Below are 55,799 nucleotides of genomic sequence, written 5' to 3'. Positions count from 1 at the left end.
GACCTCGGCCGACCGGCTGCATGCCGGCTGGACAGCGGCACAGCGCGCGCGGGTGCGCGGCCAGACCGGCGCGCAGGCGCAGATCGAACGGCTGCTGGCCGATGTGCCGCGCGACTGCCTTCTGGTCACGGTGATCGACGGCCACCCGGCCACGCTGTCCTGGCTGGGCGGCGTTTCGGGCCACCGGACGCTGGCCCTGGGGGTTGAACATTTCGGCCAGACCGGCACCATCGGCGATCTGTACCGGCATTTCGGCATCGACAGCGGCAGCATCGCCGAACGCGCCCTGGGCCTGACCCCGGGCCGCCGCCCCGCCGCGGGGGGGCCGGGCTAGACCAGCCGCGACTGCCGGCCCTTCACACGCCGGATCGGGATCGAGCTTTCCAGCGACGCCACCCCGGGCACCTTGGTCAGGCGCCCGGTCAGGAAGCGTTCGAATTCCTCCAGCCCCGACACCGCGACGCGCAGCAGATAGTCGCGGTTGCCGGTCATCAGCCAGCATTCCACCACTTCGGGACAGGCCAGGATCGCGCGTTCGAAATTGACCAGCTGGTCATCGACCTGCCGGTCCAGCTTGACCGAAACAAAGACCGAAAAACCAAACCCCATCCGGGCTTCGTCCACCAGGGCCGCATAGCCGGTGATATAGCCCTCGTCCTGCAATTGCCGCAGACGGCGGGCGCAGGGCGTGGGCGACAGGCCGACACGCTCGCTCAGCTCCTGATGGGTCAGGCGGCCGTCGCGCTGCAATTCGGCCAATATCCGGCGGTCAAGGGAATCAAGCGGTCGCGACATGGGATCAGCCTTTGCAGCCAGAGGGGCCCGTCGCCGCAGTGTCGATGCCCGCCGCGCCGGACGCAAGGGCAGGGCGCCGCCCGACCCCGCCGCTCGGCCCACATACGGGCATTTATTCCATTTATGCGTGTGTGCCATTGAAATTCGGCCGCGGCCCTGCGGATTACCAGAAACGGCTTGATGCAATTCGCGCATTCCCGGCCCGATTTCTTTCGCATATTGGAATTTCTCGCTTTTCGGGATAGTCACATTCAGGCTGTTGCTGCGTATCTTGTAGGACCCCGATGGAAACGACTGTCGTCAAAGCGCTGAAAGTGCTAGAGAATCTTGTTTCAAGAGAAAGCTCTCAGTCCCTGACCGAGATCGCCGACCAATGCGGGATCAGCAAAAGCAACGCCCATCGGCTGCTTGGCACGCTGGAAGCCTGCGGCTATGTGCGACGATCCGCCTCGTCCCGGAATTACGAACTGACCCTGCGGTTGTGGGAACTGGGGCAGCGGGTCTATTCACAGGTCGACCTGCGCGCCGTCGCAGCACCCTATCTGCGCAAACTGGCGATCGAGACCGAAGAGACGGTGAATCTGTCGGTGCTGGATGACAATCGGGTTCTGTATCTGGACAAGGTCGACAGCATCCATGCCGTGCGCACTTCGGTCAGCGCGGGCGACCGGGCGCCGGCCTATTGCACGGCCACCGGCAAGGCGATGCTGGCCCATGCGCCCGATGATCTGGTCAGCGCCATCGGCGCCACGATCGAGGCCTTCACCCCGAACACCGTGCGGTCGCTGGAAGAGCTGCGCCGCCAGCTGGATGAGGTCCGCGAAAAGGGCTATTCGGTCGCGCATGGCGAATGGCGCCGGGGCGTGCTGGGCTATGGCACCGCGATCCGCAGCCTTTCGGGACGGGTTCTGGGCGCAATCGGCGTCGCCGGCCCCGAAGAGCGCCTGCGTCAAAGCGATGCGCGCCGGTTCACCGACGCGCTTTTCGCCACCGCGCAGGAAATCGAGCGCGAACTGGGCTTCAGCGAGACCACCGCCCAGGCCGAACCCATCCGCCCGGCCCGCCGCACCGCCCGGCATTAGGCCCGCCCCCGAACCGGCATTCGGGAACGGCCTGTCGTTTTGCGCCGGCGCCGTCAGACCGCCGGCTTGCGGTGCAGCGTGGCCTGTTCATAGGCATAGGCCATGTTGATGATCGCCGCATCGTCCCATTGCTGGGCCAGGAAGATCAGCTCGAACGGCGCGCCCGAGGCGTAATAGCCCGCCGGAACCGTGATTCCGGGAATGCCGGCGATGTTCAGCTCGCCCACCGTCGTTTCGCGGATCGCATCGCCGGAATGCAGGCCCGGCAGTTCCTCAAGCATCTGCGGATAGGCCAGCGCGTCCAGATCGTGCCGCGCAAACACCTCGCGCAGCAGCCGCAGATAGGTGTCTTTCAGCGCGGTGAATTCCGGCATCGCGGGCGGCGTGGCCGGCGATTTCAGCGCTTCGGCGAAATCCGGCAATTCGTGCAGATAGCCCAGGATCGCCCCCTTGGCGAAGGGATCTTCGGATTTGGTCGCCTCGACGAAATCTTCCCAGGTCTTCAGCGCGGCATTGGGGCCCAGACGCTTGAGATAGCAGGTGACATCATAGGGAATCGATTCCAGCCCGCGACCGTCGAAGAAGGGCGTGCCGGGCGTGATCTGGCGATGGGTGTTGAAATCGGTGCCCGAGAACGGGTCTTCGACCAGAACCGCGCCGGCCGCCGCCAGTTCGGTTTTCGCCCGCTCGTACAGCGCCGCCGTCTCGGGCGAGAGCGCATCCTTGCGCCAGCCCGGGCCATACAGGCCGATGCGCTTGCCCTTCAGACCGTCCTTCGACAGGTTCGCCGCGAAGCCGCCCGCCGGGATATGGCCGACCGAGGCCAGCGTCTTGGGGTCTTCGGTGGTGAAGCCCGCAATCGCATCCAGACAGATCGCGGCATCTTCCACCGTGCGCGCGATCGGGCCCACCATGTCGCGATTGCCCGACAGCGGCACGACACCGGCATTCGGCACCATGCCGATCGTCGCCTTGATCCCCACCAGCCCCTGCGCCGAGGCGGGGTTCTGGATCGAGCCGCCGGTCTCTTCGGCCAGGCCCGTCAGGCAGAAATGCGCGGCAACGGCGCTGGCGGTGCCAGCGCTGGACCCGCCGGGGGCGCGGTCTTCGCGCACCACGTTCAGCGTCGGGCCGGCCCAGCTGTCGTTGGCATGGGTGCCGGTCCAGCTGAGGATCGGCACATTGGTCTTGCCCAGGATCACCGCCCCCGCGGCCTTCATGCGCGCGGCCACAGGCGCATCGCGTTCGGGCATCAGATCGACACCACCGGTGCCGGAATACAGAAGCCGCCAGCCCGCGGTCGAGGGATAGCCGACCATGTCGACCGTATCCTTGATCACCACCGGAATCCCCGCCATCGGGCCCAGCTTCTCTCCGGCGGCGCGGCGGCGGTCGATCTCTCGCGCGACATCCAGCGCGTCGTCGCATTCGAAGATCACCGCATTATACTTGCCGTTCAGCGCCTTCATCTGCGCGATCGAGGCGCGGGTCAGCGCCTCGGAGGTCAGGCTGCCATCGGCGAAGGCGGCCTGGGCCTTGGCGATGGTCAATGTGCCAAGGTCGATCTGCGGGGTCTCAGCTTTGGTAGACATGTGGGGCCTTTCCGCGCGGACAAGCGCAGCTGGCGCTCCGGCGCGGGGGCGGAGCGGGATAGGGGGAAGGCGCAGGATCAGAACGATGCCGGCAGCAAGGCCGAAACGGCCCTGACGGGCACCGTCGTCCGGTCGATGCGGGTGAAATGCTGACATCCTTGTCAGGCGGGGCGGGCAAAAGCGCTGCCCATCGGCCTGGCGTCATTGCCCTGCCGGGACCGTGGCCGCAGGCGGCGGGCGGGCCTAAGGCCCACAGAAGCCGCTCGGTGACGATCAGCGTTGATGTGACCTGCCATTCTGCCTGTCGTCAAGGCAGAATTTGCCGCAATTGTCCGCCGTGTCGCGCCAGGGACGGAATCTGCCGCAACGGGGTTTGACAAGCGGCCTGGCTTCGGTCTTGATGATCTTATCCTTGAGCAGGGCAGCTCTCTCCCGATTGATTTCGGGCAGGAGCTTTTTTGTTTTTTACGGACCGGATGAACCGGGCCGGGTTTCGGACGGGTGAATGACAGACGACCCCTGGAGGATCGGCGTGATCATGTCGCAAAGCGGCGTGACGGGTGCGATCGAGCGCAATCAGCTGGCCGCGACGCGGCTTGCCATCGCCGAGATCAACGCGATGGGCGGCGTGCTGGGGCGCAAGCTGCACGCGGTCTATCGCGATCCGAAATCGACGCCGGCGCTATATCGCACCCATGCGCAAGAGCTGTGCCGCGACGAGCGGATCCAGGTGATTTTCGGCGGCCATATGTCCAGCTCGCGCAAGGCGATGCTGCCCGAGATCGAGGCTCATAACGCGCTGCTGTTCTATCCGACGCTTTACGAAGGCTTCGAATATTCGCGCCATTGCGTCTATACCGGCGCCGCGCCGAACCAGAATTCGGTGCCGCTGGTCGACTATCTGCATCGCAGCTTCGGGCGCCGGCTGTTCCTGGTCGGCTCGGATTACGTCTATCCCTACGAATCGAACCGCATCGTCTCGGATCTGCTGCGCTCGCGCGGGGGAGAGGTGGTGGACGAGATCTATGTGCCGCTGGATCTGAAGCGCAAGCATGTGACCCAGATCATCGACCGGATCCGCGACCACAAGCCGGACATGATCTATTCCACCGTGGTGGGCGACGGGATCATCCCCTTCTACACCGCCTATCGCGAGGCGGGTTTCGATCCGCAGACCTGTCCGATCGCCAGCCAGTCGACCAGCGAGGTCGATGTGGCGCGGATGCCGCCCGGCGTGGCAGACGGCCATGTGATCGCGGCGCCGTTCTTCGATTCGCTGCGCATCCCGGCGGCGCTGGCCTTTGCCCGTGCCTTCCGGCTGGCGGCGGGCGGGCCGATCCCATCCACCGCCCCCGCCGAGGCCGCCTATTTCTCGGTCCATCTTTATGCCGCGGCGTTGGCTTTGGCCGGCGAGGACGGGATCGAGCGGCTTCTGCCGGCGCTGTACGAGGTCGAGGTCGATGCGCCGCAGGGCGCGGTGCGGGTGGACCGGCTGACCAATCACACCCATCTGTGGCCCCGCGTCGCGCGGATCCGCGAACAGGGCCCCTATGAAATCGTCAGCCATCCCGCCGAACGGGTGGCCCCCGACCCCTATCTGGTGCGGATCTCGGGCCTGCCCGAAGACGCCGACCCCATCGCTTTCCCCTTCAGCGCCGCGCGCTACTGAGGTTCATGATGAGCTACGCCTTCCTCAAGGAATTGCGCAATCTCTCGGTCGTCGTCCTGCATCCGATGGACGAAGAGGGCATGGCCCTGACCGACCATCTGCGGCGGATCGGCTGCATGCCGCAACTGGTCTGGCCGGTGCCCGAACAGCTGCCCCGCGGCACGAATATCGTGCTGGTTGCCATTGTCGATGACCAGCGCGAGGCGCTGCGGCGGCTGTTTCGCACCATGGGCAACCCGGCGCCCACGATTCTGGCGATTGTCAGCTACGAAAACCCCGCGACGTTGCAGCTGGTGCTGGAAAGCGGCGCGATGGCGGTGATCGGGCGGCCGATCAAGCCCTTCGGCCTGCTGACCAATCTGGCGATTGCCCGCAACATCTGGACGCAGACCCAGAACCTGGCCCGCGACGCGCGTCGCTACAAGCGCAAGGTCAAGGGCGAACAGGCGGTCAGCCGCGCCAAGACCATCCTGATGGCCAGCCGCGCCATCGACGAGGATCAGGCCCATCGCGAGCTGCGCGCCGAGGCCATGAGCCGCCGGATCGCGATCGAGGCGCTGGCGCAGGAAATCATCGCCGGCGCCTCTGCACAAATTGCAGGCTTTGCTGCATTTGGGGCAGAAAATTTCTTGTCCGACGCGAAGGAATCGGATTAGTCTCCGCGTCAGGATGGTCCCCGGCATGTCCGGCCACCACCGCACGGTCCGCGTCAGGCTGACCGTTCCATAGGCAATGCAGCCCGCGATCGTTCCCAGGGACGAGGCGGGCTTTTTTGTTTCGACAGCGCTGTCGGCCGTAGCTCCAACAAAAGACCCCCCATCGCAAGCATGGCCTTCGCAGGCGCATGGGCCAACACAACAGGGAAAAACCATGACACTGAAACGTCGTCAGTTTCTGACCACTGCTGCTGTTTCGGCGGGCGCGCTGGCCCTTCCGGGCTATATCCGCAGCGCCCGCGCCGCCGAGACCGTTCAGGTCGGCGCGCTGTACTCGCAGACCGGCGGGCTTTCCGTGGTCGAGAAGATGCTGGCCAGCGCGGTGCAGCTTGCGGCCTCGGAAATCAACGCCGCTGGCGGCGTGCTGGGCCGGCAGATCGAGGTCATCGTGGAAGATGGCGCCTCGGACCCCAAGACCTTCGCCGAAAAGGCGCAGAAGCTGGTGATCCGCGACAAGGTGGAAACCGTGTTCGGCTGCCACACCTCGGCCAGCCGCAAGGCGGTGCTGCCGATCTTCGAACGCCGCAATGCGATGCTGTTCTATCAGACCCATTACGAAGGCTTCGAATGCTCGCGCAATGTGGTCTATCTGGGCGCGGTGCCGAACCAGCAGCTGTCGAACTACATCCCCTGGATCATCAACACGCTTGGCAAGAAGAAATTCTTCATCGTCGGGTCGAACTATGTCTATCCGCGCGAGATGGCCAAGGTTTCGAAAAGCCTGATCGAGGCCGGCGGCGCCGAATGGGTGGCGGATGAATATCTGGAACTTGGCCATTCCGAATGGGCGGTGATGGTCAACAAGATCAAGGAATCCGGCGCCGATGTGGTGCTGTCGCATGTGGTCGGCGATTCGATCATTTCCTTCTACCGCGAATTCCGCAACCAGGGCCTCAGCCATGCCGATCTGCCGATCTGCGCCACGGTGACCTCGGAAATCGAGATCGCGGCGATGGGCCCGGAATATGCGGCCGGCAGCTACACCTCGTTCCCCTATTTCATGTCGATCGACCGGCCCGAGAACAAAAGCTTCATCCAGCGCTACCGCGACTTCGTGAACGATCAGAAGGCCATCACCTACCACTCGCTGGAAGCGGCCTATTTCCAGCTGTTCTTGTGGAAACAGGCGGTCGAGAAGGCCGGCGACTTCACCGCCGACGGCATCCGCGAAGGCATCCGCGGCCAGGAATATGACGCGCCCGGCGGCCCGGTGAAGGTGGACGCCGACAATCTGCACACCTGGGTGACCCCGAATATCGGCCAGTGGCAGCCCGACGGGCAAAGCAAGATCGTCGACAGCTACGGCCAGCCGATCAAGCCGCTGCCCTATTCCGGCTATGGCGAGACGGCCGAGAACCTGTTCTGCACCGCCGCCGGTCTCGACAGCTCGAAACTCTGATCTGCCGCGCCCGGGCGGGCCGCCGCTTGCCCGGGCCGACATTCTCTCCGAAAGGCCGGTCGACCGTGTTCGATATCCTGTTCATCGGATTGAGCCTAAGCTCGATCCTTCTGCTCGTGGCGCTTGGCCTTGCGGTCACCTACGGCGCCATGGGCATCATCAATATGGCCCATGGCGAAATGGTCATGATCGGCGCCTATGTCGCGGTCCTGTCCAATATCTGGCTGGGCGCCAATCTTCTTCTGGCGATCCCGCTGGCCTTCCTGGTCACCGCGGCCCTGGGCTACGGGCTGGAGCGGCTGGTGGTGCGCCGGCTGTACGGGCGGCTTCTGGACACGCTGCTGGCCACCTGGGGCATCGCGATCCTGCTGCAACAGGCGATCCGGCTGGAATTCGGCCTGACCTTTTTCGGCATCCATATCGAGGGGCTGGGCTCAGGCCTGCAGAACGTGCCGGTGCCGCAATTCCTGCAAGGCACGCTGGGCCTGTTCGGGCTGCAGCTGAACAGCTACCGCGTGTTCATCGTGCTGGTGACGCTGGCGCTGGCGGGGCTGACCTGGTTCACGCTGTACCGCACGCCCCTGGGCATGAAAGTGCGCGCGATCATCCGCAATCCGCAAATGGCCTCGGCCTGCGGCATCGACGTCAAGGCCACCAACGCCATCACCTTCGCGCTCGGCTCGGGCCTTGCCGGGGTCGCGGGCGTGCTGATGGCGGGCTTCCGCTCGGTCTCGCCCGATATGGGCGCGACGATGGTGGTCGACGGCTTCATGGTCGTGGTGACCGGGGGCGTCGGCAGCCTGTTGGGCACGGTGGCCGCCGCCGGCATCCTGGGCGAGATCAACGCGCTGGTCGCCATCTTCTTCAACGAGATCGCCGGGCGGGCCTCGGTCCTGCTGGTGGTGATCCTTGTGATCCTTCTCAGGCCCGCCGGTCTGTTCAGCTTCAAGGGGCGCTGAGGCATGACTTCCCTTCTGACCAATTACCGCATCTGGGCCTATCTTGTCTTCTTCGCCATCCTGCTGGCCCTGCCGCTGACCGGCGATGACTTCTGGCTGAACCGGGTGGCGAAATATCTGTGCTTCGGCATGCTGGGCGCCGCGATCGCGCTGACCTGGGGCTATGCGGGGGTGCTGAACCTGGGGCAGGGCCTGTTCTTCGGGCTGGGCGCCTATGCGATGGCGATGTCGCTGAAACTGGCCAGCTATACCAGCCTGCAGCAGGGGTCCGACCAGCCGGTGCCGGATTTCATGCTGTGGAATGCCCAGCCCGGCGCCTCGACCGATCTGTGCTGCATCACGCCCGGATCCTGGCTGTGGATCCCGTTCCAGTCGCAATGGTTCGGCGTGGCGATGGCGATCATCGCGCCGGTGATCGTGGCCACGCTGCTGGGCAAGCTGATCTTCGGCCAGCGGATCTCGGGCGTCTTCGTGTCGATCATCACCCTGGCGCTGGTGCTGCTGGCGCGGCTGTTGCTGGTCGACGCCCAGCCCGTGACCAACGGCTTCAACGGCTTGACCGACCTGGGCTATTTCAACCTGTTCGGAACCGAGCTCGATCCCTATGCGGTGACCACCTATTACGTCATCACCATCGCGCTGATCGTGGTGCTGACGCTGGCACGGCTTCTGGTTGCGACCCGCGCCGGCACCGTGCTGCAGGCCACCCGCGACAGCCAGACCCGGGCGCTGTATCTGGGCTATGACGTGCCGGCCTATCAGACCTTCTTCTTCGCCGTTTCGGCGGCGATCTCGGGCCTGGCGGGGATGCTGTATGTGGTGGTGGCGGAATTCGCCTCGCCCTCGTTCCTGGATCTGACCTTCTCGGTCACCATGGTCGTCTGGGCGGCCGTGGGCGGGCGCGGCTCGATCCTGGGGGCCTGCATCGGTGCGATCCTGATCAACGTGCTTGAGGCGCGGGCCTCGGAAACCGAAGCCCTGGTCGAGGCCTGGAAGGCGATCGTCGGCCTGGTCTTCGTGCTGGTGGTGATCTGGCTGCCCCAGGGTCTTGGCGGCTTTGCCCATGACATGATGCGCCGGCTGACCGGGCGGCGCCGCCCCGAAGCCCTGAAGCAAGAGGTGCGCCAATGACCGTCTATGCATTGCAGACCGAAGGTCTGGGCGTCAGCTTCGGGCGGTTCCGCGCCGTGGATGGCGTGTCGCTGAACGTGGCGAAGGGCGAGTTGCGGGTGCTTCTGGGCGCGAATGGCGCCGGCAAGACCACGCTGATGGATCTGATCAGCGGCCGCACCCGGTCGACCGCGGGGCGGGTGCTGCTGAACGGGCGCGATGTCACGAACCTGCGCGAATTCCGCATCGCGCGGGCCGGGATCGGGCGCAAGTTCCAGATCCCGTCGATCTTCACCGGGCTGACGGTGCGCCAGAATATCGAGGTGGCGCAGTCGCGCCATCCCGGCGTCTTCTCGAACCTGCGCATCGGGCGCAGTGCGGCAGACCGGGCGCGGGTGGAAGAGGTGATCGACCTGGTCGGCCTGTCCGATCAGATGAAGACCGAAGCCGGCACGCTGAGCCATGGCCAGATCCAGTGGCTGGAACTGGGCATGCTGATGATCCAAAGCCCCGAGGTCATTCTGCTGGACGAACCCACCGCCGGCATGACCCAGGCCGAAACCGGCAAGACCGCCGCGATCATCAACCGGCTGAAGGGCGATCACACCTTGCTGGTCGTCGAACATGACATGGCGTTCGTGCGCGACATTGCCGAGAAGATCACGGTTCTGCATCTGGGCCGGGTCCTGGCCGAAGGCACCGTGGCCGAGATCGAGGGCGATGCCGCCGTGCGCGCCGCCTATCTGGGATCGCAGGAGATTTCCGCATGCTGAGCCTGACCAATCTGGAAAGCTGGTACGGAAGGTCGCGCGCGCTGAACGGCATCAGCCTGGACGTGCCCGAGGGCAAGATCACCGGCATCGCCGGGCGCAACGGCACCGGCAAGACGACGCTTCTGAAAACCATCATGGGCCTGACCGACAGCGCCAAGGGCGTGGTGCGGCTGGGCGGGCGCGACATCTCGACCGCGCCAACCCATGTGCGCGCCCGGGCCGGGATCGCCTATGTCCCGCAGGGGCGCGGCATCATCCCCGATTTCACCGTGCGCGAAAACATCGTGATGGGCGGGTTCGCCAACCGCGCCGGCAAGCGCGCTGTGCCCGAGATCGTGCCGGAACTTTTCCCCTATCTGGCCGAAAACATGGACCGGCGCGGTGGGCTTCTGTCGGGCGGGCAACAACAGCAGCTGGCCATCGCCCGCGCCCTGGCGGCCGAGCCGGATGTGGTGCTGCTGGACGAGCCGAACGAAGGCATCCAGCCCTCGATCGTCGAGGATATCGAGCGGGTGATCCTGCGGCTCAGCCGCGAATTCGGCCTGACGGTGATCCTGGTCGAGCAGAACATCGGCTTCCTGCGCCGCGCCGCATCAAGCTTCGCGATGCTGGAAAAGGGCAGGGTGGTTGAAGGCGGCGATATCTCGGGCCTGACCGATGCGGTGGTCGACCGCCACATGACGATCTGAACCGGGCGAGGACTGCGATGCTGGATTTCACCTTTGATGCGCCCGGCGCCCTGCACATCGAATGGGACGGCGCCCGGCGGCTGGGCAGCCTGCTTGCGGCGCGGTTTGCGGCGCGGCGGGCGCTGCTGGTCACCGATGCGCCGCTGGTGCGGCTGGGGGTGACCGCCCCTGCGATCGCCGCGCTGGAGGCGGCGGGGTTCGATGTCACCGTCTTCGACGGCACGGTCGCCGACCCGCCGGAATCGGTGGCTTTGGACTGTGTGGCGCAGGGCCGGGCCGGGGGGGTCGATCTGGTGATCGGCTTCGGCGGCGGCTCGTCGCTGGATATCGCCAAACTGGCCGCGGTGCTGTTGCACAGCGACCAGCCGCTGGCGGGCCTTTATGGCATCGGCAAGGTGCAGGGCGGGCGGCTGCCGCTTGTCCAGGTGCCCACCACCGCCGGCACCGGGTCGGAAGTGACCAATATCACCATCCTGACCACCGGCGAGACCACCAAGATGGGCGTCGTCGCGCCGCAGCTTTATGCCGATCTGGTGCTGCTGGATGCCGCGCTGACGCTGGGCCTGCCGCCCGGGCAGACCGCCGCCACCGGGATCGACGCCATGGTCCATGCGATCGAGGCCTATACCTCGCGGCACAGAAAGAACCCGCTTTCCGACCTTTATGCGCGCGAGGCGCTGCGGCTTCTGGCCCCGAACCTGGTGACCGCCTGCACCGACGGGCAGAACCGCCCCGCGCGTGAGGCGATGCTGTACGGCGCCTGCCTGGCCGGCAAGGCCTTTGCCAACAGCCCGGTCGGCGCGGTGCATGCACTGGCTTATCCGCTGGGCGGGCGATACCGCCTGCCGCATGGGCTGACCAATGCGCTGATGCTGGGGCCGGTCCTGCGCCACAACCTGCCCGCCGCCGCACCGCTTTACGCCGAGCTGGGCGCGCTTCTGGGCTTTGGCGCCGAAGCCACGGATTTCATCGCCGGGATGGAGGCGCTGATGGACCGTTCGGGCGCGCCGCGCCGGCTGCGCGACGTGGGCGTCAGCGCCGAAAGCCTGCCCATCCTTGCCGCGGATGCCATGCTGCAGACCCGGCTTCTGGGCAACAACCCGGTCCCCGTGACCGAGGCCGACGCGCTGGCCCTGTACCGCGCGGCCTTCTAGCCGCCTAAGGCCGCAGGGCCCATCAGCAAGGCGGCGTGGCGGCGGATCTCTTCCATCAGGAAGCCGATCACCGCCCGCTCGCGCCGCATCTGCCGCGCGTCGCGGTGACAGGTCAGCCAGTAATTGCGCTTCAGCGTGATCTCACCGGGCAGCACCGGCACCAGATCGGGGCAGGCTTCGGCCATGTAGCAGGGCAGGATGCACAGTCCGATCCCCTGGCGTGCGGCGATCATCTGGCTGTAGATGCTGGAGCTTTTGAACCCCGGCCGCAGCGCGGGATGCACCTCGCCCAGATAGTCCAGGCCCGTGGCGAACAGCATTTCCTCGATATAGCCCAGAAAGCGATGCGCCGGCAGATCGGCGCGCGACCGGATCGGATCCTGCGCCGCCAGATAGGATTTGGCCGCATAGATCCGCAGCCGGTAATCGGCCAGCGGCTCGGACCGATAGGCGCCGCGCGTCACCGGATCCAGCGTCACGGTCAGATCCGCCTCGCGCCGCGACAGCGAGATCACCTGGGTCAGGGTGATCAGTTCCAGCGACAGATCGGGAAAGCGCGCGGTGAAGGCCGCCAGCATGTGTTCGCTGAAGAAATTCGAAAAACCTTCGGGCACCGCCAGCCGCAGATTGCCGGTCAGGCCCGGGCCCGGGCCCGCGCCGGGAATGATGCTGCCCGACGCCTCTTCCATCCGCTCGGCGGTTTCAACCAGGCGGCGGCCGCTGGCGGTCAGCTCATAGCCCCGGGCCGAGCGTTCGAACAGGCGCTGGCGCAGCGCGGCTTCCAGCCGGTCGATCCGCCGCGCCACCGTGACATGCGACGATCCCAGTTGCCGCGCCGCGCCGCTGAGCTGGCCATCCCGGGCCAGCGCCAGGAAAAACTGAATGTCGTCCCAGTTGAACTGCGTCATGCTGTTCATTTTCGTTCACAACCTGTGAGAAATCAATCAGGCCGCATGCCTTGTCTGACCAGAAATCCTGACGCATCCTTGCCGAAGGGCCCGGAGGAGGGCCTGAACATTTATGAACACTTCGATGCCCCGGCCGCGGTCGCTTTCCCTTGCGGGAAAAGCTGCCCGATGCTGGCCGCGCCGGGGCAGGCAGCAGGATGGGCGGGTCAGTGGAAAGCTATGATTACATCGTGATCGGGGCCGGCAGCGCGGGCTGCGTGCTGGCGAACCGGCTTTCGGCCGATCCGAAGACCCGGGTTCTGCTGCTGGAGGCGGGCGGGCGCGACAATTACCACTGGATCCATATTCCGGTGGGCTATCTGTACTGCATCAACAACCCGCGCACCGATTGGCGCTTTCGCACCGAGGAAGAGCCGGGGCTGAACGGCCGGGCGCTGCTGTATCCGCGCGGGCGGGTGCTGGGCGGCTGCTCGTCGATCAATGGCATGATCTACATGCGCGGCCAGGCGCAGGATTATGACGGCTGGGCGCAGGCGGGCTGCACCGGCTGGGGCTGGGACGACGTGCTGCCGCTGTTCCGCGCGCAAGAGGATTACCATCTGGGCGCCAGCGCGCTGCATGGCGCGGGCGGCGAATGGCGGGTCGAAAAGGCGCGACTGCATTGGGACGTGCTGGATGCCTTCCGCGATGCGGCGCTGGAATTCGGCATTCCGCGCAATGACGATTTCAACCGCGGCGACAATGAGGGCGCGGGCTATTTCGAGGTCAACCAGCGCCGCGGGATTCGCTGGAACACCTCGAAGGCCTTCCTGCGTCCGGCGGCGGGGCGGCCCAATCTGCGGGTGCTGACCGGCGCCCAGGCCGAACGGCTGATCATCGAGGAAGGCGAGGTGCGGGGCGTCGTCTTCCACCATCAGGGCAGCCGGAAAGAGGCCCGCGCGCTGCGCGAGACGGTGCTGTCGGCCGGCGCCATCGGCTCGCCGCAGCTTCTGGAACTGTCGGGCGTCGGGCGGGGCGAGGTGCTGGCCGCGGCCGGGATCGCGCCCATCAAAGAGGTGGCCGGGATCGGCGAGAACCTGCAGGACCATCTGCAATTGCGCCTGGTCTACAAGGTGCATGGCGTGCCGACGCTGAACGAAAAGGCCTCAAGCCTGTTCGGCAAGGCTTCGATCGGGTTGGAATATCTGCTGAAACGCTCGGGCCCGATGGCGATGGCGCCCAGCCAGCTGGGGATCTTCACCCGCTCGGGCCCGGAAAAGGCCAGCGCCGATCTGGAATGGCATGTGCAGCCGGTCAGCCTGGATAAATTCGGCGACCCGGTGCATCCCTTCCCCGCGATCACCGCCAGCGTCTGCAATCTGCGGCCCGAAAGCCGGGGCTCGGTGCATGTGAAGACGGGCGATTTCCGCACGGCGCCGGCGATCCGCCCGAATTACCTGTCGACCGAGGGCGACCGCGAAGTGGCCGCGCGCTCGATCCGGCTGACGCGGCAGATCGCGACGCAGCCCGCCTTTGCCCGCTTCCGCCCGGAAGAATTCCGCCCCGGCCCGGCCTATGAAAGCCGCGACGATCTGGTCCGTGCGGCGGGCGATATCGGCACCACGATCTTCCACCCGACCGGCACCTGCCGGATGGGCGGCGATGCGGGCTCGGTCGTCGATCCGCGGCTGAAGATGCGCGCGCTTGGCCGGTTGCGGATCGCCGATGCCTCGGTCATGCCCACGATCACCAGCGGCAACACCAATTCGCCGACGGTGATGATCGCCGAAAAGGCCGCAAGGATGATGCTGGAAGATGCCCGAGGCTGATCCGGTCCAACCCGCCGTCCTGATCCGCCGGCAGGGCCGCGCGGGGCGCATCACGCTGAACCGGGCGGCGCGGCTGAATGCGCTGACGCGCGAGATGTGCCAGCAGATCCTGGCCGCGCTTGATGCCTGGCGGGCGGATCCGGCGGTGGCGCTGGTGATCTTCGATGCGGCGGGGGACCGCGCCTTTTCCGCAGGCGGCGATGTGGTCGCGGTGGTCAAGGCCGCGCGGGCGGGCGATTTCGCCCTGGGCCGCGATTTCTTCCGCGACGAATACCGGATGAATGCGCAGATCGCGCTTTATCCCAAGCCCGTCCTTGCCTTCATGCAGGGCTACACGATGGGCGGCGGCATCGGGATCGGCGGCCATGCCCGCCACCGGATCCTGGGCGAGACCACGCAGATGGCGATGCCCGAAACCCGGATCGGCCTGGTGCCCGATGTGGGCGCCAGCGCGCTTCTGGCGCGGGCACCGGGGCGGATGGGTTATTACCTTGGCCTGACCGGCGCGCGGATGACGCCGGGCGATGCGGTTTTCTGCGGCTTTGCCGACCGCTTCCTGGCGCAGGCCGACTGGCCCGCGCTGATCGCCCGGCTGGCGGAAAGCGGCGATCCGGCGCTGCTGCCGCAGGGCAGGGCGCCCGGCTCGGATCTGGCCGGCCATGGCGCGCAGATCGACCGGATCTTCGCCCGGCCCGACCTGGCCGCGATCCGCGCCGCGGTGGCGCAGGAAACCGGCCCGATCGCCGATGCAACCCGCGCGGCCCTTGCCCAGCATGACCCGCTTGCCATGGCCGCGACGCTGCAGCTGATCGCGGCGGCGCAGGCCGCGCCGGGCGTGCCCGAAGCGCTGGAACGCGAGTTCCGCTTCACCGCCCGCGCCGCGGAACATGGCGATTTCATCGAAGGCGTGCGGGCCCGGCTGATCGACCGTGACGACCGGCCGGCCTGGCGCCATGCGTCAGCCACCGAGACAGACCTTGCCGCCGCCGTCGCCACGATGCTGGCGCCGATCTAGGCGCGCGGCGTCAGGGTTCGGCCTGTTCCGCGCCCGCCGCCGGGCTGGCCAAGGCGCTGAAACAGCGTTCGTACCAGCGCGCCGTATCGCCGATATCCGAGATCAGCGCCCGGCTGGCCGTGTCGTGATCGCCCCGCGCCAGCGCCTCCAGGATCTCGTTATGCCGCTCGACCCCGCGGCTGAACACGTCCGGCTCGTAGGTTTCGGCGCGGAAGGGCAGCCGCAGCAGCGGCCCCGCCCGCACCCACAGCGTCTCGATCATCCGGTACAGCAATTCGCCGCCCGCCAGACGGTACAGCAGAAAGTGGAATTCCATATTGGCGACGGTCACCGCCTCGGCATCGCCGCGCCGCACCGCCAGTTCCACCTTGTGATTGACCAGCCGCAGCTCGTCCATCTGCTCGGGCGTCAGCGGCAGCTTCAGCCGCCGCACCGCCGCGCCTTCCAGCATCAGCCGGATCTCGACCAGCTCGCGGAAACTGTCGGGCCGCATTTCCGGCACCCGGGCCGAGCGGTTTTCGGTCAGTTCCAGCGCGCGTTCGGCCACCAGGCGCTGCAGCGCATCGCGCACCGGGATCATCGAGGTGCCCAGCACCTTGGCCAGGCTGCGGATCGTCAACTGCGCCCCCGGAGCGAAATGCCCGCGGATCAGTGCATTGCGCAGGATCTGATAGACCCTGTCCTGCAGGTTCGCATCCTCCATCAATGACGTATCCAGCGCCAGCAACGCCTGGTCGTCCCGTCCTTCGGCCCGCTTCGTGCGCCTTCCCACTGAGGACTGTCCTTTCTTCACCACCTTCACCTAATGAACCGCCGTCATCCCGCCATCAACCACCAGCATATGGCCATTCAGATAGGCTGCGGCGGGCGAACACAGGAAAAGCAGCGGGCCGGAAAGATCCGAGGTCTCGCCCCAGCGCCCCAAGGGCACCCGGGCCGCGATCATGGCGCCAAACGCCGGGTCTTCCTGCAGCACGGTGTTGATCTCGGTGCGGATATAGCCCGGACACAGCGCGTTGACGCAGACCCCGTGCGGGCCCAGTTCAGCCGCCATCGACCGGGTCAGCCCCGCGATCGCATGTTTGCTGGCGGTGTAGGAATGGGCGTTCTTCTTGCCCTGCAGCGCCAGGATCGAGCCGATATTGACCACCCGCCCCCAGCCGCGCGCCCGCATCGCCGGGGCCAGCGCCTGGGTCAGGAACATCGGCGCGGTCAGGTTCAGGCCAAGCACCTGGTCCCAGCGCGGCGGCGTCACCGCGTCAAAGGGCGCGCGGTCGATCATGCCGGCACTGTTGACCAGGATATCGGGCGCCTCGCCCGCGGCGGCCAGGGCACCGACCAGGGCATCGACCCCGTCCTGCGCGCCCAGATCCGCCGGCAGGGGCAAGGCCTCGGCCCCGGCCTTCCCCAGCGCGGCAGCCTGCGCGTCAAGCCGGTCGAGAGTGCGCGCGACCAGGATCACCCGCGCCCCCGCCGCCGCCAGCACCCGCGCGGCCGCAGCCCCGATTCCGCCCGACGCGCCGGTGATCAGCGCCGTGCGCCCGGCAAGGGAAAACAGCGATCCAAGTTCAGGCAGGCGCTCAGCCGGCATCGGCTTCCTCCGCGATCCGGACCAAGGGGCCCCGGTAGCTTTCAAAATTTGCACAGATTCCGATGGATTGCCCGGAAATATGTTGCCCGGCATCCGAGGCCAGGAACACCGCCATCGCGGCCACATCCTGTGGCGTCACCGTCTGATGCATCGAGATGTTGTGCAGCATCAGCGGCAGATAGGCCTCGCCCGTCATGCCGCGCGCCGCCGCCTGTTCGGCGACGACCCGGTCTAGCCGCGGCCCGGCCACCATTCCGGGCATCAGGGCGTTGACGCGAATGCCATGTGCGCCCAGCTCGATCGCCAGCACATCGGTCAGGCCCCGCACCGCGTATTTCGAGGCGGAATAGGGCGCGCGCAGCGGCATGCCGATCCGCCCCGCGGTCGAGGACAGGTTGATGATCGCCCCGCTGCCCTGTGCCTTCATCCCCGGAATGACGGCGCGGGCGGCCAGGAACTGGCCGTCCAGGTTCACCGCCAGCGTCTGGCGCCACTCCGCCAGGCTGATCTCTTCCACCGCCCTGGTCGGGCCGGCGATCCCGGCATTGTTCACCAGCACGTCGATGCCGCCAAATTCCGTCAGAACCTCGGCAAAGAATGCCGCGACCGCTGCCTCGTCCGAGACATCGCATATCCGCGCCAGATGCGGCGAGGCCGCGACAAGGGCCGGGTCGATGTCGCAGACCGCAACTCTTGCGCCGGCGGCCGCGAAAGCGTCGGCCGTGGCCTGCCCGATCCCGCCGCAGCCCGCCGTGACCACCACCCGGCGTCCGGTCAGATCCAGTTTCATTGCAAAGCCTCCGTTTCGGTTTTTGCCGCTTTCGCCCGCCCGCCGCGCAGAAAGCCCGGCACCGGCAGTTCCCGCCCCCGGCTCAGCCCGTCGGGGCGCATGATCAGCGCCAGCAGCATGCACAGGCCCAGCAGAACCTCGCGCGAGCCGCCGGGGATCTGCAGCATCATGCCGCCGATCTCGACGCCGGTTTCAAAGCGGCGGAAGATCTCGGCCAGGACCGACAGCGCCAGCGTTCCCACCACCACGCCCGACAGGCTGCGGATGCCACCCACCACCAGCATCGCGATCACGATGAACGACAGGTTCAGATAGACATTGTTGGCCGTGGTCAGCGCGCCGTTGTTATGGCCCAGCATCACCCCGCCCGCGCCGGCGACCGTGGCGCTTAGCACGAAGGCCAGCAGCCGCAGCCGCATCACGCGGATGCCGGCCCCATGCGCCGCGACCAGATCCTCGCGGCTGGCGCGCAGCAACAGCCCGGCGCGCGAATTCTGGAAGATCCAGGCGATCATCAGCGCGACCAGCGCCGCCGCCAGGGCCGCCCAGGGCCCGACCCAGGTCGGCAGCCCGACCAGCGAGGCGGTGCCTTTCGTCCAATCGGTCCAGTTGTTGTAGATCACCGAAATCACGATGAAGAAGGCGAAGGTCGCGATCGAGGCGGCAATGCCGCTGAGCCGCATCAGCGGAATGCCCGCCAGAAGGCCCAGCCCCCCCGCAACCGCCATTCCGGTCAGAAGCCCGCCCAGCGGCGACAGCTGCAGGCCGCGCAGCACCTCGGGCAGGCCGGGCAGGATCACCCCCTTCATCGCCAGCGGTATCGTCACCCAGGCCGAGGCATAGGCCGCCACGATCAGGAAGGCGCCATGCCCGAAGGACAGGATGCCGGAATTGCCGACGAAAATGTACAGGCCGGTCACGATCACCAGCTTGATCAGCGTGTCGGTGGTGATCCGCGCCATGGCCGGGCTGATCTGCGAAAAGACCAGCGTCAGCGCCAGCAGCAGCACCGCCCAGACCGCCCAGGGCCACAGCAGCGCCGCCAGATCCCGCATCGGGGTTTCTTCGTCAGACATCAGACACGCTCCCATGCGGACCGGACGGCGATCAGACCCTGCGGGCGGACCAGCAGCATCAGGATCACCGAGGTGAAGACAAAGGCTTCGCGGAAGGGCTGCAGATGCGGCGGCAGCACCATCTGCAGGATCGTCGTCACCGTGCCGACCAGAAAGCCGCCAAGCGCGCATCCGGGCAGGCTGCCCATGCCGCCGATCACCGTGGCGACAAAGCCGATCATCGTCAGCGACACCCCGAAGAAGGGCGTCATCGAGCCGGTCTGCGCCACGAACAGCACCGTCACCGTCACCGCCAGAACCGCAGAAATCGCAAAGGCGACCGCGATCACCCGGTTGCTGTTCACCCCGACCAGCCGCGCCATGCGCGGGTTTTCCGACACGGCCCGCATCTGATAGCCGATGCGGGTATAATTGATGAACAGCGCCAGAACGGTTGTCAGCAGCACGGTCGCCGCGATCTGCAACAGGCTGACACCCGCGATGCGCAAGCCGCCGATTTCCACGCTGTGATTGATCGCCGGCAGGAAGTTGACGGTTCGGGTCAGCGATCCGAACATCACCACCCAGACATGCTGGATCATGAAGCTCAGCCCGAACGAGACGATCATCAGCGTCTCGGGCGGGGCGCGGCGCACCTGGCGGAACACCAGAAAATCGCTGGCCAGCGCGAACAGCACCACGAAGATCAGCACCGCGCAAATGGCGAAGGGCCAGTACAGGCCCGCGCTGAGCAACAGCACATAGGCGCCGACCATGATATATTCGCCATAGGCAAAGTTCACCAGGCCGATGACCCCGAAGATCAGCCCGATCCCGATGGCGGTCAGCGCGTAAAGCCCGCCGACGCTGGCGGCGTCGATCAGCATCTGCAGAAAGCTCATTGGGTCATCTCCTTGCCGGCATCCGCATAGCCAAACAGGACGGTTTCGACCGAGCCGCGCGCGCTAAGGGCCTCGGCGCGGCCTTCCTCGATCACCTGGCCCGCCTGGATCAGATAGGCGCGGTCGCAGACGGAAAAGGCGCGGGCGGCGTTCTGCTCGACCAGAAGGATGGTCGTGCCCTGATCGCGCAGCGCGGCAATCGCGGCATAGACCGCGTCGGTCACCACCGGCGCAAGGCCAAGCGACGGCTCGTCCAGCATCAGAAGCCCAGGGCACGCCATCAGCGCCCGGCCGATGGCCAGCATCTGCTGCTCGCCCCCCGACAGGAAGCCGGCCATATGGGCGTGCCGCTCCGCAAGCCGCGGGAAAAGCGCATAGATCCGGTCGGCATCGGCCAGGATCTGGGCCCGGCTCAGCCGCCGCCGGCTGGCGCCGATCAGCAGGTTTTCATGGGTGGACAGTTTCTTGAACACATCGCGCGTCTCGGGCACCAGCGAAATGCCCAGGCCCACGCGCTGCTCGGGCTCTTGCCCGGCCAGGTCGCGGCCGTCCAGCCGCATCGCGCCCGATCGCAGCGGCACCACCCCGGCAATCGCCAACAGCAGCGAGGATTTGCCCGCGCCGTTCGGGCCGATCAGCGCCACCGTCTCGCCCTTGGCGGCATGGATCGAGATCTGGTTCAGCGCGCGCACCGCACCATAGGTCACCACCGCCTGGTCGATCAGCAGATGCGGGGTCATGCGGCCGCACTCCCCAGATAGGCTTCGCGCACCATGGCGTGGTTGCGGATCTCGTCCGGCGTGCCCGAGGCCAGGACCTTGCCGCTGCGCAGAACCTGAACCCGGTCGCACAGGCGGAACACGATATCCATGTTATGCTCGATCAGCAGGATGCCGCAGCCGCGCGCACGGATCGCGTCGACCACCGACAGGAAGGCCATCGCCTCGTGATGGTTCATGCCCGCCGCCGGCTCGTCCAGCATCACGAAGGCGGGCCGGGCCATCATGGCGCGGGCAATCCCGACGCGACGCTCGACCCCATAGGGCAGCGCGCGGGCCTCGGTCGCAAGCCAGCCTTCCAGATCCAGAAGCCCGGCCAGAACGGCAATCTCGGCCCGCGCCTCTTTCCGGCCTTGCCCCATCGCAAAGGCCGCCGCCAGCAGATTCTCGGCCACCGTCAGCGCCGGAAACAGCCGCACCGCCTGAAAGGTGCGCAAAAGGCCCCGCCGAACCCGTTCATCCGGCGGGGTCGCGGTGATGTCGTCCGATCCGATGCGGATCGTGCCGGTCTGGGGCTTCTGAAAGCCGGACAGGACATTGACGAAGGTGGTCTTCCCCGCCCCGTTGGGGCCGATCAGACCAAGGATTTCCGAAGGGCGCAGCTCCAGATCGACATCGTCGATCACCGTCAGCCCCCCGAAACGGACGGTCACACCCGTCGCGGTCAGGATATGGGTCATGGCGTGCCTTTTGAGAGTGGGGGAACCGCGCCCCCGGGGGTCTTGCCCCGGGCGCGCGCGCAAGATCCGGGCGGCCGGAAAGCCGCCCGTGCCCCTGCTCAGAATTCCGGCGGATACACCTTTTCCGCCGCGCGCCGCCCGATCGGCTCGTACGTGCCGCCGGTGACCTTCATCATCAGCATCGGGCTGGTCAGGTTGATATGCAGCTCGGGCGTGAAGGTCGAAGGCCCGGTCAGCAGCGGCTCGTCGGTGAAGCCGTCAAGCGCGGTCTGGATGGCCGCCGTATCCAGGCTTCCGGCCTTTTCCACCGCCCGCGCCCAGGCCTCGACCGCGGTATAGCCGGTCACCACATGGCCCATCCGCGCCGGTTCGCCATATTTCTCCTGATAGCGGGTCATGAAGGCCGCGATCTTCGGATCGGGATCATTGCCCCAGATCGAGGCATAGACGGCAATGTAGAAATCCGACAGATCCGGCACCGCCTCGATCCAGTGGCTGCCATCCATCGATTCCGACGCCAGCACCGGCAGGTCGATCCCGGCCGAGCGCAGCTGCCGCATCATCGAGCCGTTGTTGGTGAAGCCGCACCAGACCACGAAATTGGCATCCGCCCCGTCCGACTTCATCCGCGAGATCTGGCCGGTGATCGCATTGTCATTCAGCCCGTTCCAGGTGTCTTCGCCGACAATGCTGTCTTCACCCTTCAGATCGACCCAGCGCTTGCGGAAATTGTCGCACAGCGATTTCGTGTATTCGATCGCCGTGTCCTTCATGATGTAGACCTTGTCCCAGCCCTGCTGCTCGGCTGCGAATTCGGCCAGAAGCGCGCCCTGGCCATTGGTGGCCAGCGACATCGTATAGGCCAGGGGGCCCACGCCCTGGATGCCGAACTTGGCATCGGCGGCGCAGCTCGACATGGCGATCTTGCCCTGCGAGATGGCGGTCAGCGCGGCCGGGGCGCCGAAGTCATAGTCGCAGGCGACCAGAACCATCTCGGCGCCGGCATCCAGCACTTCCAGCGCGGCGGTCGGCCCCAGCGAGGGGTCCGACTTGGTGTCGCGCACCACCAGTTCGACCGGGCGGCCCAGAAGCCCGCCATTGGCGTTGATGTCATCAACGGCCAGTTCGGCCCCGCGGGCGGCGCCCTTGTCCCAGGGTTCCAGCGTGCCGGTCTGGCCGCTGGCAACGCCGATCACGATGGGCCCGTCCTGCGCGATCGCGGCAGAACCAAGGCAAAGCAACAGGACGGCCGAACAGGCCGATGAAAGCAGGGTCTTCATCTGGATCTCCATCTGTTGGGTGGAATTTTGTTCTTGTTTTTATTCAGCTGTTCCGCAGGCGCTGGGTCGCGCCCCGGTCGATCTCATGCCCGTCGGTGACGGCAATGCCATAGACGTCGCGCGCCCGGTCGGCGGTGATCAGGCCTTCGCGCAGATCCTGCAGCACCCGTTCCGGCGCCCGCGCCCGGGGGTCGCCGAAGCCGCCCCCGCCACAGGAGAAGGACAGGACGCGCTCGTCCGGGGCGATGGTGACCGAGACGACCACCGGCAGTTCCTCAAGGCTGCCATCGGCGCGCTTGCGGTATTGCCGCGCCCCCGCGGCCGCGCCGCCGCCCGCCGCGCCCTTGGCCGCGTTGATCGTGCCGTCGCTGACCGCGTTCACCGTCATCGCGCAGCCATCGGGGCCGTATTCGCCCATCAGGCTGGGCGCGCCGGTGAATTCGCCCGCGCCTTCGCTGTCGGTCACCAGGCGGCGCTGGTAGCAGCGGATCGGATAGGCCATTTCCAGGATCTCGATGCTGTCGATATACAGCATCCCCGCATTGCCGGCATGCGCGATGGTGATCCAGCTGTCCTGGCCCGGCGTGCCGGCCCCGGCGGTGGCGCCCAGGAAGATCTGGTTCACGAAGGGCTTGCCCTTGCGCGGGTCCTTGCCCGAGATCACCGCCATCGTCGCGGGGCTGAGCGCGCCGGTCTCGGCCTGGCCGAAGCGGCTGTCCATCGCGGCAATCGCCGTCTGGACAGCATTGGAAATCCGGTCGGCCACGTTGGTTGTGGCAACCGAGCAGCTGGTCGGATGCTGCGGGATCCCGACCACCGCGCCCTCGCGCAGCTTCAGCCGCACCCGGCTGAACGACCCGGCATTGCGCGGCACGGTATGGTCGATCGAGTTGAACACCCCGATCAGCGCCGCCGTGCGCGTGCAGGCTTCGGACACGTTGATGCCCAGCTCCAGCGCGTCGATATTGTCGGTCAGGTCGATGTCGATGAACCCCTCATCCGGGTCGACCGCGACTGTCGCGTTGATCTTCACCCCCTCGGCCGGCGTGCCGGGCAACGGGTCATGGGTGGAACTGGAGCTGGCGGTCTTTTTCGGCAGCTTCGCAATCGCCGCCTTCATCCGGTCGGCGCTGTAGCTGAACCATTGCTCGCCCAGCTCGACCAGCGCGTCCCAGCCGAATTCGGCGCCCACGGCGCGGATCTCGCGCTCGGCGATCCGGCCGGCGCCGATCATGCCCAGATAATCGCCCCACCACTGGTCCGGCACCCGGATGCGCATCCGGCACATGCGGATGATGTCCTCGATATCCTTGTAATCGCGCTGCACCTGCACCGCCGGAAAGATCAGCGCGCCTTCGTTGTAGACATCCCGCGCATGGCCGAAATAGGTGGTCGGGATCGAATTGCCGATATCGGCCTGATGCGCCTTGACGATGGCGGTATAGCGGTGGCGGCCGTCATCGTCGAAGACCGGCACCAGGATCGACAGGTCGGCGGCATGCGAGCAGCCGTGATAGGGCGAATTGTGCAGGAAGGCATCGCCCGGCTTCAGATCCGGGTGCAATTCGCACATCGACCGCGCCATCATGTCCGGGCCGACCAGAACGTGGATCGGAATGCTTTCGGCCGTGGCCAGAAGCCGGTTGTCGGCGGTGACGATGCAGCAGGAGAAATCCCGCGCCGTCGCCAGGACGCCCGAGCGCCCGGTGCGCAGCAGCGTATTCGCCATCTTCCGCGCCACCGCTTCCCAGCGGTTGTTCAGGATCGCCAGCTTCACGCCGTCGATCGCCCCGGTCTTGCGCGTCTCTGCGCCGTGATTCAGCGGCCGGTTCATGCGTTTTCTCCCAGAAGTTCGATGACAACCGAGCCGGAGGCAACCTTGCGCGCTTCCGATCCGGGGAAGACCACAACCGTGGTGAAGGGGCTTTCGACGATGGCCGGGCCGCGCACGCGGTCGTCCTCGGTCATGTCCGAGAAGCTGGCAAGGCGCACCTCTCCCAGGCCCGTTTCGCGGAAATAGCAGTTCCGCCGGGTGGATTTGCCCCCGCGGCCGATGTTCTGCATCTGGCCGATGCTGCCCGAGCGGATCTTCACCGCCACATCGACGCGCCAGCTGACGATTTCGACCGGGGCGCCTTCGTCGCGCACCGCGAACAGCGCCTCATGCGTGTCGTGGAAGGCGGTTTCCAGAGCCTTCACATCGTCGATCCGGTCCGAGGGCAGCGGCACCTCGATATCCCAGACCTGCGAGGGGTAATGGCCTTCGAAGCTGAAGGTCATGCGGCTTTCAATCGCCTGATCGCCGGTCGCCGCCAGAAAGGCCTCGGCCTTTTCGCGCAGGTCTTTCAGGGTTCTGGCCACCAGATCGGCGTCAAAGGCATTGGTGCGCGTGGCGGCGATGACACGGAAATTGTTGGTCAATTCCGAAATCAGCCCGCCGCCCGCCGACAGGGCCGCACCAACCTGCGGCATGACCAGCGTCTTGCAGCCCAGGCGCCGCGCGATCAGCACCGAGTTGAAGCCCGCCGCCCCACCGCCGCCGATCAGCACCGCATTGGCCGGATCGAAGCCCTGCGCCACGGTGATGTCGTCAATCGCCTGCACCATGTTTTCGGTCACCACATCCAGAATGGCCGAGGCCGCCTCGAAGACCGAAAGCCCCAGTGGCCTGGCGATGCGTTCCTCGATGGCGCGCTCGGCCGCGCCCAGATCCAGCGCGATGGCACCGCCCAGGAAATTGTCGGGATCCAGATAGCCCAGCACCAGCGCGGCATCGGTCACCGTGGGCTCGACACCGCCCTTGCCGTAGCAGACCGGGCCCGGCACCGACCCCGCGCTGCGCGGGCCCACCGACAGAAGCCCGCCCTCGTCGACCGAGGCGATCGAGCCGCCGCCTGCGCCCACGCTTTTCACATCGATCGACGGGAAGCCGGTCATATGGCCGCGGAAGGGCTGGCCGATCCAGGTTTCCCGCGCCCAGGGGATGGTGCCGCCGCGGATCAGGCTGACATCATAGGTGGTGCCGCCGGTATCGGCGACGATGGCGTCTTTCGCGGCGCAATCGGCCTCGGCGAAATAGCGGCCGGCGACCGGCGCCATCGAGGGGCCGGAATTGATCGAATGGATCGGCTGGCGCGCCACATCCGCCGCATCCAGCACCCCCCCTTGCGAGGTCAGCACCAGCACCCGGCCGGCAAAACCCGCCTCGCGCAGCCGCGCCTCGAGCGTTTGCATATAGGTCGTCATCAGGGGCTTCAGCGAGGCATCGATCGCCGTGGCCGAGGTGCGGCGATATTCGCGCAGGATCGGGTTCACCTCATGCGACAGCGTCACCGGCACGCCGGGCAGATGTTCGGCCAGAAGCGCGCCGATCCGCAATTCATGCACCGGATTGACCACCGACCACAGCAGGCTGACCGCCACCGCCTCGACGCCCCGCGCCTTCATCTCGGCGATGATCGCCAGCAGCGCCGCTTCGTCCAGCGGCTGGTCCACGCTGCCATCATGCAAGATGCGCTCGGGCACTTCGAAGGTCAGGGCGCGGGGAATATAGGGCTTAGGATAGGGCACGGTGAAGTTGAACGGCTCGATCCGCCCGCCTTCGCGCAGAACCAGCACCTCGGGATTGCCCCAGGTACACAGAAGCGCCGTCTTCGCCGCCGTGCCGGTCACGATGGCATTGATCGCCCGCGTGGTGCCGTGGATGAACAGGTCGCCCTTGGCCAGCATTTCGGCCCGGCTCATCCCGTAATCGTCAGCGGCCACCTGAAGCACGTCCAGCACGCCCCGGATCGGGTCGTCGGGCGTGGTCGAGGCCTTGAACATCCGCACGAAACCATCGTCATCCTCGACGACGAGATCGGTGAACGTGCCCCCGGTATCGGTTGCAAAGCGCATAGTCTCTCCTGTTGCTGAAGACCACTTTGGCGTGGCTCTCATTTGTCGGAAGGGCGCGGGCCGGTGGCCCGGCCCCTAGATCGCGGTGGCCGCGGCCCCTTTCAGATCCAGCATCTGCCGCGCCTCGGCGGGGCTGGCGATCTCAAGCGAAAGGTCTTCCAGGATGCGGCGGATCTTGGTCACCTGATCGGCATTGCTTTTGGCCATCTGGCCCTTGCCCAGGTAAAGCGAATCCTCCAGCCCCACCCGCACATTGCCGCCCAGGATCGCGCCCATGGTGCAAAGCCCCATCTGGTGGCGCCCGGCGGCCAGGATCGACCATTGGTAATCCGTACCAAACAGCTTTTCAGCGGTTTCGCGCATATGCATCACATTGGAAGGGTCTGCCGAAATGCCACCCAGAATGCCGAAGATCGACTGCACGAACAGCGGCGGCTTCACCAGCCCGCGTTCCAGGAAATGCGCCAGCGTGTAAAGATGGCCGATATCGTAGCATTCGAATTCAAAGCGGGTGCCGCAGTCGTCGCCCAGATGCTTCAGGATATATTCGATATCCTTGAAGGTGTTGCGGAAGATGAAGTCGCGGGAATTCTCAAGGTATTTCGGCTCCCAATCATGCTTCCAGTTCGGATAGCGCTCCAGCATCGGGAACAGGCCGAAATTCATCGAGCCCATGTTCAGCGAACACATCTCGGGCTTGAATTCCAGCGGGGCGGCCAGGCGTTCCTGCACCGTCATGTTATGGCCGCCGCCGGTGGTGATGTTCAGCACCGCATCGGTCGCCTCGGCGATCTGCGGCAGGAATTCGCGGAACACATCGGGCGAGGGCGTCGGGCTGCCATCGACCGGATTGCGCGCATGCAGATGCAGGATCGCCGCCCCGGCCTGTGCCGCCCCGATCGCCCCGTCGCGGATTTCGTCCGGGGTCAGCGGCAGGTGATCCGACATGGTCGGCGTGTGGATCGAGCCGGTGACCGCACAGGTGATGATCACCTTGCTGCCGGATTTCGCTTTCTTCTCGCTCACGACAATGCTCCTTCAGAGGATTCTTCCCGCGCCAGCTGCTTCAACCGACGCAGTTCTTGCAACTTGCCGGCCAGCCAGGTCTGCCGCGCCGGAATTGCTTTCAGATCAAGCGTTTCGCGTCGCGCCTGGGCGATCAGCGCCGGCGCCTTGCCGCTCCAGCCGCTGGTCGCGCTGCCCCCCGGCGCCGAGGCGGCCAGCGCGGGGCCCAGCCGGGCCGCATAATCGGCGAACCCGCCGCTGGCGTTCAGGTCCATCACCTCGAACGGGCCGGCAAAGGCCCATCGCATCCCCAGACCCGAGCGCACGGCGCGGTCGACATCCTCGGGGCTGGCCACACCGCCGGCGACCAGCCGCAGCGCCTCTTCCACCAGCGCAGATTGCAGCCGGTTCAGCACGAAGCCCGGCTGGCTGATGCGCACCCGGATCACGTCCTGCCCGAGATCCGTCATCATCGCGGCGACCCGGTCCAGAAGGGCGGGGTCGGTCGCGGGGGCGGGCACCAGTTCCACCACCGGCAGCAGATGCGGCGGATTGGCGGGATGCGCGACAAGGCAGCGCTGGGGCCGGCGCATCGCGGCAAAGATATCGTCGGGCAGCAGCGCCGAGGTCGACGAGGCCAGCACGCAATCGGCGCCGACCTGATCCTCGATGGAGCGAAACAGCGCCTGTTTCACCGCCAGATCTTCCAGCGCGGCCTCTTGCACGTAATCGGCGCCCGCCAGCGCCTCATCCAGCCCGGTGCAAAAGCGGATGCGGCTCAGCGCCGCCGGCGACAGCTGTTCGGCCAGCCATTGCCGCGCCAGATCCAAGGCCGCTTGCGACATGTCGCAAAGCCGAACCTCGTGGCCCGCAGCGCCGAACAGAACCGACCAGGACCGCCCGATCAGACCCGCCCCGATGACTGCGATAACCGGCTTCGTCATATCTGATTTCCCCTTCGGACAGGGCCATCATTCAGATCGAATCAGGATTCTGTCAATAGTGTTATATCACTTTTGAAACGCAGCTTTGCGCATGAAACCCATGAAACATGGGCCATGTGCAGGAAATCAGCGCAGCCATCGCATGCAACGTGTTTTGATCTAACGATATATCACATCTTCTACACCAGTTCGGCCCCCGCTAGACAGGCGACAAGGCACGCCGGCACGCGGCCTGTCCCGCGCCCGGGATTGTGCCAGCGGCCCGTGACTGCGAAGGCCAAGGCCCGGGGGTCAAGAAATCATGGTTGGGGATCGGTCGCGGGCGGCAGGCGTGCGCCTTGCCGGATTCCGATAAGTGATATTATGTAAATAAATCGTTAACCGGGCGCGCGGATCCGGCCAATCGCGCGCAACACCGATGCGGGCCCCGCTCAGCCGGTCATGAACATCGTCTCAGAGGTGCTGAAGAAATTGCGCACGATCGGATCCAGGTTGCTGCCATTGATGCGGAACAACCCGCAGGCGGTCAGCGCTTCGCGCAGGGTCAGGTTCACCCGCAACCGCCGCAGGATCACCCGCGAGGCGAAGGGCCCGCGATGCGGATGCCAGCCGATCCCCGAGGCCATGCCGGTCAGGTAATTCGCCTGATGGCGATGCGCGGCATACAGGATGGTCTGGCCGAAGCCGTCGACCGGGCCGCGCGCATGTTCCAGGATGAAGATCCGGTCGCCGCGCAGCACCGCATGGCCATGAAAGCGCGACCGGGTGATCCGGCCATAATCCGGGTCCTGCACCCGGCCGATATAGCGCGTCAGCACCCGGTGGTCGCGCTCGTACAGCTGCAGCAATCCGCATTGCACCTGGCCCGGCCAGGACGGCGTGAGGAAATAGTAGAAGTAGAAGCCCAGATAGTGGCGCAGCGCGGCCAACTCGCCCGGTTCGGGCTGCAATGCCGCGGCAAAGGACGAAGGCGCCTCCAGCCCGGGCGCACCCACCGTGTCATCCAGCTGACCCGACAGAAGCTGCTGCTCGCTAAGCGCGAAATAGCGCGCGATCCGCCGCAGATTATGCGCCGAAGGCAGCGATGCCCCGGTCAGATAGCGGTCGAACTGCTGCCGGTTGATGCCGATTTCCCGGCAGATCAGCGAAACCGAGGCCCGGCTTGCGCAAAGATTCCGCAAGGAACGGGAAAAAATTTCAGCCGTCCGCCCCGTCGGCGCCGCCATTCCTTACGCCCCTTTGCGCAACCTCGCGAAAACCCGCGTTATCTAGCGTAAAAGCGCGCAATTGGCAAGCCGCGCCCGGTCTTCTTTTTTTCCCCAACCCCCTGCCACAGGGCCGGGATGACCATGGGAAGAGCGTCGGGCATGACTGAAATCGTCGAAACACCGGATATGGCCATTCATCTGCCCGATGGCACCAGGCTGTCGGCCCGGGTCTGGATGCCGGAAGATGCGCCCCGCCATCCGGTTCCGGCGATTCTGGAATTCCTGCCCTATCGCAAGCGCGACGGCACCGCGCAGCGCGACCAGATCACCCATCCCTGGTTCGCCCGCCAGGGCTATGCCTGCCTGCGCGTCGACATGCGCGGCTGCGGCGAATCCGAGGGCCTGTTCGACGACGAATATTCCGCCCAGGAAATGCAGGATGCGCAGGATGTGATCGCCTGGATCGCCCGGCAGGACTGGTGCAGTGGCGCGGTGGGGATGATGGGCATCTCCTGGGGCGGGTTCAACTCGTTGCAGGCCGCCGCCAACGGGGCGCCGGCGCTGAAGGCGGTGATCAGCCTGTGTTCCACCACCGACCGCTTTGCCGATGACATCCATTACAAGGGCGGCTGCCTGCTGGGCGAGAATATCGGCTGGGCGGCGACCGCCAGTTCCTGGTTCTCGCCGCCGCCTGACCCGGCCCTGGTGGGCGAGGCCTGGCGCGAGATCTGGCTGAACCGGCTGGAGCATATGCCCTTCCTGGCCGAGACCTGGCACCGCCACCAAAGCCGCGACGCCTATTGGAAACACGGCTCGGTCTGCGAGGATTACGACGCGATCGGGGCTGCGGTCTTTGCCATCGGCGGCTGGCATGACGGCTATCGCAACACGCCCGCGCATCTGGCGGCCAATCTGAAGGCGCCGGTGCGCGCGCTGGTCGGGCCCTGGAACCACAAATACCCGCATCTGGCCGTGCCGGGGCCGCGTATCGACTTTCTGCACGAGGCGCTGATCTGGTGGGACCGCTGGCTGAAGGGCAAAGACAATGGCGCCGAGCGCGCGCCGGCCTATACCGCCTGGCTGATGGACAGTGTGAAGCCCGAAACCTCGTTCAGCCATCGCCCGGGCCGCTGGATCACCGAGGCCGAATGGCCCTCGCCGCGGATTGCCGAGCGGGTGTTCCATCTGGGCGCGGGCAGCCTTGCCGCCGATCCGGCGGCCGCCCCCTTCGCCCAGCAGGCCCGGCCCTCGACCGCGGTTGGCCTGGCGACCGGCGAATATTTCCCCTTCGGCTTCGGCCCCGGCGAATTGCCCGATGACCAGCAGCAGGACGACGCGCTGTCGGCCTGTTTCGACTCGGCCCCCCTGGCCGAGACCTGCGATATCGTCGGCGCTCCGCGCCTGCGCCTGACGCTGGCGGCCGACCAGCCGCGGGCCCAGATCGCGGTGCGGCTGTGCGACCTGCGCCCCGATGGCACCTCGGCGCTGATCACGCTGGGCATGCTGAACCTGCGCCATCGCGACGGGTTCGAGACGCTGAAGGATCTGGCGCCGGGCGTGCCGGTCGAGGTGGCGCTGGATCTGGACCAGATCGCCTATCGCCTGCCCGCCGGCCATCGGCTGCGGGTGGCGGTGTCGACCAGCTACTGGCCGTTCATCTGGCCCGAAGCGGCGCCGGTGAGTGTCACGATCTCGGCCGGGCAGCTGTCGCTGCCGCTGCGCCCCCTGGCCAGTGGCGACGAGGTGCAATTCGGCCCGCCCACCGGCGCCCCGCCGCTGGCGCTGAAATACCATTCGGAAACGGTGGAATCGAAACGGGTGGAAACCGACCCGGCGACCGGCGAGACCCGCATCATCATTGCCGGCACCACGCCCCTGACCGAGGATCTGACCCATGGCCTGACCACCGGCTCCAGCGTGGAAGAGATCTGGTCGATCCGCAAGGACGACCCGGCCAGCGCGCGGGTCGACATCACCTGGGACCGCAGCCTCGGGCGGGGCGACTGGCAGACCCGCAGCCGCGTGGTCACCAGCCTTTGGGCCGATGCGCAGGATTTCCACATCGTCCAGCGCATCACCGCCTGGGAAGGCGAGCGGATGGTCTTTGACCGCCGCCATCAGGACTCTGTCCCCAGGCTTTGACCCGGCGGACATCAAACGAAAAAGGGCGCCGTCCGGGCGCCGGCACAGGAAGGGACGTGACTTATGGCCAAGATTGACATGACCGCCGTTTCGCGGCGCGGCTTCATCGCCTCGACGCTGGCGCTGGGAACCGCGGGGCTGGCGCTGCGCAGCCATCCGGCGCTGGCGCAGGTCAGCGCCGAGGGCGGCCGGCTGCGCGCCCGGCTTTATGCCGACATCTCGAACCTGGATCCGGCCTTCTGGACCTCGGGCTCGGACGCCTTGGTGATGGAATGCATCTTTGCCTATGCGATGCAGTTCGAAACCGGCACCGCTGAATTCAAGGCCCAGCCGCTGGCGCTGAAGTCGATCACCGTGATCGACGACACCCATATCGGCTTCGAGCTGCACCCCGGCATCCTGTATTCCGGCGACTATGGCGAGATGACCGCCGAAGACGCCAAATTCTCGTGGGAACGCATCGCCGATCCGGCCGTGCAATCGCCCTATGCCGCCGACTGGGCGCAGCTGGACCATGTCGAGGTGACCGGCCGCCATACCGGCACGATCGTGCTGAAGGCGCCCTTCGCGCCGCTGTTCACCACCACCCTGCCCGCGACCAGCGGCATCATCCTGCCCAAGGCCGCGATCGAGGCCGCGAATGGCAAATTCGCGACCGAGCCGCCGGTGACCTCGGGGCCCTACCGCATTCGCGAATGGCAGCCGCGCACCCGGCTGGTGCTGGAAAAGAACCCGGATTTCAAACTGTTCGACGTGGAATTCGACGAGCTGATCCTGATCCCGATCGAAGATCCGAAAACGGCCGAGCTGGGCTTCGAAGCGGGCGATCTGGACCATGCGCAGACCTCGATCTCGTCGATCCCGCGCTTTGCGGCGGGGGCGCCGAAGGGCGGGCGCTTCGACCAGTTCACCGCGCTGAACTATTACTGGCTGGGCATGAACGAGGCCAATGCCGATCTGACCGACCAGAAGGTGCGCCGCGCGATCCAGCATGGCATCGCCCGCGATGCGGTGGTCGAGGCCGCCTATCTGGGCGCCGCCAGCCCCGCCGCCGGCATCATCGCCCCCGGCCTGCCCGGGCATCGCGCCGAGAACACCTATAATTACGATCCCGACCTGGCCCGCAGCCTGCTGGCCGAAGCGGGCGTGTCGGGCCTGACCGTCACCCTGTCGATCCAGCAAACGGCTGAGGATCTGGCCGCGGCGCAGATCATCCAGGCGCTGCTGGCCGATATCGGCGTGACGGTGCAGATCGACCAATATGAAAGCGGCAGCTTCTGGAGCCTGGGCATCGAGGCCGACGGCGATCAGTGGAAAAACCTGCAGCTGTTCCTGTTCAGCTTCACCATGCAGCCCGATCCCAGCTGGGCCACCGCCTGGTTCACCACCGAACAGGTCGGGATCTGGAACTGGCAGCGCTTCAGCAATGCCGAATTCGACCAGCTGAACCGTGACGCCGCGACCGAGCTGGATGTCGCCAAGCGCGACACGATGTATATCCGCATGCAGGAGCTGATGGAGGAATCGGGCGATTTCGTCTTCCTGACCTTCGAGCCGGTCGGCACCCTGTCGGCCGCCGGCGTCGCGCCCGCGATGCGGCCCGATGGCTGGCCGATCCTTTCGCGCTTCGGGCGGGGCTGATCGGCCCCGATGCTTGGCTATCTGGCAAGGCGGATCGTTCTGGCGGTTGCGGTCATCCTGACCGTGATCGCAGCGCTTTTTGCGATGATGCGGGCCATTCCCGGCGATCCGGTCCGCACCGCGCTGGGGCCGCGGGCCAGCGAGGCCATGGTCGAGACCTATCGGATCAAGATGGGGCTCGACCAGCCGGTGATCGTGCAGATCTGGCGCTTCTTCAGCACCATTCTGCAGGGCGATCTGGGCAGCGATGCGATCTCGGGCGTGCCGGTCGCGCGGATCATCATGGCCCAGCTGCCCGACACGCTGTATCTGGTGTTGGGCGCGATGGTGGTTGCCGTCGTGCCGGGCGTCTGGCTGGGCGTGCTGTCGGCCACCAAGCGCGGCAGCCTGTTCGACCGGGTGACCTCGGTCCTGTCCGTCTCGGTCATGGCGGTGCCGTCTTTCGTCATCGCGATCTACCTGCTGCTGATCTTTGCGATCCAGCTGTCCTGGTTTCCCGCCATCGGCGCGGGCGAGGGCCTGGCCGACCGGCTGCACCGGCTGGTCCTGCCCTCGGTCGCGCTTGGCCTGGCCTGGATCGGCTATATCGCCCGGATCCTGCGCGCCTCGATGCTGGAGGTGATGGGCGAGAACCACATCCGCACCGCACGCGCCTTCGGCCTGTCGGAACGCAAGATCATGTATGATTACGTGCTGCGCATCGCGATCCTGCCCACGATCACGGTGCTGGGCATGGGGATCGGGCAGATGCTGTCGGGCGCGGTCTTTGCCGAGATCGTCTTCGGCCGGCCCGGGATCGGCAAGCTGGTCTACGATTCCATCGCGGCGCGGAACTATCCGATCGTCACCGGCACGCTTCTGGTCACCACGGGCTTCTTCGTTCTCGTCAACCTGATCGCCGATCTGCTGATCGCTTTCCTTGACCCAAGGGTGCGCAATGTCGTCAGCCGCTAAGCCCATGGCCGCAAAGCCGCGCCGGGCGCGGGGCGTGCTGCGCCGGCTGATCGGCGATCCGCTGGGCGCGCTTGGCCTGGCGATGATCGTGGTCACCGTGATCGCCGCCCTGTCGGCCGGGCTTCTGCCGCATGATCCGGTGAAGCTGAACCCGATGGTGCGCTTTGCCGCGCCGGGGGCGGATCACTGGCTTGGCACCGACAATCTGGGCCGCGACCTGTTCACCCGGATGCTGTACGGCGCGCGGATCGCGCTGGTGATCTCGATCGGGGCGACGATCGTCTCGCTGCTGGTCGGGCTTTTGCTGGGCGTGCTGGCGGGCTTCGGGCCGCGCTGGCTGGATTCGATCCTGCTTCTGGTGATGGATGCGATGAAAAGCGTGCCCACCGTGATGCTGGCGCTGGTGCTGATCACCTGGACCGGGCCCAGCCTCTGGGCGGTGGTGCTGGTCGTGGTGCTGGTCAACGGGCCCACCTATGCGCGGATCGTGCGCACCCAGGTTCTGGCCCTGCGCAATGCCGAATTCATCGAGGCCGAACGCGCCCTGGGCGCGGGCTTCCTGCGCGTGGCCAGCCTGCATGTGATCCCGAACATCATCGGCCCGCTGCTGATCCTGGCCGCGATGGATATTCCGATCGTCGTCGGCATCGAGGCCGGGCTCAGCTTTCTGGGCCTGGGCGTGCGGCCACCCACGCCGTCCTGGGGGACGATCCTGTTCGACGGCTTCTCCTACATCCGCGACAGCGTCTGGATGGTGATCGCGGGCGGCCTGCCCATCGTCATCACCGCCCTTGGCTTTACCTTCCTGGGCGAGGCGCTGCGCGACACGTTCGACCCGAAACTGGCAAAGAGGTGATGATGTCCCGCGATGCCACGCAGGCTCCGGTGTTGCAGGTCCGGGGGCTGGATCTGTCCTATGACACGCCGGCCGGCGCCTTGCAGGCGCTGCGCCAGGTGAACCTGACCATCGGCAAGGGCGAGATCGTCGGCCTGGTCGGCGAAAGCGGCTCGGGCAAGTCGACGCTGATGCAGGCGATCCTGGGGCTGTTGCCGGGGGCGGCCAAGGTGCAGGGCGGGCAGATCCTGTTCCAGGGCCAGGATCTGGCCGGCCTGTCGGCGCCGCAGATGCGCGGGCTTCTGGGCGACCGGATCTCGGTCGTGTTCCAGGATCCGATGACGGCGCTGAACCCGGTGCTGACCATCGGCCGGCAGATGATCGACATCCAGCATCGCAGCCGGATCAGCCGCGCCGAAAAGCGGGCCCGGGCGATCGGCATGCTGGAACGGGTCCGCATCCCCGATCCCGAAAGCCGCTTCAACCGCTACCCGCACGAATTTTCCGGCGGCATGCGCCAGCGGGTGGCGATCGCCATGGCGCTGATGGCGCGGCCCGCGCTTCTGGTTGCCGATGAGCCGACCACCGCGCTGGATGCCACGCTGGAAATCGCCACCATCGACCTTCTGCGCGAATTGCAGGCCGAAATCGGCTGCGCGATCCTGTTCATCACCCATCACCTGGGCGTGGTGGCCGAACTTTGCGACCGCATCGACATCATGTATGCGGGCGAGATCGTGGAAAGCGGCGCCACCGCGCCGGTGTTCCGCGACCCGCGCCACCCCTATACGCAGCTTCTGTTCGCCTGCGATCCGGCGCAGATCAGCCGGCCGATGCGCCACCTGCCCTCGATCGGCGGCGGCCTGCCCGACCTGACCCATCTGCCGCCCGGTTGCATCTTCGCGCCGCGCTGCCCGCGCGCCGACGCCACCTGCCGCGCCACCCGCCCCGCCGACCATCAGGCCGGCCCCTCGGATCTGGTGCGCTGCCATTACCCGCTGGCGCCCCGGCTGGAGATCACCGCATGACCCCGCTGCTTTCGGTGCGCAATCTGCAGGTCTCTTACCCGACAGGCGGGCTTCTGGCCCGGCTGCGCGGCCAGGGCGAGCTGAAGATCGTGGCCGGGGTGGATTTCGATCTGGCCCGGGGCGAGACGCTGGCGCTGGTCGGCGAAAGCGGATCGGGCAAGACCACGCTCGCGCGGGCGGTGGCCGGGCTCGGTGGCACGGTTTCGGGTCAGATCGGCTTTGACGGCGCGCCGCTTTCGGCGAAAGGCCGGCAGATCCGCCGCGACATCGCCTTCATCTTCCAGGATGCCGTCAGCTCGCTCAGCCCGCGCTTCACCGTCCGCGCCCTGCTGCGCGAACCCTTCGCGATCCATTCCCTGCCCTGCCCCGAGGGCGAGGTGGAACGGCTGCTGACCCTGGTGGGCCTGCCGGCCGCGCTGGCCGAACGGCGCCCGCATGAATTGTCGGGCGGGCAGGCAAGGCGGGTGGGCGTGGCGCGGGCGCTGGCGCTGAAGCCGCGGCTGGTGATCGCCGACGAGCCGACGGCGGGCCTTGATGTCTCGGTGCAAAGCGAGGTCTTGAACCTCTTGAACGATCTGCGCGTCCGGCTGGGCCTGTCGCTGCTGATCATCACCCATAACCTGAACATCGTGCGCCATGTCGCCGACCGGATGGCGATCATGTATCTGGGCCGTTTCGTGGAAACCGGGGCGACGGCGCCGGTCTTTGCCCGGCCGCGCCACCCCTATACGGCGGCGCTGCTGTCGGCCAATCCGATCATCGACCCCGAGGCGCGGCGCGCGCGGCTGCATCTTGAGGGCGAGGTGCCCAGCCTGACCCAGCGCCCGCAGGGCTGCGAGTTCCACAGCCGCTGCCCCTTCGCCCGCGACCTGTGCCGCCAGACGCCGCCGCCGCGGGTGACGCAAGGCGATGTCAGCTATACCTGCCACTTCCCGATCGAGGCCCTGCGCCATGACTGACCGCGCCAATCTGCGACTGCCCCCCGCGGCCGAGGCGCGGCTGCCCGACGCGCTGCGCGCCGCCTGCTGCAATCTGGCCGTCGCGCCCTATTGGCTGGATGCGGGGCGGTTCTGGTATCGCCGCCAGACCGCGGGCCTGCCCGACTATGTTCTGGTCTCGGTCGACGGCAGCCGCGCGCCCGCCTTCGACCATCCGGCCCTGCGCGCCGCGCTGGGGGATGACGCGGTCTTCGCCCGGCTGCTGATCCTGGCGCAGGATGCAACCGGCGTGACCCTGGCCGCAGGCCGGTCGCGCTGGCATTTCGGCGCCGGCCGGCTGACGGCCCTGGCGCCGCGCCCGCATGCCGATGACGAAAGCCTGTCGCCCGATGGGCAATGGATCCTGTTCCGCCGCGATGGCGATCTGTGGCTGCGCCCGGCCGCAGGCGGGCCCGAGCGGCGGCTGACCCACAGCGCCGCACCGCATTTCGAATGGGCGAAATCGCCCGATCAAAGCCTGGAGACCCTGCATCTGCGTCGCCGCGGCATCGCCCTGCCGCCCATCGCGCTTTGGTCGCCGGATTCGCGCCGGATCTTCACCTATCAGCTGGACGAACGCGCGGTGCGCCGGGTCGCGCTGGTGCAGAATGTCACCGAGGGCGGCGGCCCCGGCCCGATCCTGCACGAGATGCGCAATGCCTTTGCCGGCGACACGGCCCTGCCCGTCGCCCATCAGGCGGTGATCGAGATCGACACCGGCCGCATCATCCCCTGCGGCCCGGCCGATGTGACCGAGACCTCGGGCCTGGAGAAGCGCGAAGCCTGGTGGAGCGGCGACAGTCAAAGGGTGTTCTGGCTGGAGCATGACCGCTACGAGCGCGCGATCACCCTGGTCGAAACCCAGGCCGCCACCGGCGCCGCCCGGCGGGTCATCACCGAAACCGCCGAAACCTTCGTCGACATCCACATGGCCTATGGCGGCATGCCGAACATCCGCCTGCTGGATGCGACGGACGAGCTGATCTGGTTCTCGCAGCGCGACGGCTATGCGCATCTGTATCTGTGCGATCTGCGCAGCGGCGCGATCACCCGCCAGATCACCTCGGGCGATGCGCCCGTGGTCGAGATCCTGGCGGTCGATCCGGCAAGGCGCCAGGTGATCTATCTGTCCGGCAGCGGCGAGACCAGCGCCGATCCCTATGCGCGGCGGATCTGCCTGGCCGGGCTGGATGGTGGGGCGATGCGGGTGCTGACGCCCGATCCGGGCGATCATGCGCCCCATTTGCGCGATCTGGGCTGGTCCGAACTGATCGAGACCGGCGCCGGTCCGGTGCCCGCCCCGCTGTCGCCGGATCTGGCGCATATCGTGGTGACCAGCGCGGGCGCGGGCGATCTGGGCCGCAGCCGGCTGTTGCGCCTGTCCGATGGCGCTGTGATCGCCGATCTGGAACAGGGCCATACCGATCTGGATCTGGTGACGCCCGAGCGGGTCACGCTTCTGGCCGCCGATGGCGAGACCCGGCTCTTCGGCATGCTCTGGCGCCCGCTGACGCTGGAGCCCGGCCAGCGCTATCCGCTGCTCGACATGGTCTATCCCGGCCCGCAATGCATCCAGACCCCGCGCTCGGCCCTGCCGCAGGACGAATTGTCGAAGCTTGCCATGGCCCATGCCGCGACAGCGCTGGGATTTGCGGTGCTGATGATGGACGGGCGCGGCACGCCCTGGCGGTCGAAGGCGTTCCACGATCTGTGCCATGGCAATCTGGGCGATCCCGGCTTCCTGTCCGATCATGTCGCCGCCTACCCGCAGCTTGCCGCGACTCGGCCCTGGCTGGACCCGGACCGGATCGGCATCATCGGCCATTCCGCCGGCGGCCACGCGGCGGCGCGCGCCATCCTGGCGCATCCCCGGGTCTATCGCGCCGCTGTTGCGACCGCCGGCAGCCATGACCTGACCGGCTACAACCGCTGCTGGCCCGAGAAATGGCAGGGTCCGCTGATCCGCCATGCCGATGGCAGCACCAGCTATGACGATACCTGCAACGCCCGTCTGGCCGGGCGCCTGCAGGGCCGGCTGCTGATCGGGCATGGCGACATGGATGAAAACGTGCTGCCCGCGCTTAGCCTGCAACTGGGCCTGGCTTTGGCGCGGGCGGGCAAGTCCTACGATCTGCTGATCTCGCCCAATGACGATCACGCGACGTTCAAAAGCAACCCCTGGGTGCAGCGCCGGCTGCTGGCGTGGTTGCGCGACGCGCTGTAGCCGGCCGCCCCACCCCCCTGCCCCGAACCCCGCCCGGCCGTTGCAGCCGGGTGACAGGGCCGCGCCCAGAGCGTCGGCCTGTGCCGCATTGCGTGCCGCCTGCGTTGATCGTGCTAAGCCATTCCCACACCTTGCCCTTTCACCCAAGGCCCACCGCGCCGACGCGGCGATGGGCCCGCAAAAGAAGGAATCGCTTGCATTGTATACTGGATACAGTATGGTGAATTCATGAACACAGGACATGCCTATAAGCTTTCGGCCGGCATCGCAGACAATCTTGTCTCGATCCTGGAAGAGGCGATTGTCTTCCTGGAACTCGCCCCGAACGAACGCCTGACCGAAGAGGAAGTGGCCGAACGCTACGGTGTCAGCCGCTCGCCGGTGCGCGATGCGCTGCGGTCCCTGGAACGCGACGGGCTGGTCCTGCGCGAAGCGCGGCGCGGCATCTGGGTCACGCCGATGTCGTTGCGCGATTTCGATGAAATCTACAGCTGCCGCGTGGCGCTTGAGGCGATTGCCGCCGAACAGGCCGCGCGCTCGACCAACACCGCGCTGAAGGCCCAACTGGCCCAGGTGCTGGATGCGATGCGCGCCGCGCGCGAAGCCGGCGATGCGCGGCTGTTCTTCTCGCATGACGTGCGCGGCTCGGAGCTGATCTACCAGATCGCCGACAATGCCACGCTGCACCGGCTGCTGAAGGGGCTGGAAAAGCAGGCGCTGCGCTATCGCTATCACCTGTATCGCCGCAACCCGGGCGTGGTGGACCTGTCGCTGGACGATACCGCCCGGGTGTTCCAGGCGATCATCGAGGGCGATGTGCCCGGCGCCTATCGGATGGAACATGACCTGATCGAGCGGATCTGGCGCGAAACCCGCGACGCGATCCGCGACGAGTTCGGCGAGGGGCGCAAGTGACGATTCTGCAGGCGGCATATCCCTATCTGGATACCCATACGGCCGGACATCCGACCCGGGCGATCCTGGGGGGCGTGCCGCCGCTGAACGGCCAGACCGTGCTGGAGCAGCGCCAGGATTTCGAACGCCGCTTCGATCATCTGCGCGGCACGCTGCTGCATGAACCCCGCGGCCATGCCGCGATGGTCGGGCTGATCCCCGTGCCCTCGCAAGTGGCCGATTTCGGGGCGATCTTCATCTCGTCCTATGTCTATCTGGGCATGTGCGGCCATGGCACGATCGGCCTTGCCCGCACGCTTGCCTTCACCGGCGCGATTTCCCCCGCCACCGGCGACCGCTTCACCCTGGAAACCCCGGCCGGCGTGGTCGAGGTGCGGCTGGACTGGACCGATCAGGGCGAGTTGGGCTCGGTGTCGCTGAAGAACGTGCCGGCCTATATGGGCCTGCCCGCGCTTGAGGTGGACGTGCCGGGCCTGGGCAAGATCACCACCGATATTCTGTATAGCGGCATGTGGTACGCGATGGTGCCCGCCGATCCCCTGGGTCTGGCGCTGGAGCCCGACAATGTCAGCGCCTGCCTGGCACTTGGCTGGCGGATCAAGCAGGCGATCGCCAAAGCGACCGAGGGCCTGCCCGTCCTGCGCGGCCTGCCCGCGCCCAGCGTGATGTTTCACAGCGACAGGGGCCCGGCGCATTCCCGCCAGATGCTGGTCCTGGCCCCCAACAAATACGACCGGTCGCCCTGCGGCACCGGCACCTGCGCGCGCATGGCCCAGCTTCTGATCCGCGGCGATCTGAACGAAGCCGAAACCTATCGCGCCGAGAATATCCTGGGCGTGCCCTTCACCGCGACCCTGGCCGGTACGGCCGAAGTCGAAGGCCGCACAGGCTATGAGATCGTCGTCCGCGGCCAGGCCCATCTTTCGGCCCAGGGCACGATCTATGTCGAAAAGGGCGATCCTCTCGAAGGGGGGTTCCTCGGCCGGTAGCCACCCGGCCTGCAATCAAAACCAAAGATCAGGGAGATCTGAACATGTCTTTCTTCGGAAACATCCTCCGGGCGCTTGCCCTGGGGGCCGGGATGACTGTTGCCGCGCAGACCGCTGTGGCACAGGACAATCCCTCGGCCGTGCTGGACGAAATCAAGGCCAGCGGCGAATTGAAGATCCCGGTCATGATCGGCGAGGAACCGGGCTATATCAAGGATCCGGTCAGCGGCGAATGGACCGGCTTCTATGTCGAATTCCTGACCGAGATCGCCGATGAGCTGGGCGTCAAGGTCACCCCGGTCGAAACCACCTGGGGCAACTTGGCGGCCGATTTCCAATCGAACAAGATCGACATCGCCATCGGCGTGAACCCCAACCCCAAGCGCGGCCTGGTGGTCGACTATCTGTGGGAACCGCTGTTCACCGATGCCTGGGCGGTTCTGGCGCCGAAGGGCAAGCCCGTCGCCACCTGGGCCGAACTGAACACGCCGGAAAAGACCGTCGTGGTGCAGAAGGGCTCGACCATGCAGATCGTGGCCGAGGCGCTGCTGCCGAAGGCGACGCTGACCGTGGTGGAAGACCGCAACCTTGCGATCCTTGAACTGCAGGCCGGCCGCGCCGATGCGATGATCCAGTCGGTCTTCGACACGCTGCAGATCGCAGCACAGGTCGGCGGCGAAGTGACCGTGCCCGAACCCATGCTGCGCAACCCGGCCACCCTGGCCGTCGCGCGCAAGCCGGGCAATGCGGGCTATATCAACTTCCTGACCAACTGGGTGCTGCAACAGCGCTCGCTGGGTCTGGCGCAGGGCAAGCTCGCCAAGGCCTTCGAAGACCGCGGCATCGACCTGTCGATCCTGCCGTCGAACTTCAGCTTCTGATCCCATGGCCCGGTCGGCGCCTGCGCTGGCCGGGTGCCTTCCCGCAACCTCCTGTGCCGGAGTCGCGCGCTTGTTTCACTTCGATGTCATCACCCAGAACTGGCCCCTGTTCTGGGCCGGCCTGCAGGTCACGCTGTTCTACTCGGCCATCTCGATCTCGGCGGGGCTGGTGATCGGGCTGGTCGTGGGCCTGATCCAGCTGACCGGCTCGCGGACCCTGACGATCATCGGCCGGGTCTATGTGGAAATCTTCCGCAACATCCCGCTGCTGGTGATCCTTTTGTGGATCTACTACGCCTTCCCGATCTTCGCCGGGCTGAGCATCACCAAGTTCTGGGCCGGTTTCGCGGGCCTGTCGCTCTATGCCGGCGCCTTCTATGCCGAGATCCTGCGCGCGGGCGTGCAGTCGATCGACAGGGGCCAGACCGATGCCTCGACCGCGCTTGGCATGACCTATGGCCAGCGCATGCGCCGGGTGATCCTGCCCCAGGCCTTCCGCCGGATGATCCCGCCTTTGGCCGGCCAGTCGATCATCCAGATCAAGAACACCACGCTGATGTCGATGATCACGGTCCCCGACCTGCTGTATCAGGCCAGCTATGTCAGTTCCTTCACCTATCGTCCGATGGAGGTCTACACCATGGTCGGCGCGATGTTCCTTGTCCTTCTGGTGCCGCTGACCCTTCTGTCGCGCCGGCTTGAGAAAGTATCGGAGCGCGTGAAATGAGCGTCCATCCCAATCCCGGCCCCGCTGCGGGCCCGCTGCTGAAGGTCGAGGCGCTGCGGCTGAAATTCGGCACGCGCGAGGTGCTGAAAGGCGTCGACCTGACGGTCAGGAAAGGCGAGGTCGTGGTGCTGATCGGCGCCTCCGGCTCGGGCAAGACCTCGCTTCTGCGCTGCGTCAACCTGCTGAACCTGCCCAGCCATGGCAAGATCACCATCGGCGGCGAGGCGATCTACAGCGCCAACCCCGCGGCGCGCGACGGCAACGGCGTGCCGCTGGCCACGGTGAACCGGATCCGGGCGCAGACCGGCATGGTCTTCCAGCAGTTCAACCTGTTCCCGCACATGACGGCGCTTGAAAACGTCATGGAAGGGCCGGTGACGGTGAAGAAGGCCAATCGCGACGCGACGCGGCGCGAGGCGCTGGATCTGCTGGCGCAGATGGGGCTGGCCGACCATGTCGGCAAATATCCCCGCCAGCTGTCGGGCGGCCAGCAGCAGCGCGTCGCCATCGCCCGCGCCATGGCCATGCATCCGCAGGTCATGCTGTTCGACGAGCCGACCTCGGCCCTGGACCCGGAACTGGTGGGCGAGGTGATGAAGGCGATGCTCGATCTGGCGCGCAGCGGCATGACCATGCTGATCGTCACGCATGAGCTGGGCTTCGCCTTCGAAATCGCCGACCGGGTGATCTTCCTGGACGAGGGCCAGATCGTCGAGGACGGGCCGCCGCGCGACGTGCTGCTGCGCCCCACCCATCCGCGGCTGAAAAGCTTCGTCGGCCGGTTCCATGAAACCGCCGATCTTCTGCGCCCCTTCCTGGAAGGAAGCTGACGCCCGCCGCCCGCGCGCGCAAGCCCCGGCCTGCCGCCCCCGATGCCCCCTGCCGCCGGCCTGCTCTGGGCCGGCGACGGACCCCTGCACGCCCCTGCAGGACTGCCCGCAAAGGAAAGACCATGGTGCTGACGTTCAATCCCGATACCGTTTCCGTCTCCTCCGGCCATCACATCGGCGGCCGTTTCGTCGATCTGCCCGGCGAAGAGATCGTGGTGCTGCGCCCCTCGGATGGCCGCCCGATGGGCACGATCACCGATGGCGGCGCCGCCGCGGTGGACAGGGCGGTCGCGGCGGCGAAAGACGCGCTGGCGCGCAGCGGCTGGGCGGGCATGGCCCCGCGCGACCGGGCGAAGATCCTGTTCGCCTTCGCCGCGAAGATCGAGGAGAAGGCCGAATATCTGGGCCGCGTCGAGGCGATGGGGTCAAGCCGGCTGATTTCCGGCACGGTGACGGGTGATGCGGTGCGCACCGCCGGCGTGGTGCGCTATTTCGCCGAATATTGCGACAAGCTGGAAGGCATCGTGACGGCAACCAAGGCCGGCACGCTCAGCTATACCCGCCGCCAGCCCTATGGGATCGCCGGCGCCATCGTGCCGTGGAATTTCCCGATGATCACCGCGGCGTGGAAATTCGCCCCCGCCCTGGCCGCCGGCAATGCGGTGGTAATGAAAACCTCGGAACTGACGCCGCACAGCCTGCTGGCCCTGGCCGAATGCGCCGCCGAGGCGGGCCTGCCCGCCGGCCTTCTGAACGTGGTGAATGGCTGGGGCCATACGACCGGCGCCGCCATTGTGGCGCATCCCGAGATCGGCATCATCTCCTTCACCGGATCGACCCAGACCGGGGCCGCGATCATGGCGCTGGCGGCGCATTCGGGCATCAAGCCCGTCGTGCTGGAACTGGGTGGCAAAAGCCCGCAGATCGTGACCCAGAACCCCGGCGAGATGGATGCCATCGCCACCCGCGTTGCCAATGCCTTCATGGTGAATGCAGGCCAGGTCTGCACGCTGGCCTCGCGGCTGATCGTGCAGCGCAGCGTGGCGGACGAGTTGATCGACCGCGTCCTGGCCAAGACCAGGGCGATCAAGCCCGGCCCGACCTGGGACGAGACCACCACCTTCGCGCCCGTGATCTCGGCCAAGCAATTCGACCGGATCGACGCGCTGGTCCAGCAAAGCGTCGCCGACGGCGCAACCGTGCTGACCGGAGCCAGCCGGCTGGACGGCCCGAACCAGGGCAATTTCTACGCCCCCACCCTTCTGGCCGATGTGGGCCGCGACACCACCGGCTTCATCCAGGAATTCTTCGGCCCGGTGATGTCGGTCACGCCCTATGACGAGATCGAGGAAGCCATCGCCGAGGCGCAGCACCCGATCTATGGCCTGTCGGCCTCGATCCACACCCAGGATCTGAAGCTGGCGATGAAAGTCGCCGATGCGGTCGAGGCGGGGATGGTCTGGGTCAACCAGCACGGCCGCGACCCCGAATTCACCTATACGGCCGGCGGCTGGAAGGGCTCGGGCTTCGGCAAGGACATGGGCCGCGCCGGGATCGAGGAATTCACGCGGCAAAAGGCCGTGTGGATCAATACGCTTTAAGGACATCGGATATGATCTACGATTTCGTCATCGTGGGGGGCGGCTCGGCCGGCGCGACGCTGGCGGCGCGGCTGTCGGAAAACCCCGGCAAACAGGTGGCGCTGCTGGAGGCCGGGCCCGATACCCCGCCCGATGCCGTGCCCGAGATCATCGCCGACAGCTATCCGGGCCTTTCGTATTTCGATCCGAAATATCACTGGTCGAAGCTGCGCGTCTTTGCCCGCAACCCGCGGTCAAACTCTGAAACCGTCCCGCCCACCCGGTTGGAACAGGCCCGCGTCATGGGCGGCGGCTCGTCGATCAACGGGCAATTCGCGGTGCGCGGCCTGCCCGGCGATTATGACGAATGGGAAGCCAAGGGCGCGACCGGCTGGGGCTGGCAGGGCATGCTGCCCTATTTCCGCAAGCTGGAACGCGATCAGGATTTCGACGGCGATCTGCATGGCACGACCGGGCCGATGCCGATCCGCCGGGTGTTTCCGAAGGACTGGGCGGGCTTCACCTCATCGGTGATGGCGGTGATGGAGGGCGAGTTTCCCTATCAGCCCGACTATAACGCCTCGTTCTCGGATGGCTGTTTCCCGCTGCCCCTGACCAATGAAAACGACCGCCGCGTGTCCACCGCGGTTGGCTATCTGACGCGCGCGGTGCGGGCGCGCAAGAACCTGCACCTCTTCCCACTGACCCAGGTCGAGGCGCTGGAACGCGACGGCACCCGGATCACCGGCGTGCGCGCCCATCGCGACGGGCGCCCCGCCGAGATTTTCCGGGCCCATGAGGTGATCCTCTGCGCAGGCGCCCTGCACACCCCGCCGATCCTTCTGCGGGCCGGCATCGGCCCCGCGGCCGAGTTGCGGGCCCTGGGCATTCCTGTTGTGGCTGATCTGCCCGGCGTCGGGCGCAACCTGATGGACCACCCGCATCTGGCCGTGGGCGCGCATTTCAAAAGGTCCGCCCGCCTGCGCCCGAACCAGCGCCGCCACATCTTTCTGGGCGTGCGCTATTCCTCGGGCTACGAAGGCTGCACCGGCTCGGACATGCTGATCATGCCGGTCAACCGCGCGGGCTGGCACCCCCTGGGCAAGACCATGGGCGCGCTGAATGTCTGCGTGAACAAAAGCTATTCGCAGGGCACCGTCACGCTGAAATCGCCCGATTGGCGCGACGAGCCGGTGGTGAACCTGAACCTGGGCGGCGACGAGCGCGATCTGATGCGGCTGGTCGACGGGTTCGAGCGGATCTACCGGGTGATGGAAGACCCGCGGGTGCGCAACCATGTGAACACCTGGTTCCTGGCCGGCTATACCGAAGAGGCACGGTCGCTGTCGGTGAAAAAGCTGTCGAACTACGTCAAGACCGGCACGGCCGCGATGCTGTTCGACTATGCGCCCTTCTTCCGCGAAACCCTGCTGCGGCGCAAATTCGGCACGACCGAGCGGATGCATCAGATGATGCAGCATCGCGACCTGATCGTCGATTGGGCGAAGAAGGCGGTCTGGTCGGGCTGGCATGTCTCGGCCAGCTGCAAGATGGGCGGCGAGGACGATCCGATGGCGGTGCTGGATCCGCACTGCCGGGTGCGCGGCGTGCAGGGACTGCGCGTCGTCGATGCCTCGGCCATGCCCTCGGTCATCGCCGCCAACACCAACATCACCACGATCGCCATGGCCGAAAAGGCCGCCGATCTGATCCTGAACGCCTGAATCACGAAAGGATAGACCATGCGCGAAAGCAAAGTCCGCAATCTCTGGGCCAAGGGCGACTGCGCCGTCACCGGCTGGCTGGCGATCCCCTCCAGCCTCTCGGCCGAGCTGATGGCCCAGCAGGATTTCGACGCGGTGACGATCGACATGCAGCATGGCTGCGCCGATTACGCCGATGTCCTGACCATGCTGCAGGCGATTTCCACCACCGACCGCACGCCCTTCGTGCGCGTGCCGTGGAATGACCCCTCGATCATCGGCCGGGTGCTGGATGCCGGCGCCTATGGCGTGATCGCGCCGATGGTCAACACCGCCGCCGAATGCCAGGCCTTCGTGCAGGCCTGCCGCTATTATCCCGAAGGCGGCCGCTCGGTCGGGCCGATCCGGGCGGGGCTGTATGGCGGGGCGGACTATTTCGCCAATGCCAACAAGACCGTCATCACCATGCCGATGATCGAGCATAAGGATGGCATCGCGAATCTGGATGAAATCCTGGCGGTGCCGGGGCTGGATGCGATCTTCGTCGGCCCGTCCGATCTGGCCGTGTCCATGGGCCACACCCCGGGCTTCGATCCGAAATGGGACGATGTGAACGACGCCATCGCCCTGATCGCCGAACGCTGCATCAAGGCCGGCGTCGTGCCGGGCATTCATGTCGGCTCGGTCGAATATGGTCAGAAGATGCGCAAGCTGGGCTACAAGTTCATCGCCTATCTGTCGGATTTCCGCATGCTGCAGATGGCTTACGCCAAGGCGATGCCCGCCTTCCGCGCCGGCACGCCCTCGGCCGACGCGCCCTGAGCCGATCATGACCCCGGGATCGCGCGGGCAGAAAGTGGCCGTCATCGGCGCAGGCATCATCGGTGTCTGCGCCGCCAATGCGCTGGCGGATGAAGGCTATCGGGTCGAGGTGATCGACCCGGTCCTGCCCGGCAGCCCGGAGCAATGTTCCTATGGCAATGCCGGGGGGCTTTCCCCCGGCTCCTGCATCCCCAACGCCATGCCGGGCATCGCGCGGCAGGTGCCGGGCATGCTTCTGGACCCCGAAGGCCCGATTGGCCTGCGGCTTCTGGATCTGCCGCATGCCCTGCCCTGGCTCTTGCGCTTTCTGTGGAATTCCCGGCTGTCGCGGGTGCGGCGGATCGCAGACGGGATGATCGCGCTGAACCGGCTGACGCTGGAGTGCTACGAGCCTTTGCTGCGCGAGGCGGGCTGCGCCGATCTGATCCTGCACCGCGGCCAGTTGTTCGCCTATGAGAACCCCAAAGGCCCCGAAGGCAGCGCGCTGTCCATCGCCCTGCGGCGCGAGCGTGGGGTGAAGGTCGAAATCCTGAACGCCGCGCAGATGCGCGACCTGGAACCCGCGATCAATCCCGATTACTGCGCCGGGGTCTTCCTGCCCGAACAGGGCCAATGCCCGAACCCCGGGCGGCTGGTCGAAGCCATCGCGCGGCTGGCGGCGCGCAAGGGCGTGCTGTTCACCCGGCAAAGGGCCAAGGCCTTGGTGCTGGACCAGGGCCGCGTCACCGGCGTCGCGACCGAGGCCGGGGTCGCCCTGGCCGACAAGGTCGTCGTGGCCGCCGGCGCCTTTTCCGGCCCCTTCGCCCGGCAGGCGGGCGTCCGCGTGCCGCTGATCAGCGAACGCGGCTATCACATCATGCTGCCGCATGCGAAAACCGGGCTGCGGGTGAACGTGAACGCGGCCGAGCGCAAATTCGTGGCAGCCCCGATGGAGGGCGGGTTGCGCCTGTCGGGCACGGTGGAATTCGCCCGCCCCTCGGCCCCGCCGAACTGGCGCCGCGCCGAGATCCTGCTGTCGCAGGCCAGGCACATGTTCCCCGGCGCCGATCTGCGCGGGATGACACCCTGGATGGGCAACCGCCCCGGCACGCCCGACAGCATCCCGGTGATCGAATGCGCGCCGCGGCATGACAATGTGATCCTGGCCTTCGGCCATGGCCATCAGGGGCTGATGGGCGGCTCGGTCACCGGCCGGCTGGTCGCCGATCTGGCCACCGGCCGCCCCTGCCCGATCGACATGACGCATTTCCGTTCCGACAGGTTCTGAGCGGTCCATTTGGCCGGCCCCGGCGGCCGGAAAGGAGAAGACGATGTACGAGGAAAAGATCGAGCTGCTGATCGACGGCGTGTTCCGCGCCGGCAGCGAAGGCCAGGATCATCCGTTGCTGAACCCCGCCACCGGCGCCGAGCTGACCCGGGTGCCCCATGCCAGCGCCGCCGATCTGGACGAGGCGCTGGCCGCCGCCGAACGCGGCTTCGCGATCTGGAAGGCAGAAACCGCGCTTGGCCGCTACAAGGTGATGATGAAGGCCGCCGCGCTGATCGACGCGCGGCTGGAAACCATCGCCCGGGTGCTGACGCTGGAAAACGGCAAGCCGCTGGCCGAATCCCGTGGCGAGATCGCCTTCTCGGCCGAAGCCACCCGCTGGTATGCCGAAGAGGGCAAGCGCGCCTATGGCCGGATCGTGCCGGGCCGCATGCCGGGCCAGCGCCAGATGGTCTACAAGGAACCCGTGGGCCCGGTCGCGGCCTTCGCCGCCTGGAACTTCCCCGCCTCGAACGTGATCCGCAAGATCTCGGGCGCGCTGGCGGCCGGCTGTTCGATCATCCTGAAGGCCGCCGAGGAAACCCCCGGCACCGCCGTCGCCTTCGCGCGCTGCTTCCAGGAGGCCGGCCTGCCGCGCGGAGTTCTGAACCTGGTCTTCGGCGTGCCCGACATGATCTCGCGCCATCTTCTGGCCTCGCCCATTCCGAAGAAGGTCACGCTGACCGGCTCGACCGCGGTGGGCAAGCATCTGCTGCGGCTGTCGGCCGATACGCTGAAGCGCACGACGATGGAACTGGGCGGCCATGCGCCGGTGCTGGTCTTCGGCGATGCCGATGTCGATCATGCGGTGGCCACGCTGGCCGCGGCCAAGTTCCGCAACGCGGGCCAGGTCTGCACCTCACCCACCCGTTTCTTCGTGCATGAAACGGTGGCCGAGCGTTTCGCCCACGGCCTGGCCGCCAAGGCCGCCGCGCTGAGCGTGGGCGAAGGCATCGAGCCTGCAACCCAGATGGGCCCGATGATCGCCGCGCGGCGCTGCGATGCGGTGCATGCGCTGGTCGAGGATGCGGTCGACAAGGGTGCAACGCTGATGACCGGCGGCCACCGGCTGAACCGGCCGGGCAATTTCTACGCGCCCACCGTCTTGAACCATGTGCCCGACGCCGCCCGGATCATGTCCGAAGAACCCTTCGGCCCGGTGGCCTCGATCCAGTCCTTCGCCAGTTTCGACGAGGCGATCGCGCGGGCCAATGCCCTGCCCTACGGCCTGGCCTCTTTCGTCTTCACCCGCGACGGCGCCACCGCCCGCGATGCCGAGGCCGCGCTGAATGCCGGCCTGGTCGGGGTCAACCACACGATGATCTCGACCCCCGAAACCCCGTTCGGGGGGGTGAATGAATCCGGCTGGGGGTCGGAAAGCGGCATCGAGGGACTTGAAGCCTTCCAGCGGGTCAAGTTTGTGTCGGAACTGTTCTCCTGACGTCGAAAGGGCCCGACATGACCGATGCGAAAATCCTGATCTGCGACCTGGTCGGTCTGGCCCCCGGGCCAGACGGGCGGCCCGATGCCTCGGCCGTCCGCGCCCATATCGAAAAGCGCGGCGGGGCCTTTCACGAAGGCTCGGCCCGCGATCTGCCCGCGCCTTCGGGCCAGGGGCCGCAATTCTACTACCTGCCGATGCTGTCGACCGAGGCCGAGTTGCTGGCCGAGGCGGGCGACGGCACTTATGACGCGGTGATCGCGGCGGCAACCTTCCTGCCCGCCGGCACCCGTTTCGCCAAGGGCGGCGTCCGCATCGGCGCGGGCACCGGCAATATGGGCTCGGCCAGCTGGGGCGGCGGCGATGGCAAGGGGGGCACGGCCCCCCTGATGAACACGCCCGGCATCAATGCGCGCGCCACGGCGCAGATGGTGATGAAGGCGCTTCTTCGCCTGCGCCCCGATCTGCCCTTCGACCGGCTGAATGCGCTGGTCTCGGCCGGCGATTTCGACACCGGCCGCGATCTGGTGCGCTTCCCGACCGCCAAGCTGGAAGGCCGGGTCTTCGCCGTGATCGGCTATGGCAATATCGGGCGCGAGGTCGCCAAACTGGCCCGCGCCTTCGGCATGGAGGTGCGCATCCATGCAAGGCCCCGCCACCGGGTCTGGATCGAAAGCGAAGGCTTCACCTATGCCGCCACCCCGGCCGAGGCGGCGCGCGGCGCCGATGCGCTGTCGGTGCATCTGGGGCTGGGGCCGATGGGCCCGGCGGGCCCGGCCAATGCCGGGCTGATCGGGGCCGAGGTTCTGGGCGCGCTGGCCCGGGGCGCTGTGCTGATCAATTTCGACCGCGGCGAGTTGGTCGATGTGCCGGCACTGGGCCGCGCCCTGGCCGCGGGCACGGTCGGCCATGCGGTGATCGACGCCGATCTGTTCCGCGATGCCGAAACCGGCGCGCTGTCGGGGCCGATGCAGCCCTATCTGGCGCTGCTGCCCGACCATGCCGAGAAGCTGACGCTGCTGCCCCATGCTGCCGCCGATACCGACCACCCGACCCGGGTTGCCGGCGCGATCCAGGCGGTGGACCAGATCCTCGATGCGATCGACCGGCACGAGATCCGCAACCTGAAGGGCGATCTGCCCGAGGGCTATCGCGATGCGGGCTCGACCCGGCCCTCGGGCATGGGCGGGGTCACGGCGCGGCAATTGGCGGCGCTGCAGGCCGATGCAACGCGCTTCGCCGCGCTGCAGACCCAGGCCCGGGCGCTGGTGGCGGGCCTGGACGCCTTGGCCGACCAGGGCCCCGAACCCGCGGGCGAGGCGCTGATGCTGGCCGCGAACCGGCTGGCCGCGCTTCTGCGGGAGACCGGCCTGGAAGGCCCGTTCAGCGACCGCGGCTAGGCCCGCGCGAAACAGCAAGGCCTCGGACCCGGTCAGGGCCCGAGGCCTTTTGGGTCAGCCGGCGACCGGCACCTTGGTATCCGACATGCGATAGCGGAACTTCGTATCGGTCAGCCCCGCCGCATCCGACAGTTCCGCTGCCAGCAGCTGGGCCGCGAAAATGTCGATGATGCCCTGCGCGATGCGGTTTTCCACCGCCGGCACCTTGATCACGGTCAGCAGATCGCCCTCGGCCACGCCCTCGGCCGTGGTCACCAAAAGCGCCGGGCAGCCGATCTTCTGCAGATGCTGGGCCAGTTCCACCTCGCGCCCGGCGCCGAACAGCACCACCGCCGTGCCCGCATCCATGCTTTCCATCGGCCCGTGCAGGTAATGCCGCGTGTCATAGGCCGCCGCCGGAATGCGCGAGGCTTCGCGGATCAGCAGCGAGGCGCCATCGGCCGTGCCAAGCGCCGCGCCGGCGCCGACGCAATCCACCGCCCGGCGCGCAGGCATCAGCGCAGCCAGACGTTTCATCTTGGCGCCGGCCGTGGCCAGAACCTCGGTGGCCAAGGCCGGGATCGCCGCGAAGGAATCGGCCGCCCCCATCAGCGTTTCAAACGCCATGCCGGCGGCCAGAAGCGTGGCGGTGTAGCCGGTGCTGGACGGCGTCGCGTCCGAGCCATTGGCCAGCCGCAGATGCAGGTTGGCGGCCTTGGCCAGCGGGCTTTCGGGATCATTGGTGATGGCCAGCCGCGCCGCCTGCGGCAGCTTTTCCAGCGCCGCCACGGTTTCGACGCTGCGGCCGCGATGCGACAGGCCGACCAGCGCGTCGCACAGATCCAGCCCGCGGTCCATGTCGACCGAGCGGATGGCGAAGGCGCGCTTGCCCTGCGCCTGCATCTCGGCCGCAACCACGGTGGCGGCGGCAAAGCTGGCGCCGATGCCGGTGACGCCGATCACCGGCTTGTCCAGGATCGACAGATCCATCCCGGCCAGTTCCGCCTTCACGGCGGCATGGGTATCGGCCAGCGCCTCGGGCTGGCGGGCGATGGTGGAACGATAGCTCACGTCTAGGTCCTTCCTGAGATCAGGGCAGCGCAGCCGCGGCCCCGGGGGTGACGGCAAGCCCGGCGGCCAGGCGACAGGCGCCCTCGACCGGCTTTCCGATGAAAAGATGCGGCTGAAGCGCGCCGGCGCTGGCCTCGGTCAGGCCCTGGGCAAAGGCCTGCCACAGAAGCGGCTGGGCGGCGATCACGCTGCCGCCGGCCACCGCATGGCCCGCACCCGCGCCGCGCCGCTGCACCAGCACCGCCAGATCGGCCAGCGCCCGGCCGCCCTCGCGGATCACGTCGCGCGCCAGCACCGATCCGGCTTCGGCCGCGGCAAAGACCGCCGGCGCATGCCGCCCGACTTCGGCGGCCGAGCGCATCTCCGACAGCACGCTGCCCAGCCGCGGCACCGAAGGCACCTGCAACGCGGCAAAGATCGCCTCGACCAGCGGCTCGTCCCGCCCGCCGCCGGCATCGAAATGCCGCGCCACGGCGCGCACCGCCTCGCGCACCAGGCTGGGGGCGCTGCCCTCGTCGCCGACGATCCAGCCCCAGCCGCCGGCAACCAGCATGCCGCCGCCGTCGGGCCGGCAAACGGCGATGGACCCGGTTCCCGCCACCACGCCGATCTGGCCCTGCAGCCCCAGCGCCAAGGGCATCAACTCGGCATCGTTGACCACCCGCAGCGGAAGCGCGGTCTGCGCGGCGAAGGCCTGCTGGAACGCCGCGCATTCCGCCGCATCGTCGCAGCCATGCGCGCCCACGCCCAGGGCCGCGACCCGCGCGCCGCCGGTCAGGTCCTGCATGATCTCCAACAGCCGCGCCGCGTCGCGCTGCCAGTCGCGCACCCGCCAGTCGCGGCTGGCGATCACCAGATCGCGCGGCGCGCCTTCGCCGCCCAGCGGCAGCGCGCGCAGATGCGTTTTCGTGCCGCCGATGTCGATCCCGACGATCAGCGCCGTTTCGTCCCGCTGTGCCTGCATCATGCCGCCCGCCCGTCCCGGCCGCGGATGCGCAGCCCGTCGGGTCCGAAGATCAGCGCATGGCGCAGATCGGCCGCCACCCGCAGCACCGAGGGCGCCAGATCGGCCTCGCGCCCGGCGCGCAGGGTGATGCGCGTGCCATCGGCCAGATCCAGATGCACGAAGCTTTCCGAGCCCAGCTCCTCGACCATCACCACCCGGCCTTCCAGCACCAGCCCCGCCGGCGCCTCGCCCGGCGCGACCAGATGCAGATGCTGCGGCCGCAGGCCCAGTTCCACCGCGCCCTGCAGCCCCGGCACGTCCAGCGGCAGATCCGCCTGCCCCGACCCGCCGATCCCGCTTAGGCGCAGGCGACCCGCTTCCGAAGCCACGACCTGGGCCGGCAGGAAATTCATCTTGGGCGAGCCGACGAAACCCGCGACGAAACGGTTGTCGGGGTCGTCATACAGCTGCAGGGGCGGCCCGGCCTGCTGCACGCGCCCGCCGCTCATCACCACCATCTTGTCGGCCAAGGTCATCGCCTCGACCTGATCATGGGTGACATAGATCATCGTGGTGCCCAGCCGGCGGTGCAGGTCCATCAGCTCGGCCCGCATCTGCACCCGCAATTCGGCGTCCAGGTTGGACAGCGGCTCGTCGAACAGAAAGGCCCGCGGCTCGCGCACGATGGCGCGGCCGATGGCGACGCGCTGCTTCTGCCCGCCCGACAATTGCCCGGGCTTGCGGTCCATCAGCCGGTCCAGCTTCAGGATCGCCGCCGCCTGCCCCACGGCCTTGGCGATCATCTCGCGCGGCTTGCGCGCCATGCGCAGCCCGAACGAGACATTCTGGAAAATCGTCATATGCGGGTAAAGCGCATAGGACTGGAACACCATCGCCGTGCCGCGCGCTGCGGGTTCGATGTCGTTCACGACCTGACCCTCGATGGAAATCGTGCCCGATGTGATGGTCTCCAGCCCCGAGATCATCCGCAGAAGCGTGGATTTCCCGCAGCCCGAAGGGCCCAAGAAAACCACGAATTCGCCCTTCTCGATCAAAAGGTTGACGTTTTCCAATACGGTCTGCGCGCCGTAGGATTTCGAGACGGATGTGATGTCAAGGAAGGCCATGTTTGCTCCGATCAGCCCTTGCTTCCCGACATGGCGATGCCTTCAACGATCTTGCGCTGGAAGATCAGGAAGAACAGCAAGGGCGGGATCGCGGCCAGAAGATTGGCGGTCATGACCGTGTCGACCGTGTGGTGCGACAGGGGCGAGTTGAACAGGCCCACGACCTGACCGACGGTGTACATTTCGGGCTTGGTGGCCACGATCAGCGGCCACATGTAATTGCCCCAGGTCTGCATGAAGGTCAGGATCGCCAGCGTGACCATGGCATTGCGGCACAAGGGCAGCGCGACATGCCAGTAGATCTGGAAATGGCTGGCACCATCCAGCCGCGCGGCCTCGATCATGTCCTTCGGGATGGCGCGCATGAACTGCACCAGCATGAACAGCCCGAAGGCCGAGGCCAGGCCGGGCACGACCAGCCCCTGCATCGAATTCAGCCAGCCGATCCGCGCCGTCAGCAGATAGGTCGGAATCACCGTCA

The 55,799-nt window shown here is 67.0% G+C and carries 49 protein-coding genes and 1 pseudogene (1 of these 50 cut by a window edge); 30 read left to right on the top strand and 20 right to left on the bottom strand.

The window, feature by feature from the left end; translation table 11 throughout:
* Positions 1 to 334: pseudogene (locus K1Y73_RS00995) on the top strand (transketolase); the annotation flags it as partial.
* Here the strand turns inward: K1Y73_RS00995 and K1Y73_RS00990 are convergent.
* Complete coding sequence (locus K1Y73_RS00990; protein ID WP_225026041.1) at positions 331 to 795, bottom strand: Lrp/AsnC family transcriptional regulator; 465 nt, start codon at positions 793 to 795, stop codon at positions 331 to 333. The pseudogene K1Y73_RS00995 and the gene K1Y73_RS00990 overlap by 4 nt on opposite strands.
* Positions 796 to 1,079: 284 nt before the next feature.
* Between K1Y73_RS00990 and K1Y73_RS00985 the strand changes: the two genes are divergently transcribed.
* Positions 1,080 to 1,877: an IclR family transcriptional regulator gene (locus K1Y73_RS00985; RefSeq protein ID WP_225026040.1), complete on the top strand. Its 798-nt coding sequence runs from the start codon at positions 1,080 to 1,082 to the stop codon at positions 1,875 to 1,877.
* A 53-nt stretch (positions 1,878 to 1,930) separates the two neighbouring features.
* Here K1Y73_RS00985 and K1Y73_RS00980 read toward each other — a convergent pair whose 3' ends face one another.
* Positions 1,931 to 3,469, bottom strand: a complete 1,539-nt coding sequence (locus tag K1Y73_RS00980; RefSeq protein WP_225026039.1) for an amidase — start codon at positions 3,467 to 3,469, stop codon at positions 1,931 to 1,933.
* A 505-nt stretch (positions 3,470 to 3,974) separates the two neighbouring features.
* On the opposite strand from K1Y73_RS00980, the gene K1Y73_RS00975 reads away from it, so the two are divergent.
* The 8 genes from K1Y73_RS00975 to K1Y73_RS00940 all read left to right on the top strand — a co-directional run bounded on the left by K1Y73_RS00975 (position 3,975) and on the right by K1Y73_RS00940 (position 11,938).
* Positions 3,975 to 5,138: a transporter substrate-binding domain-containing protein gene (locus K1Y73_RS00975; protein WP_225026038.1), complete on the top strand. Its 1,164-nt coding sequence runs from the start codon at positions 3,975 to 3,977 to the stop codon at positions 5,136 to 5,138.
* Between the two features lie 8 nt (positions 5,139 to 5,146).
* Complete coding sequence (locus K1Y73_RS00970) at positions 5,147 to 5,794, top strand: ANTAR domain-containing response regulator (RefSeq protein ID WP_225026037.1); 648 nt, start codon at positions 5,147 to 5,149, stop codon at positions 5,792 to 5,794.
* 214 nt (positions 5,795 to 6,008) lie between these two features.
* A complete protein-coding gene (locus tag K1Y73_RS00965) occupies positions 6,009 to 7,253 on the top strand; it encodes a transporter substrate-binding domain-containing protein (protein ID WP_225026036.1) in 1,245 nt (414 codons plus the stop codon).
* Positions 7,254 to 7,318: 65 nt separating this feature from the next.
* Positions 7,319 to 8,212 carry an urea ABC transporter permease subunit UrtB gene (gene urtB, locus K1Y73_RS00960; protein ID WP_225026035.1) on the top strand — a complete coding sequence of 298 codons (894 nt, stop codon included), beginning with the start codon at positions 7,319 to 7,321 and terminating at the stop codon, positions 8,210 to 8,212.
* 3 nt (positions 8,213 to 8,215) lie between these two features.
* Positions 8,216 to 9,343 carry an urea ABC transporter permease subunit UrtC gene (gene urtC, locus K1Y73_RS00955; RefSeq protein WP_225026034.1) on the top strand — a complete coding sequence of 376 codons (1,128 nt, stop codon included), beginning with the start codon at positions 8,216 to 8,218 and terminating at the stop codon, positions 9,341 to 9,343.
* Positions 9,340 to 10,095 carry an urea ABC transporter ATP-binding protein UrtD gene (gene urtD / locus K1Y73_RS00950; RefSeq protein WP_225026033.1) on the top strand — a complete coding sequence of 252 codons (756 nt, stop codon included), beginning with the start codon at positions 9,340 to 9,342 and terminating at the stop codon, positions 10,093 to 10,095. Before urtC ends, urtD begins: the two co-directional genes overlap by 4 nt.
* Positions 10,089 to 10,784 carry an urea ABC transporter ATP-binding subunit UrtE gene (gene urtE, locus K1Y73_RS00945; protein ID WP_225026032.1) on the top strand — a complete coding sequence of 232 codons (696 nt, stop codon included), beginning with the start codon at positions 10,089 to 10,091 and terminating at the stop codon, positions 10,782 to 10,784. Before urtD ends, urtE begins: the two co-directional genes overlap by 7 nt.
* Positions 10,785 to 10,801: 17 nt before the next feature.
* Entirely contained in the window at positions 10,802 to 11,938 is a 1,137-nt protein-coding gene (locus K1Y73_RS00940) for an iron-containing alcohol dehydrogenase (protein WP_225026031.1), read from the top strand.
* Here K1Y73_RS00940 and K1Y73_RS00935 read toward each other — a convergent pair.
* Positions 11,935 to 12,846 carry a LysR family transcriptional regulator gene (locus K1Y73_RS00935; RefSeq protein WP_225026046.1) on the bottom strand — a complete coding sequence of 304 codons (912 nt, stop codon included), beginning with the start codon at positions 12,844 to 12,846 and terminating at the stop codon, positions 11,935 to 11,937. The genes K1Y73_RS00940 and K1Y73_RS00935 overlap by 4 nt on opposite strands.
* Before the next feature lie 197 nt (positions 12,847 to 13,043).
* Here K1Y73_RS00935 and K1Y73_RS00930 point away from each other — a divergent pair, with 197 nt between their 5' ends.
* Positions 13,044 to 14,654: a GMC family oxidoreductase gene (locus tag K1Y73_RS00930; RefSeq protein WP_225026030.1), complete on the top strand. Its 1,611-nt coding sequence runs from the start codon at positions 13,044 to 13,046 to the stop codon at positions 14,652 to 14,654.
* On the top strand, positions 14,641 to 15,669 hold the full coding sequence (locus K1Y73_RS00925; protein WP_225026029.1) for an enoyl-CoA hydratase/isomerase family protein: 1,029 nt from the start codon (positions 14,641 to 14,643) through the stop codon (positions 15,667 to 15,669). The genes K1Y73_RS00930 and K1Y73_RS00925 overlap by 14 nt, the downstream gene beginning before the upstream one ends.
* Positions 15,670 to 15,679: 10 nt before the next feature.
* Here K1Y73_RS00925 and K1Y73_RS00920 read toward each other — a convergent pair whose 3' ends face one another.
* The 13 genes from K1Y73_RS00920 to K1Y73_RS00860 form a co-directional block, all read right to left on the bottom strand.
* Positions 15,680 to 16,441, bottom strand: a complete 762-nt coding sequence (locus K1Y73_RS00920; RefSeq protein WP_225026028.1) for a GntR family transcriptional regulator — start codon at positions 16,439 to 16,441, stop codon at positions 15,680 to 15,682.
* Between the two features lie 30 nt (positions 16,442 to 16,471).
* A complete protein-coding gene (locus K1Y73_RS00915) occupies positions 16,472 to 17,260 on the bottom strand; it encodes an SDR family NAD(P)-dependent oxidoreductase (RefSeq protein WP_225026027.1) in 789 nt (262 codons plus the stop codon).
* Entirely contained in the window at positions 17,250 to 18,050 is an 801-nt protein-coding gene (locus tag K1Y73_RS00910) for an SDR family oxidoreductase (protein ID WP_318248205.1), read from the bottom strand. The genes K1Y73_RS00915 and K1Y73_RS00910 overlap by 11 nt, the downstream gene beginning before the upstream one ends.
* Positions 18,047 to 19,126: a branched-chain amino acid ABC transporter permease gene (locus K1Y73_RS00905; RefSeq protein ID WP_225026026.1), complete on the bottom strand. Its 1,080-nt coding sequence runs from the start codon at positions 19,124 to 19,126 to the stop codon at positions 18,047 to 18,049. Before K1Y73_RS00905 ends, K1Y73_RS00910 begins: the two co-directional genes overlap by 4 nt.
* Positions 19,126 to 20,007, bottom strand: a complete 882-nt coding sequence (locus K1Y73_RS00900) for a branched-chain amino acid ABC transporter permease (protein WP_225026025.1) — start codon at positions 20,005 to 20,007, stop codon at positions 19,126 to 19,128. Before K1Y73_RS00900 ends, K1Y73_RS00905 begins: the two co-directional genes overlap by 1 nt.
* Positions 20,004 to 20,747 carry an ABC transporter ATP-binding protein gene (locus K1Y73_RS00895; RefSeq protein ID WP_225026024.1) on the bottom strand — a complete coding sequence of 248 codons (744 nt, stop codon included), beginning with the start codon at positions 20,745 to 20,747 and terminating at the stop codon, positions 20,004 to 20,006. The genes K1Y73_RS00900 and K1Y73_RS00895 overlap by 4 nt, the downstream gene beginning before the upstream one ends.
* Complete coding sequence (locus K1Y73_RS00890) at positions 20,744 to 21,466, bottom strand: ABC transporter ATP-binding protein (RefSeq protein ID WP_225026023.1); 723 nt, start codon at positions 21,464 to 21,466, stop codon at positions 20,744 to 20,746. Before K1Y73_RS00890 ends, K1Y73_RS00895 begins: the two co-directional genes overlap by 4 nt.
* A 98-nt stretch (positions 21,467 to 21,564) precedes the next feature.
* Positions 21,565 to 22,746, bottom strand: coding sequence for an ABC transporter substrate-binding protein (locus tag K1Y73_RS00885; RefSeq protein WP_225026022.1), 1,182 nt, complete (start codon positions 22,744 to 22,746; stop codon positions 21,565 to 21,567).
* Between the two features lie 43 nt (positions 22,747 to 22,789).
* The gene (locus K1Y73_RS00880; RefSeq protein ID WP_225026021.1) at positions 22,790 to 24,580 is read right to left on the bottom strand and encodes a hydantoinase B/oxoprolinase family protein; all 1,791 of its coding nucleotides are present in this window, start codon (positions 24,578 to 24,580) and stop codon (positions 22,790 to 22,792) included.
* The gene (locus tag K1Y73_RS00875; protein WP_225026020.1) at positions 24,577 to 26,643 is read right to left on the bottom strand and encodes a hydantoinase/oxoprolinase family protein; all 2,067 of its coding nucleotides are present in this window, start codon (positions 26,641 to 26,643) and stop codon (positions 24,577 to 24,579) included. The genes K1Y73_RS00880 and K1Y73_RS00875 overlap by 4 nt, the downstream gene beginning before the upstream one ends.
* 75 nt (positions 26,644 to 26,718) lie before the next feature.
* A complete protein-coding gene (locus K1Y73_RS00870; RefSeq protein WP_225026019.1) occupies positions 26,719 to 27,669 on the bottom strand; it encodes a BKACE family enzyme in 951 nt (316 codons plus the stop codon).
* Positions 27,666 to 28,592, bottom strand: coding sequence for a 3-hydroxyacyl-CoA dehydrogenase NAD-binding domain-containing protein (locus K1Y73_RS00865; RefSeq protein WP_225026018.1), 927 nt, complete (start codon positions 28,590 to 28,592; stop codon positions 27,666 to 27,668). The genes K1Y73_RS00870 and K1Y73_RS00865 overlap by 4 nt, the downstream gene beginning before the upstream one ends.
* A 431-nt stretch (positions 28,593 to 29,023) precedes the next feature.
* A complete protein-coding gene (locus K1Y73_RS00860; protein WP_225026017.1) occupies positions 29,024 to 29,773 on the bottom strand; it encodes a helix-turn-helix domain-containing protein in 750 nt (249 codons plus the stop codon).
* 186 nt (positions 29,774 to 29,959) lie between these two features.
* Between K1Y73_RS00860 and K1Y73_RS00855 the strand changes: the two genes are divergently transcribed.
* The 18 genes from K1Y73_RS00855 (at position 29,960) to K1Y73_RS00770 (ending at position 52,195) form a co-directional block, all read left to right on the top strand.
* Positions 29,960 to 31,942, top strand: coding sequence for a CocE/NonD family hydrolase (locus K1Y73_RS00855; RefSeq protein ID WP_225026016.1), 1,983 nt, complete (start codon positions 29,960 to 29,962; stop codon positions 31,940 to 31,942).
* A 63-nt stretch (positions 31,943 to 32,005) separates the two neighbouring features.
* Positions 32,006 to 33,583: an ABC transporter substrate-binding protein gene (locus K1Y73_RS00850; RefSeq protein WP_225026015.1), complete on the top strand. Its 1,578-nt coding sequence runs from the start codon at positions 32,006 to 32,008 to the stop codon at positions 33,581 to 33,583.
* A 9-nt stretch (positions 33,584 to 33,592) separates the two neighbouring features.
* Complete coding sequence (locus tag K1Y73_RS00845) at positions 33,593 to 34,537, top strand: ABC transporter permease (RefSeq protein WP_225026014.1); 945 nt, start codon at positions 33,593 to 33,595, stop codon at positions 34,535 to 34,537.
* The gene (locus K1Y73_RS00840; protein ID WP_225026013.1) at positions 34,521 to 35,393 is read left to right on the top strand and encodes an ABC transporter permease; all 873 of its coding nucleotides are present in this window, start codon (positions 34,521 to 34,523) and stop codon (positions 35,391 to 35,393) included. The genes K1Y73_RS00845 and K1Y73_RS00840 overlap by 17 nt, the downstream gene beginning before the upstream one ends.
* Before the next feature lie 2 nt (positions 35,394 to 35,395).
* Positions 35,396 to 36,400 carry an ABC transporter ATP-binding protein gene (locus K1Y73_RS00835; RefSeq protein WP_225026012.1) on the top strand — a complete coding sequence of 335 codons (1,005 nt, stop codon included), beginning with the start codon at positions 35,396 to 35,398 and terminating at the stop codon, positions 36,398 to 36,400.
* Entirely contained in the window at positions 36,397 to 37,359 is a 963-nt protein-coding gene (locus K1Y73_RS00830) for an oligopeptide/dipeptide ABC transporter ATP-binding protein (RefSeq protein WP_225026011.1), read from the top strand. The genes K1Y73_RS00835 and K1Y73_RS00830 overlap by 4 nt, the downstream gene beginning before the upstream one ends.
* Positions 37,352 to 39,601, top strand: coding sequence for a S9 family peptidase (locus tag K1Y73_RS00825; protein WP_225026010.1), 2,250 nt, complete (start codon positions 37,352 to 37,354; stop codon positions 39,599 to 39,601). Before K1Y73_RS00830 ends, K1Y73_RS00825 begins: the two co-directional genes overlap by 8 nt.
* 228 nt (positions 39,602 to 39,829) lie before the next feature.
* Positions 39,830 to 40,516, top strand: coding sequence for a GntR family transcriptional regulator (locus K1Y73_RS00820; RefSeq protein WP_225026009.1), 687 nt, complete (start codon positions 39,830 to 39,832; stop codon positions 40,514 to 40,516).
* Positions 40,513 to 41,505, top strand: coding sequence for a proline racemase family protein (locus K1Y73_RS00815; protein ID WP_225026008.1), 993 nt, complete (start codon positions 40,513 to 40,515; stop codon positions 41,503 to 41,505). The genes K1Y73_RS00820 and K1Y73_RS00815 overlap by 4 nt, the downstream gene beginning before the upstream one ends.
* A gap of 44 nt (positions 41,506 to 41,549) precedes the next feature.
* Positions 41,550 to 42,386 (top strand): transporter substrate-binding domain-containing protein, encoded by an 837-nt coding sequence (locus K1Y73_RS00810; RefSeq protein ID WP_225026007.1) that lies wholly within the window; start codon positions 41,550 to 41,552, stop codon positions 42,384 to 42,386.
* A gap of 70 nt (positions 42,387 to 42,456) precedes the next feature.
* On the top strand, positions 42,457 to 43,113 hold the full coding sequence (locus K1Y73_RS00805; protein WP_225026006.1) for an amino acid ABC transporter permease: 657 nt from the start codon (positions 42,457 to 42,459) through the stop codon (positions 43,111 to 43,113).
* Positions 43,110 to 43,943 (top strand): amino acid ABC transporter ATP-binding protein, encoded by an 834-nt coding sequence (locus K1Y73_RS00800; RefSeq protein ID WP_318248204.1) that lies wholly within the window; start codon positions 43,110 to 43,112, stop codon positions 43,941 to 43,943. The genes K1Y73_RS00805 and K1Y73_RS00800 overlap by 4 nt, the downstream gene beginning before the upstream one ends.
* 122 nt (positions 43,944 to 44,065) lie before the next feature.
* Positions 44,066 to 45,544 (top strand): aldehyde dehydrogenase family protein, encoded by a 1,479-nt coding sequence (locus K1Y73_RS00795; protein ID WP_225026005.1) that lies wholly within the window; start codon positions 44,066 to 44,068, stop codon positions 45,542 to 45,544.
* 11 nt (positions 45,545 to 45,555) lie between these two features.
* Entirely contained in the window at positions 45,556 to 47,247 is a 1,692-nt protein-coding gene (locus tag K1Y73_RS00790) for a GMC family oxidoreductase (RefSeq protein WP_225026004.1), read from the top strand.
* A gap of 18 nt (positions 47,248 to 47,265) precedes the next feature.
* Complete coding sequence (locus K1Y73_RS00785) at positions 47,266 to 48,048, top strand: HpcH/HpaI aldolase family protein (RefSeq protein ID WP_225026003.1); 783 nt, start codon at positions 47,266 to 47,268, stop codon at positions 48,046 to 48,048.
* A 7-nt stretch (positions 48,049 to 48,055) separates the two neighbouring features.
* Entirely contained in the window at positions 48,056 to 49,315 is a 1,260-nt protein-coding gene (locus K1Y73_RS00780; RefSeq protein ID WP_225026002.1) for an NAD(P)/FAD-dependent oxidoreductase, read from the top strand.
* 43 nt (positions 49,316 to 49,358) lie between these two features.
* Positions 49,359 to 50,795, top strand: a complete 1,437-nt coding sequence (locus tag K1Y73_RS00775) for an NAD-dependent succinate-semialdehyde dehydrogenase (protein WP_225026001.1) — start codon at positions 49,359 to 49,361, stop codon at positions 50,793 to 50,795.
* A gap of 17 nt (positions 50,796 to 50,812) precedes the next feature.
* Positions 50,813 to 52,195, top strand: coding sequence for an NAD(P)-dependent oxidoreductase (locus K1Y73_RS00770; RefSeq protein WP_225026000.1), 1,383 nt, complete (start codon positions 50,813 to 50,815; stop codon positions 52,193 to 52,195).
* Positions 52,196 to 52,249: 54 nt separating this feature from the next.
* Here the strand turns inward: K1Y73_RS00770 and K1Y73_RS00765 are convergent, their stop codons facing one another.
* The 4 genes in view from K1Y73_RS00765 to K1Y73_RS00750 are tightly spaced (at most 19 nt apart) and all read right to left on the bottom strand, a layout consistent with a single transcriptional unit that may run on beyond the window.
* Entirely contained in the window at positions 52,250 to 53,245 is a 996-nt protein-coding gene (locus tag K1Y73_RS00765) for an SIS domain-containing protein (RefSeq protein WP_225025999.1), read from the bottom strand.
* A gap of 19 nt (positions 53,246 to 53,264) precedes the next feature.
* Complete coding sequence (locus tag K1Y73_RS00760; RefSeq protein WP_225025998.1) at positions 53,265 to 54,212, bottom strand: BadF/BadG/BcrA/BcrD ATPase family protein; 948 nt, start codon at positions 54,210 to 54,212, stop codon at positions 53,265 to 53,267.
* Complete coding sequence (locus tag K1Y73_RS00755) at positions 54,209 to 55,318, bottom strand: ABC transporter ATP-binding protein (protein ID WP_225025997.1); 1,110 nt, start codon at positions 55,316 to 55,318, stop codon at positions 54,209 to 54,211. The genes K1Y73_RS00760 and K1Y73_RS00755 overlap by 4 nt, the downstream gene beginning before the upstream one ends.
* A gap of 11 nt (positions 55,319 to 55,329) precedes the next feature.
* On the bottom strand, positions 55,330 to 55,799 hold the 3' portion of the coding sequence (locus K1Y73_RS00750; protein WP_225025996.1) for a carbohydrate ABC transporter permease. 376 nt of this gene lie beyond the right edge of the window; 470 of the gene's 846 nt are visible here — the last part of the coding sequence; its start codon lies beyond the right edge, outside the window; the stop codon is at positions 55,330 to 55,332.

This window comes from Xinfangfangia pollutisoli, from assembly GCF_020179405.1.
GTDB lineage: Bacteria > Pseudomonadota > Alphaproteobacteria > Rhodobacterales > Rhodobacteraceae > Pseudogemmobacter > Pseudogemmobacter pollutisoli.
This window is presented reverse-complemented; position numbering and strand designations above follow the sequence as displayed.

What these genes read in the sequence shown, in the direction of transcription:
- K1Y73_RS00760 (WP_225025998.1), bottom strand. Translation starts at nt 54,212, where the DNA reads ATGATGCAGGCACAGCGGGACGAAACGGCGCTGATCGTCGGGATCGAC.
- K1Y73_RS00790 (WP_225026004.1), top strand. Translation starts at nt 45,556, where the DNA reads ATGATCTACGATTTCGTCATCGTGGGGGGCGGCTCGGCCGGCGCGACG.
- K1Y73_RS00925 (WP_225026029.1), top strand. Translation starts at nt 14,641, where the DNA reads ATGCCCGAGGCTGATCCGGTCCAACCCGCCGTCCTGATCCGCCGGCAG.
- K1Y73_RS00755 (WP_225025997.1), bottom strand. Translation starts at nt 55,318, where the DNA reads ATGGCCTTCCTTGACATCACATCCGTCTCGAAATCCTACGGCGCGCAG.
- K1Y73_RS00900 (WP_225026025.1), bottom strand. Translation starts at nt 20,007, where the DNA reads ATGAGCTTTCTGCAGATGCTGATCGACGCCGCCAGCGTCGGCGGGCTT.
- K1Y73_RS00840 (WP_225026013.1), top strand. Translation starts at nt 34,521, where the DNA reads ATGTCGTCAGCCGCTAAGCCCATGGCCGCAAAGCCGCGCCGGGCGCGG.
- K1Y73_RS00830 (WP_225026011.1), top strand. Translation starts at nt 36,397, where the DNA reads ATGACCCCGCTGCTTTCGGTGCGCAATCTGCAGGTCTCTTACCCGACA.
- K1Y73_RS00855 (WP_225026016.1), top strand. Translation starts at nt 29,960, where the DNA reads ATGACTGAAATCGTCGAAACACCGGATATGGCCATTCATCTGCCCGAT.
- K1Y73_RS00850 (WP_225026015.1), top strand. Translation starts at nt 32,006, where the DNA reads ATGGCCAAGATTGACATGACCGCCGTTTCGCGGCGCGGCTTCATCGCC.
- K1Y73_RS00835 (WP_225026012.1), top strand. Translation starts at nt 35,396, where the DNA reads ATGTCCCGCGATGCCACGCAGGCTCCGGTGTTGCAGGTCCGGGGGCTG.
- K1Y73_RS00865 (WP_225026018.1), bottom strand. Translation starts at nt 28,592, where the DNA reads ATGACGAAGCCGGTTATCGCAGTCATCGGGGCGGGTCTGATCGGGCGG.
- urtC (WP_225026034.1), top strand. Translation starts at nt 8,216, where the DNA reads ATGACTTCCCTTCTGACCAATTACCGCATCTGGGCCTATCTTGTCTTC.
- K1Y73_RS00880 (WP_225026021.1), bottom strand. Translation starts at nt 24,580, where the DNA reads ATGAACCGGCCGCTGAATCACGGCGCAGAGACGCGCAAGACCGGGGCG.
- K1Y73_RS00965 (WP_225026036.1), top strand. Translation starts at nt 6,009, where the DNA reads ATGACACTGAAACGTCGTCAGTTTCTGACCACTGCTGCTGTTTCGGCG.
- urtE (WP_225026032.1), top strand. Translation starts at nt 10,089, where the DNA reads ATGCTGAGCCTGACCAATCTGGAAAGCTGGTACGGAAGGTCGCGCGCG.
- K1Y73_RS00895 (WP_225026024.1), bottom strand. Translation starts at nt 20,747, where the DNA reads ATGACCCCGCATCTGCTGATCGACCAGGCGGTGGTGACCTATGGTGCG.
- K1Y73_RS00985 (WP_225026040.1), top strand. Translation starts at nt 1,080, where the DNA reads ATGGAAACGACTGTCGTCAAAGCGCTGAAAGTGCTAGAGAATCTTGTT.
- K1Y73_RS00940 (WP_225026031.1), top strand. Translation starts at nt 10,802, where the DNA reads ATGCTGGATTTCACCTTTGATGCGCCCGGCGCCCTGCACATCGAATGG.
- K1Y73_RS00905 (WP_225026026.1), bottom strand. Translation starts at nt 19,126, where the DNA reads ATGTCTGACGAAGAAACCCCGATGCGGGATCTGGCGGCGCTGCTGTGG.
- K1Y73_RS00820 (WP_225026009.1), top strand. Translation starts at nt 39,830, where the DNA reads ATGAACACAGGACATGCCTATAAGCTTTCGGCCGGCATCGCAGACAAT.
- K1Y73_RS00795 (WP_225026005.1), top strand. Translation starts at nt 44,066, where the DNA reads ATGGTGCTGACGTTCAATCCCGATACCGTTTCCGTCTCCTCCGGCCAT.
- K1Y73_RS00780 (WP_225026002.1), top strand. Translation starts at nt 48,056, where the DNA reads ATGACCCCGGGATCGCGCGGGCAGAAAGTGGCCGTCATCGGCGCAGGC.
- K1Y73_RS00785 (WP_225026003.1), top strand. Translation starts at nt 47,266, where the DNA reads ATGCGCGAAAGCAAAGTCCGCAATCTCTGGGCCAAGGGCGACTGCGCC.
- K1Y73_RS00930 (WP_225026030.1), top strand. Translation starts at nt 13,044, where the DNA reads ATGGGCGGGTCAGTGGAAAGCTATGATTACATCGTGATCGGGGCCGGC.
- K1Y73_RS00775 (WP_225026001.1), top strand. Translation starts at nt 49,359, where the DNA reads ATGTACGAGGAAAAGATCGAGCTGCTGATCGACGGCGTGTTCCGCGCC.
- K1Y73_RS00845 (WP_225026014.1), top strand. Translation starts at nt 33,593, where the DNA reads ATGCTTGGCTATCTGGCAAGGCGGATCGTTCTGGCGGTTGCGGTCATC.
- K1Y73_RS00885 (WP_225026022.1), bottom strand. Translation starts at nt 22,746, where the DNA reads ATGAAGACCCTGCTTTCATCGGCCTGTTCGGCCGTCCTGTTGCTTTGC.
- K1Y73_RS00935 (WP_225026046.1), bottom strand. Translation starts at nt 12,846, where the DNA reads ATGACGCAGTTCAACTGGGACGACATTCAGTTTTTCCTGGCGCTGGCC.
- K1Y73_RS00800 (WP_318248204.1), top strand. Translation starts at nt 43,110, where the DNA reads ATGAGCGTCCATCCCAATCCCGGCCCCGCTGCGGGCCCGCTGCTGAAG.
- K1Y73_RS00915 (WP_225026027.1), bottom strand. Translation starts at nt 17,260, where the DNA reads ATGCCGGCTGAGCGCCTGCCTGAACTTGGATCGCTGTTTTCCCTTGCC.
- K1Y73_RS00825 (WP_225026010.1), top strand. Translation starts at nt 37,352, where the DNA reads ATGACTGACCGCGCCAATCTGCGACTGCCCCCCGCGGCCGAGGCGCGG.
- K1Y73_RS00990 (WP_225026041.1), bottom strand. Translation starts at nt 795, where the DNA reads ATGTCGCGACCGCTTGATTCCCTTGACCGCCGGATATTGGCCGAATTG.
- K1Y73_RS00875 (WP_225026020.1), bottom strand. Translation starts at nt 26,643, where the DNA reads ATGCGCTTTGCAACCGATACCGGGGGCACGTTCACCGATCTCGTCGTC.
- urtD (WP_225026033.1), top strand. Translation starts at nt 9,340, where the DNA reads ATGACCGTCTATGCATTGCAGACCGAAGGTCTGGGCGTCAGCTTCGGG.
- K1Y73_RS00910 (WP_318248205.1), bottom strand. Translation starts at nt 18,050, where the DNA reads ATGAAACTGGATCTGACCGGACGCCGGGTGGTGGTCACGGCGGGCTGC.
- K1Y73_RS00890 (WP_225026023.1), bottom strand. Translation starts at nt 21,466, where the DNA reads ATGACCCATATCCTGACCGCGACGGGTGTGACCGTCCGTTTCGGGGGG.
- K1Y73_RS00770 (WP_225026000.1), top strand. Translation starts at nt 50,813, where the DNA reads ATGACCGATGCGAAAATCCTGATCTGCGACCTGGTCGGTCTGGCCCCC.
- K1Y73_RS00980 (WP_225026039.1), bottom strand. Translation starts at nt 3,469, where the DNA reads ATGTCTACCAAAGCTGAGACCCCGCAGATCGACCTTGGCACATTGACC.
- K1Y73_RS00970 (WP_225026037.1), top strand. Translation starts at nt 5,147, where the DNA reads ATGAGCTACGCCTTCCTCAAGGAATTGCGCAATCTCTCGGTCGTCGTC.
- K1Y73_RS00810 (WP_225026007.1), top strand. Translation starts at nt 41,550, where the DNA reads ATGTCTTTCTTCGGAAACATCCTCCGGGCGCTTGCCCTGGGGGCCGGG.
- K1Y73_RS00975 (WP_225026038.1), top strand. Translation starts at nt 3,975, where the DNA reads ATGACAGACGACCCCTGGAGGATCGGCGTGATCATGTCGCAAAGCGGC.